Genomic DNA, 56,303 nt, shown 5'->3' with positions numbered 1-56,303 from the left:
GGGCGGCGAAAAGCAGCGGGTGGCGATTGCGCGCACCCTGCTCAAGGACCCGCCCATCCTGATCTTTGACGAGGCGACCTCGGCGCTGGACTCGGCCAACGAGCGCGCCATCCAGGCGGAGCTGCAAAGCGCCGCGCGCAACAAGACGGCGCTGGTGATTGCCCACCGCCTGTCCACCGTGGTCGATGCGCACGAGATCCTGGTCATGGATGCGGGCCGCATCGTCGAGCGCGGCACCCACGCCCAGCTGGTCGCGGCGGGCGGGCGCTATGCGGACATGTGGGCGCTGCAGCAAAGCGGGGAGCCCGCCGTGCTGTAGCGCGGGGCGGCCGAGGGACCGGGCGGCCGGGTGGCCGGGCGCCTGGACGGCTTCAGGGCTTGAGGTGCGTGACCAGGAACTGCTCCATGGCCTCGTAGAACTCGAACTTGTTCTCGTCGTTGTGAAAGCCGTGGCCCTCGTTGTCCTTGACCATGTACTGCACCTCGACGCCGCGCTCGCGCAGCGCCTTCACCACCTGGTCGCTCTCGTCCTTGTTCACGCGCGGATCGCGCGCGCCCTGGGCGATGAACAGCGGCGCCTTGATGCGGTCCACATGCAGGGCCGGCGAGGTGGCGGCCAGGCGCTCCCTGTCGCGCTCGGGATCGCCCACCATGGCGTGCATCTGGTCCAGCAGCGGCTTCCAGTAGGGCGGAATGGTCTTCATGAAGGTGAACAGGTTGGACACGCCCACATAGTCCACGGCCGCCGCATACAGGTCGGGCGTGAAGGCCACGCCGGCCAGCGTGGCATAGCCGCCATAGCTGCCGCCGTAGATGCCGATGCGCGCAGGGTCGGCAATGCCCTGGTCGATCAGCCAGTGCACGCCGTCCGTGATGTCGTCCTGCATCTTCAGGCCCCACTGGCCGAATCCCGCTTCCCAGAACGCGCGGCCATAGCCCGTGGAGCCCCGGAAATTCACCTGCAGCACGCAGAACCCCCGGTTGGCGAGGAACTGCACCTCGGGGTTGTAGCCCCAGCCGTCGCGGGCCCAGGGGCCGCCGTGCGGGTTGATGATGCAGGCCAGGTTCCTGGGCTCGCGGCCGGCCGGCAGGGTCAGGTAGCCGTGGATGGTCAGGCCGTCGCGGCTGGTGTAGCTGACGGGCTGCACGCGCGACATGGCGGACTCGGGAATGGCCGGGTTGATGTCGGCCAGCTTGGTCAGCGCGTCGGCGGCCGCGTCGTAGATGTAGCGCGCGCCCGGCGTGCGGTCGTTGAAGGCGGCGACGATGAACTTGTCCTCGGCGCGGTTGGCGCCCTGGATGGCGAAGTCGTAGCCCGGCAGCTGCGCGGCCAGCCGGCCGTACAGGGCTTCGGTCTCGGCATCGAAGAAGCGGTACTGCGGCTTGTCGGTCTGGTAGGCGGCCAGGGTCAGCACGCGGCGCTTGCGTGAATAGGCCGCCGCGCCCAGATCGACTTCTTCGGGCACGAAGATTTCCTCTTCCTCGTCGGGCCGGGCCGGGTCGATGACCACCAGGGCCAGCTTGTCGCGGCCCCGGTTGGACAGGGCGTAGAGCTTGCGGTCATCGAAGGTGAAGAAGGCCGGGCTGACGCTGGTGCGGTAGTCGGTGGTGATCAGGGACTGGAACTCGCCGGCCTCGTCGTCGCGGTAGAGCAGGGCGCTGTTCAGGCCGTCGCTGGCCACGGCGGCCCGCACGCGGCCCGCATGGTCGGTCTGCCAGCCGACGATGTTGCCGGGGTTCTGCGCCACCAGTTGCGCCGCGCCCGTGTGCACATTCACGCGGTACACGTCGAAGACCTCGGCATCGCGCTGGTTGTGGCTGATCAGCACATGGTCGGGGTCGTCTTCCAGATCGTCCTCGATGCTGGCGCGCACGCCGTCCCAGGGCGTCAGGTCGGTGGCTTCGCCGCTGCGCGCGTTGACCGCCAGCACATGGAAGTTCTCGTCGCCGCCGAAGTCCTTCTGGTAGAGCACCACATCCGAGCCCTTCCAGAAGAAGTTGCTGATGTCGCGCTCGGTCTCGGCCGTGATGCGGCGCGGCTCGCCCACAGGGGTGCTGCCCTCCAGCGCCTGCACATGGATGTTCATGCGCGCCGGATGGCCATCCACGCTGACGGGCTGCATGAAGCCCAGCATGCTTCCGTCATCGGCCAGGCGGAAGAAGCCGCGCTCCGGATTGCGGAAGAAGTCCTTGATCGGATAGGCCTGCGGAGCCTGCGCATCGGCGCTGGCATCCCGTGCCAGGTTGAGGATGTGGGCGGCCATGGCGGGGTGTCGGGAAAACGTCGGCAAGGGTGACCTCCTGGGTTGCAGCGGCAGGGGAAAAAGGGAGCCGGCCATGATGCCATGGCGATGTATACAAACAGGCGGGTCACTGTCTTTGCCGGGATTGGTTGTATACATTTGATTAGTGTTTTCCCGTGTTTTTGCGGAAAAATGCACCATGAATCGCCTTGGATGTATACATTCACGCCATTCCATCCAGACAAAGCCCCATGAGCCCCCAGCTTTCCCCCGCCGCCTCCGAAGCGGAAAGCCACTCCCAGGTCATCAAGGCCCAGCTGCAACTGCGCGAGATGATTCTTGCGGGCGAACTGCCCGCAGGCGAGCGCATCGCCGAGCTGACCGTGGTGCAGCGCCTGGGCATCTCGCGCACGCCGGTGCGCGCCGCGCTGATGCGGCTGGAGCAGGAAGGCCTGCTCGAAGCCATGGCCGGCGGGCGCGGCTACCGCGTGCGGCTGTTCTCCGAGGCCGATGTGGCCGATGCCATCGAACTGCGCGGCACGCTGGAAGGCCTGGCCGCGCGCTGGGCGGCCGAGCGCGGCGTGGCCGAACCGCTGCTGGCGCAGGCCGGCCGCTGCCTGGACGCGATCGACCGTGTGCTGGAGACGGCCGACTGGGGCGATGAGGCCTTCTCGCGCTATGTGGCGCTGAACTCCGAATTCCACGACCTGCTGCACTCCATGGCCGGCAGCAGCGTCATGCAGCGCGAGCTGGAGCGCGTGGTGCGCATGCCCTTCGCCTCGCCTTCGGGCTTTGTGCTGGCTCGGGCCGAATCGCCGCGTGCGCGCCACAGCCTGATGGTGGCCCAGGACCAGCACCGCCAGGTGCTGGACGCCATTGCCGCACGCGAAGGCGCCCGGGCCGAGGCGCTGATGAAGGAGCACTCGCGCATCGCGCGCCGCAACCTGCGCGAGGCCGTGAGCGAGCCCGGCAGCCATGCGGTTCCTGGCGTGCAGTTGATCCGAGCCTGATTCGAGTCTGATTCGCGCTTGATCTGCGCTTGATACGCGCCGGCGGCCTCGGCCGCCCGTGCCCCAGCCACCGCAGCGCCAAGGACTGCGGACCCCACCCATAAAGGAGACCCCCCGTGAGCACATTCCCCAAGAACACCTGGTACGTGGCCGCCACGTCCGACGAGATCCAGGACAAGCCGCTGGGCCGTCGCATCTGCGGCGAGCGCATCGCGTTCTACCGCGCGCAGCACGGCGTTGCCGCCGTGGAGGATTTCTGCCCGCACCGCGGCGCGCCCCTGTCGCTGGGCTTTGTCTGCGAGGGCAAGCTGGTCTGCGGCTACCACGGGCTGGAGATGGGCTGCGACGGCAAGACCATTGCCATGCCGGGCCAGCGCGTGCGCGGCTTTCCCGAGATCCGCAGCTATCCCGTCGAGGAGCGCCATGGCTTCATCTGGGTCTGGCCTGGCGACAAGGCGCTGGCCGATGCCGCCCTGATTCCGAAGCTGCCCTGGCACGACAACCCCGAATGGGCCTACGGCGGCGGCATGTTCCACATCCAGGCCGACTACCGGCTGATGATCGACAACCTCATGGACCTGACGCACGAGACCTATGTGCACGCCAGCTCCATCGGCCAGGCCGAGATCGACGAGACGCCCTGCAAGACCGAGACGCGCGGCGAGGGCGCCGATGTCGAGGTCGTCACCAGCCGCTTCATGAACGACATCCCCGCCCCCCCGTTCTGGAAGATGGCGCTGCGCAGCAACGGCCTGGCCGACGAGGTGCCCGTGGACCGCTGGCAGGTCTGCCGCTTCACCCCGCCCAGCCATGTGCTGATCGAGGTCGGCGTGGCCCATGCAGGCCACGGCGGCTACGACGCGCCCGACGAGCACAAGGTCTACAGCATGGTGGTGGACTTCATCACGCCCGAGACCGAGGAATCCATGTGGTACTTCTGGGGCATGGCGCGCCGCTTCAATCCGGGCGATGCCGAAGTCACCGACCGCATCCGCGAGGGCCAGCACAAGATCTTCAGCGAAGACCTGCAGATGCTGGAGCTGCAGCAGCGCAACCTCAGTGCCCACCCCGACCGCAAGCTGCTCAAGCTCAACATCGATGCGGGCGGCGTGCAGTCGCGCAAGGTCATCGACAAATGGATTGCGCAGGAGCAGCAGGCGGCGGCGGTGGCCGCAGCAGCGGCCCAGCCTGCCGCCGCCGTGGCCTGAGGCTGCCGGCATGGCCAGGCCAGCAGGCGCGGGCGGCGCCGGGGATGGGGTAACCTCGGCGGGCTTCAACCCCAGGGCCGCAAGGCCTGCCGCCACCGATGGTCCACTCCGCCTCCGATCCGCTTTCCATCGACCTCTACGACCAGCCGGGCCACCTGATCCGGCGCGCGCAGCAGATCGCGGCGCAGCTGTTCCGCGACGTGCTGGGGCCGGACGTGACGCCCGTGCAGTACGCCATCCTGCGCATGCTGCAGGAAAAGCCGGGCATCGACCAGGTGACGCTGGCGCGGCTGGTGGCGCTGGACAACTCCACCACGGCCGACATCGCGGCGCGCCTGGAGGCCAAGGGCTGGGTGCTGCGCGAGATCCTGCCCCGGCGCCAGCGGCGCCTGACGCTCACGGCCGAGGGCGAGACCATGCTGGCCGGCTTCGTGCCCAATGTCCACGAACTGCACGAGCGCATGCTGGCCGCGCTCGAACCCCAAGAGCAGGCCGAGTTCAAGCGCCTGCTGCGCAAGTTCGTGCAGCTGCACGACGCACGCGACACCCTCGACGCTTCCTCATCCGACTGACGGCGGCTCGGCCGCCTCCGCGTCCGCGTCTGCGCGGCCCCGCCTGATCGGGGAAATCCCGGTATCTGGTGCAGATTTTCATTCAGTAAACTGAATCACATTCAGCATACGTAATGATGTGCTGAGAACACAAGAAAGCTCCCACAGAGCTTCAACCCAAGGAGACCCACGATGACTGCCTCTACCCCTGTCCCATGGCTGCAGCGGCCTTGCGCCGCCGCATCGTCCAACTGCCCGTTGCGGGAGCTGCGGCCATGAGCGCCGACCTGCGTGCAAGCGTCGACCAGCGGCCGATGACGCGCTTCCAGTGGTCGGTCATAGCCCTGTGCATGGTGCTCAACATGATCGACGGCTTCGACGTCCTGGTCATGGCCTTCACGGCCTCGGCCGTGTCGGCGCACTGGCAGCTCAGCGGCGCCCAGCTGGGCTTTCTGCTCAGTGCGGGCCTGTTCGGCATGGCGGGCGGATCGCTGCTGATCGCGCCCTGGGCCGACCGGCTGGGCCGCCGGCCGCTGATCCTGGCCTGCCTGGCCCTCTCGGGCGTGGGCATGCTGGGCTCGGCCTTCAGCCACAGCGCCATCCAGCTTGCGGCGCTGCGCGTGCTCACGGGCCTGGGCGTGGGTGGCATCCTGGCCTGCAGCAACGTGATTGCCAGCGAATACGCCTCGCAGCGCTGGCGCAGCCTGGCCGTCACCCTGCAGTCCACGGGCTATGCGTTGGGCGCCAGCATTGGCGGCTCCATCGCGGTGTGGCTGCTGGGGCGCCATGACTGGCGCGCCGTCTTCCTGTTCGGCGGCTGCGTGACGCTGGGCGTGCTGGTCCTGGCCTGGTGGCGCCTGCCGGAATCCATGGACTTCCTGCTGGCGCGGCGCCCGGCCGGCGCGCTGCAGCGGCTCAACGCCCTGGTCGGCCGGCTGGGCTTGCCCACGCTGGTGGCGCTGCCGCCTGCCGCGCCCGCATCGGCGGGGCCGGTGCGGCGGGGGCCGCTGCAGCTGTTCGCGCCGGGCCTGCGCCGGCCCACGCTGCTGGTCTGGCTGTCGTTCTTCGCGGTGATGTTCGGCTTTTACTTCGTCATGAGCTGGACGCCCAAGCTGCTGGCCGCCTCGGGCCTCACGCCCGAGCAGGGCGTGACCGGCGGGGTGCTGCTGAGCCTGGGCGGCATCCTGGGCGCCACCTTGCTTGGCCTGCTGGCGGCGCGCTATCCCGTGCACCGCGCACTGGCCGGCTTCATGCTGGCCACGGCCGTGCTGCTGTGCTTCATCGTGAGCAATCCGGGCTCGCTGCTGCTGTCGTATGCGCTGGCCTTCCTGATTGGCGTCTTCGTCAACGGCTGCGTGGCCGGGCTCTATGCCATCGCGCCCATGGTCTATGGCGGCGAGGTGCGCGTGACCGGCGTGGGCTGGGGCATAGGCATAGGGCGCATCGGCGCCATCGTCTCGCCCATGGTCGCGGGCTCGCTGCTCGACGCCTCCTGGTCGGCCAGCCAGCTGTACGTGGGCTATGGCGCGGCCTTCGTGTTCGCGGCCTGCATCGTATCGCTGCACCGGCTGCAGGGGCCCGAAGCCGGCAGGCCCGCAGCTGCAGGCCGCGCGCTGTCGGCGCATTGACCACGAACCGCAGACAGGAAAGAGAAACCATGACCGAATGCACCACCGCACCCTCACCTGTGCCCGCCTTTCCGCTGGACCAGTGGTATGTCGCCGGCTTTGCCTGGGAGCTGCAGGACGCGCCACTGGCGCGCACCCTGCTGGGCCGGCCCGTCGTGCTGTTCCGCACGCCCGATGGCAGCGTCGCCGCGCTGGAAGACCGCTGCTGCCACCGCGAGCTGCCGCTGTCCTGCGGCACGGTGGAGGCGCGCGGCCTGCGCTGCGGCTACCACGGCCTGCTGTTCGACCGCGCCGGGCAGTGCCTGGAGATTCCGGGCCAGCAGCGCATACCGCCCAAGGCCTGCGTCAAGTCCTTCGACCTGCGCGAGCGTGACCAGATCCTCTGGATCTGGATGGGCGCCACGCCCGATTCCGTGCCCGCGCAGGAGCCGCCCGCCTATCCCGTGCACGGCGATGCGCGCTACCGCTTCGGCGGCGATGTCTACCACTACGACGCGCCCTACCAGCTCATCCACGACAACCTGCTGGACCTCAGCCACCTGGGCTATGTGCACCTCAAGACCATTGGCGGCAATGCCGGCGTCCACATGAATGCCGAGCTCAAGGTGCGCCAGGAGGGCGACAGCGTCACCGTGCTGCGCTGGATGCCCGACTCCGACCCGCCGCCCACCTATGCGGCGGCCTGGCCGTTCGCGGGCCGCATCGACCGCTGGCAGGAGGTGGAGTTCCACCCCTCGCATGTGCGCATCTGGACCGGTGCCATGGACGCAGGCAGCGGGCAGCTGGACGACCCGCAGCGCGAAGGCTTTCACATGCGGGGCTTTCACGGCGTGACGCCGGAGACCGAGCATTCGGCCCACTACTTCTGGACCATTGCCACCAACCCGCATCCGGACATGCAGGACACCACGCGCCTGGTGATCGACCAGACGGCCGCCACCTTCGAGGAGGACAAGGTCGTCATCGAGGCCCAGTTCCGCAACCAGCAGCGCTTTGGCGCGCGCCCCGTCATCGACATCCACGTGGATGCCGGCCCCAACCGCGCGCGCCGCGTGATCAGCCGGCTACGCGAGGCCAGCGCCCGTGCGCTGGCGGCGGCCTGATTTTCCGAACCCCTCCATTCCCACGTTTTTCCCATGCAAGCCAACCCCATCCTCCAGGTGCGCGTCGCGCGCAAATGCGCCGAGGCGCAGGACATCTGCAGCCTTGAACTCGTGCCGCTGGACGGCGAAAGCCTGCCCGCCTTCACGGCCGGCTCGCACATCGACCTGCACCTGCCCGGCGGCCTGGTGCGCCAGTACTCGCTGTGCAACGACCCGCAGGACACGGGTCGCTACGTGGTCGGCGTGCTGCGCGAGGCCGCCTCGCGCGGCGGCTCGGCCGCCGTGCACGAACAGGTGCAGGAAGGCCAGCAGATCGCCATCGGCGCGCCGCGCAACCACTTCGCGCTGCATGCGGGCGGGCCTGCACGGCATCTGCTGCTGGCCGGCGGCATAGGCATCACGCCCGTGCTGGCCATGGCGCGCCAGCTGGCGCGCGAGGGTGCCGACTTTGAACTGCACTACTGCGCGCGTTCGCGCGAGCGCATGGCCTTCACGGCCCTGCTGCAGTCCATGCCCTGGGCCGACCGCGTGCACCTGCATGTGGATGGCGAGGGCGCGCTCGACATGGCGCAGCTGCTCGGCGCCCCGCAGGCGGGCCTGCACCTGTATGTCTGCGGCCCGCGCGGCTTCATGGACGCGGCCCTGGGCCATGCCCGCGCGTCGGGCTGGGGCGAGGACAGCCTGCACTACGAGTTCTTCGCGGGCGAGGCCGTGCAGCGCGAGGGCGATGCCGGGTTCGAGATCGAGATCGCCAGCACCGGCCAGGTGGTGCGCGTGGCGCCCGAGCAGACCGTCGTCCAGGCGCTGGCCGGCATCGGCGTGGAGGTGCAGACCTCGTGCGAGCAGGGCGTGTGCGGCACCTGCCTCACGCGTGTGCTCTCGGGCGAGCCCGAGCACCGCGACATGTACCTGACCGAAGACGAGCAGGCCGCCTGCGACCAGTTCCTGCCCTGCTGCTCGCGCGCCAAATCCGCCCGGCTGGTGCTGGACCTGTAGGGCGGCACCGCGCAGGGCCCCTGGCGGGTGGACAATGGGTTTCCCCTTGCCCACAGCCCGTTGAAGCCGCTGATTTCCCTGCGGCAGCGGGCGCCGCTCTTTCGCCATGCAACCTGCCCTGCTTGTCCTGAACTTCAACGCCGAAGGCCATCTGCGCCAGATGGCCCAGGCCTTTCCCTCCTTCGACCTGCTCTACGCGCCCGACGCCAGCCAATGCGAGGCGGCTCTCGCCGAGCACGGCGCACGCATCCAGGCCGTGCTGACCATCGGCTCCATCGGCCTGTCGGCCGCGCAGATGCAGCGCATGCCGGCCCTCAGGCTGGTCTGCGCGCTGGGCGCGGGCTACGAGAACATCGATGTCGCCCATGCGCAGGCCCATGGCATTGCCGTGGGCAATGGCGCGGGCACCAATGACGACTGCGTGGCCGACCACGCCATGGGCCTGCTGATCGCCTCCGTGCGCGGCCTGGTGCGCCTGGACCGCGCCACGCGCGACGGCGTCTGGCGCACTGCCATGCCGCTGCCGCCCAATGTCTCGCACAAGCGCCTGGGCGTCCTGGGCATGGGCGCCATCGGCACCAAGATCGCCCAGCGCGCGCTGGGCTTCGAGATGGAGATCGGCTACCACAACCGCAGCCAGCGCAGCGAGCTGCCACACCGCTACTTCGGCGATCTGCTGTCCCTGGCGCAATGGGCCGATGTGCTGCTGGTCGCCACGCCGGGCGGCCCGGGCACGCGCCACCTCATCAACACGCAGGTGCTGGATGCGCTGGGCCCGCAGGGCCATCTGGTCAATATCGCGCGCGGCAGCGTGGTCGATACCGCCGCCCTGGCCGCCGCCGTGCGCGAAGGCCGCCTTGCCGGAGCGGGCCTGGATGTCTACGAAAGCGAACCCGCGCCCCCGGCCGAACTGCTGGACCTGGACGCCGTGGTGCTCACGCCCCATGTGGGCGGCTGGTCGCCCGAAGCCGTGCAGGCCTCGGTGGACCGCTTCATCGCCAACATGCGCTGCCACCTGGAAGGCCGCCCGCTGGTCTCGCCGGTCACGGCCTGAGGCCGGATTCAGCCCTGTGCCATCCCGGCAGCTGCTGCCAGGTGCAGCAGTCCCATGACCAAGCAGATGGCCGAGGACACATGCCAGAAGCGGTCGCTGTTGTCCGGGAACCGCGGCTTCAGCCACGGATAGGCCACGGCCCGCGCCACCAGCACCAGGCCGGCCCCGGCCAGCACCGGGCGCATGAAGGGCAGGGGACCCAGCAGGCCCGCGCCTGCCAGCGCATACCCCGCCAGCAGCGACAGAACCACGCCGATGCCCGCCGACACCAGCGGCGGATACCAGTGCCCCGCCTCGGCCATGCGCGCCATGCGCTCGCCGGCCCCCATGAGCCGCAGCCCGCGTCCCCCCCAGACGATGCAGGCGAAGTGGGCCAGCGCGGCCGCCGTGTCGAACAGGGCGGCGGCCAGGGCCAGCAGTTGCACCCCCTTCACGGCAGGGCTTCCCACGCGCCGGTGTGCTGATGCTTCTTCATGGTGTATTCCTTGGGATTTGCTGCAATGGCCGGCCACTGTAGTGCTTAAACTCCGGGCAGAAAACTCGCCTTGTGCTCAGGTTTTGCCGCATGCCCTCCCATACCTCCGCTACCACTGAATCCCAGAGAAGAAGACAGCCCGTGCAGGCCCGTGCGCAGCGCACGCTGCAGGCCATTGTTCAGGCAGCAGCTCAGATTCTGGTCAAGGAGGGCGAAGCCGCGCTCACCACCAACCGCATTGCCGAGCGCGCAGGCGTCTCCATCGGCACGCTCTACCAGTACTTCCCCGACAAGCAGGCAGTCTTCCGCGCCATGGTCGATGGCCAGCGCCGTGCGGCCGTCGCGGCCATCGAGACCTGGCTGGAGCAGGCGTCGGAACAGGGCTTGCCGCGCGAGGCCGTGGCGCGCGGCGTGGTCGCCTGCATCGTCGAGGGCTTTGCGGGCCGCACGCCCGCGCGGCGCAAGCTGGCGCGCTTTGCCTGGCGCCAGGATGGTGACGAGCGCATTGCCCTGTCCATGCGCGAGACCGCCGAGCGCATGGCCGCCCACCTGCAGCGCTGGGGTGGCCCCTCGCTGTCCTATGCGCGCCTTTACGTGGCCACGCGGGCCGTGCTGGGCACGGTGCGCTTCGCCTCGCTGGAGGCCTCGCCGCTGATTGCCTCGGGCGCACTGGAGGAGCTGTTGTGCGAGATGGGGACAGACATGTTGCTGGGTGGCGTGCAGGGCGCCGGCGCTGCTGCCTCATAGAGGCTGTTCCATTCGCCGAGGCCATCATGGGGCTTGGCGTTCGTTGATGGCGTGCCGGAGGCCCGGACCGTTCCTGCGCAGGAGGATGGCGAAAAAAAGGCCCCGCAGAGCGGGGCCTTTTGCTTCTACCGGAGTGTGCGATCAACCGATAGCATTCTAACGAGTTCGCGCGGCAATGGCTTTCTCCGCCACATCCACCAGGTCGGCGCCGACCTGCTGCTTCCACTTGTCGTAGACAGGGCGCGTGGCCTTGACGAAGGCTTCGCGCTCGGCCGGCGTGAGCTGGGTCACGGTCACGCCGTTGGCGGTCAGGTCCTTGAGCAGCGGCTTGTCGGCCTCGATCATGCCCTTGCGCGCGATCACGATCTGCTCCTTGGCGGCGTCCACGGCGGCCTGGCGCACGATGTCCTGGTCTTCCTTGGTCCAGGTGGCCCAGATGTCCTTGTTGACCACGAAGATCAGCGGATCGTTGATGTAGCCCCACAGCGTCAGATGCTTCTGGCCCACGGACTGCAGCTTGGCGGCCATGTAGACCGACACGGGGTTTTCCTGGCCGTCCACGGCACCGCTGGCCATGGCGGGCTGGGCATCGGCCCAGCTCATCTGCGTGGGGTTGGCGCCCAGCGCGGTGAAGGTGTCCAGGAACAGCGGCGAGCCCACGACGCGGATCTTCAGGCCCTTGAGGTCGGCAGGGGTCTTGATGGCGTGCTTGGAGTTGCTGATCTCGCGGTAGCCGTTCTCGCCCCAGGCCAGCGGCACCACGCCGGCCTTTTCCAGGCGCTGGAACAGGCGCTTGCCGGGCTCGCCATGCGTGAGCGCGTCGGCAGCGGCGTAGTCGGGCATGAGGAAGGGCAGGGCGAACAGGTTCAGCTCCTTGATCTGGGGCGACCAGTTCAGCGTGGAGCCCACGGCCATGTCGATCACGCCCTGGCGCAGCGCGCTGAATTCGCGCGTCTGGTCGCCCTGGATCAGGGACACGCCCGGGTAGAGCTTGATGTTGATGCGGCCGTTGGTGCGCTCGCGCACCTTGTTGGCCCAGATCTCGCCGCCCTTGCCCCAGGGAAAGGCCGTGCCCAGCACCAGCGACATGCGGTACTCGCTCTTGTACTTGGCCGGAGTCTGCGCCACTGCGGGAGCGGACGAAAGGGCCAGGGCCGCAGCCGCGGCCAGGCCGCTGGCGAGGAAAGTGCGAAGTTTCATTGCGAAGGTCTCCTTGTTGAATTTTTGGGAAATCAGTAGCCCAGGCGTGCTGGGAGCCAGAGAGCCAGCTGCGGGAAGGCGATCACGGCGATCATCACCAGGAACATGGCCAGCAGCATGGGGCCGACCCAGCGCACGGTGGACTCCATGCGCACGCCCGCGATGCGGCAGGACACCATCAGGTTCACGGCCAGCGGCGGCGTGAACTGGCCCAGCGCCACCTTGAGCGTGAGGATGACGCCGAACCACACCGGGTCCCAGTTGTAGTGCTGCATGATCGGCAGCAGCAGCGGCACGAAGATCAGGAAGATGGAGATGCCGTCCAGGAACATGCCCACGGTGATCAGCAGCAGGATCAGCAGAGCCATCACGCCGTACTCGCCCAGGCCCGAGTCCACGATGGCCTTGGCCACCGGATCGATCACGCCCAGCGTGGACAGCGAGAACGCGAAGATGCCGGCCAGCGATACCACCAGCAGGATCACGGCCGACAGCTCGCCGGCCTCGCGCAGGATGGGGTAGAGGTCGCGCAGCGTGATGGTGCGGTGGATCACCATGCCCACGAACAGGCCGTAGAACACGGCCACCACGGCGGCCTCGGTGGGGGTGAACCAGCCGGCGCGCATGCCGCCCAGGATCAGCACCGGAGCGGCCAGGCCCCAGGAGGCCTCGCGCAGGCTGCGCCAGAACGGCGGGCGCGGCATGGACGATTCCAGCGCACCCATCTTGTGCTTGCGCGACATCCACACGGCGGGAATGATCAGCGCCACGCCGGCCAGGATGCCGGGGATCATGCCGGCCGCAAACAGCGCCGGCACCGAGGCGCCGGGCACCAGCACCGAGTAGATGATGAAGGCCACGGACGGCGGGATCAGGATGTCGGTGGCCGCAGCCGCGCCCACCACGCTGGCCGAGAAGCTGCCCGGATAGCCGGCGCGGCTCATGGCCGCGATCATCACGCCGCCCACGGCGGCGGCATTGGCCGGGCCCGAGCCCGAGATGCCGCCCAGGAACATGGCCACGGCAATCGCCACCAGGGGCAGCATGCCGGGGCCGCGGCCGACGATGGCCACGGCGAAGTTCACCAGGCGCAGCGCCACGCCAGAGCGGTCGAAGATCGAGCCCACGAGCACGAACATCGGAATCGCCAGCAGCGGGTACTTGCCCAGGCCCGCATAGAAGTTCTGAGGCACGGCCAGCAGGCCGAACCACTGCGTGTCGGGGCTTGCCAGCGCGATGGCGGCGGCGCCCGCCAAGCCCAGGGCCGCGCCGATCGGCACGCCCAGGAACATCAGGCCCAGGAAGGCGATGAAGAGCAGGGTTGCGATCATTGCGCCTTCTCCCCGGTGCTGTCATCGAAGGCGCCAGGGCGGCCCTGGCGCTGGAACAGCTGCAGCGCGCGCACCGTGATCAGGGCCGAGCAAATCGGCAGCCACATCGAATACCACCACTGCGGCACGCCGATGCCGGGCGAGGTTTCCTCGAACCGGTAGTCGTCCCAGACCACGCGCACGCTCAGTGCGGCGATCACGGCGAACAGTAGGGCCACCATCAGCGTGCCGAAGCGCGCCAGGCGCTTCCTGCGCAGGGCGCTGCCGCCTTCGGCGAAGTACTCGATGCGGATATGGGCGTTGCGCGCCACGGCCGCCGAGCCCGCGACCATGGCCAGCAGGATCATCAGGAAGACCGAGATTTCCTCGGTCCAGGCGAAGGAGGAGGAAGTGAAGTAGCGCACCAGCACATTGGCGAAGGTGATCAGGGCCAGCAGGGCCATGATCACCACGGTGAGCCAGTCCTCGATGCGCAGCGAGCGCGGCTCGTCCGGCTGCGAAGGCGTCTCAGCGGCGCCGTTTTCGGTGGGAGGGGATGACATGGACGCGGGGAGTCAGAAAATTACACATGGCGGGGCAGATGCAGTCACTGAGCTTCCTCGGCGTCGTGTGCCGGGGGCCGTGAGGAAAAAATGTCACATTGGGTAAATGCGGCGCAGCGCCATTATGTGCGCATCCATGCGGTGTGCCAGAGGGACCATCCCTGCCCTGTCAGGCACCCGTCACGGCCCGGCGGATAATGGCGGGCATGGAAACCAAATGGCTAGAAGATTTCGTCAGCCTGGCTGAAACACGCAGTTTCAGCCGCTCCGCCCAACTGCGGCACGTGACGCAACCTGCGTTCTCGCGCCGCATCCAGGCACTGGAGGCCTGGGCCGGCACCGACCTTGTGGACCGCAGCTCCTACCCGACCCGGCTCACGCCGGCCGGCAAGACCATGTATGACCAGGCGCTGGAGATGCTGCAGTCGCTGCAGAGCACGCGCACCATGCTGCGTGCCCACGTCAGCGCGGGCAAGGGCATGGTGGGGTTTGCGGTGCCGCACACGCTGGCCTTCACTTTCTTCCCGAACTGGGTCTCCAGCGTGCAGGCCAAGTTCGGGCCGTTCCGAAGCCGGCTGTTCGCGCTCAATGTGCATGACGCCGTGATGCGCCTGGTCGAAGGCGGCTGCGACCTGCTGATCGCCTACTTCCATCCGTCCCAGCCCTTCCAGCTTGACCCGGCGCGCTACGAGATGGTCAGTCTGGGCCATGAGGTGCTCGCCCCCTACGCCAAGCCCGACGCCGACGGCCTGCCGCTGCACCAGCTGCCGGGCCGCCAGGGCCAGCCGCTGCCTTATCTGGGCTATGCGCCCGGCGCCTACCTGGGCCGGGTGACGGAGCTCATCCTCAAGGAAGCGGCCGAGGCCGTGCACCTGGAACGCGTCTACGAGACCGACATGGCCGAAGGCCTCAAGGCCATGGCGCTGGAAGGCCATGGCGTCGCGTTCTTGCCGTTCAGCGCCGTGCGCAACGAGCTGGAGGCCGGGCGCCTGGTCAGCGCCGCGCCTGCGGGCGACAACGGTTTTCGCATGGACATGGAAGTGCGCGCCTACCGTGAAAAACCCGCCAGCAAGGACGCGCCCCAGGGCGTGGCCGGCGCGCTGTGGAACTTCCTGCTGGAGCAGGGCGAGACCATCGGCTGACACGCCAAACGGCACGCATCAGGAAAAAAGGGGCTCTCGCAGCCCCTTTTTGCTGCACGTTGGTGCATGCGGGTGCCCGGCAAGAGCCCGACTTGGTGCACGGGTTATGCCTAGGGTAAACACCTATTATGCATAGCATGCATAAGGGCTTTTGCAAACGGCATTGGCTGTGCCACCGGCCCTGGCATTAGAGTGCGCGCACAGCAACCACGCCGTGTGCAGGACCGCCGGTGCGCTGGATCGGGCAAAAAACGCGTGCCATGGCACGGCAGTTGCTTACCTGAATCCGGCTGACGTGCTGGAAAGCCCTAGCACGTGTCGGTGCTCCAGCACCGTGCGTGATTGCACAATATGTGTCACATCGTTGATAGTTCGAGCAAGCCCACAAGGCGACTCGACCGTTCTCATCAAGACCGTTTTCGTTCTCATCTCAGGAGACCCGTATGAAGAAGCATTTGTTGGCCATCGCCGTGACCGCCCTGGCTGCAGGCAGCGCTTTCGCGCAGGCTGGTGACACCCTGGCCAAGATCAAGTCCTCCGGCGCCGTGACGCTGGGCGTGCGTGAATCCTCCGGCCTGGGCTACACGCTGGGCAATGGCAAGTACGTGGGCTTCCACACCGAGATGGGCGAGCGCGTGCTGGCCGACATCCAGAAGGAACTGGGCCTGGCCAAGCTGGACATCAAGTACCAGCCCGTCACCTCGCAAAACCGCATCCCCCTGGTGACCAATGGCACCGTGGACATCGAGTGCGGCTCCACCACCAACAGCCAGGCCCGCCAAAAGGATGTGGCCTTCGCCGTGACCACCTACGTGGAAGAAGTGCGCATCGCCGTCAAGGGCAACTCCGGCATCACCGGCATCAAGGACCTGAACGGCAAGACCATCGTCACGACGACGGGCACCACCTCGGTGCAGACCCTGCGCAAGAACAAGCGCGCCGACGGCCTGACCTTCAAGGAAGTCATGGGCAAGGACCACGCCGACAGCTTCCTGATGCTGGAAACCGGCCGCGCCGACGCCTTCATCATGGACGGCTCCATCCTGGCCGCCAACATCTCCAAGTCCAAGGCACCTGCCGAGTACAAGATCGTCGGCGAAACCCTGTCGGTCGAGCCCATCGCCTGCATGCTGCGCAAGGACGACCCCGCCTTCAAGAAGGCCGTGGACGATTCCATCAAGCGCCAGATCGCCGACGGCTCGCTGGCCAAGCTCTATGACAAGTGGTTCATGCAGCCGATTCCCCCGGCCAACGTGAAGGTCGGCCTGCCACTGTCCGACGCCACCAAGGACGCATGGGCCCACCCCAACGACAAGCCCATGGAGTCGTACGAAGTCAAGTAAGCACCAGCTGAATGCCGCCCCTTCTGCCATGCGGTTGGAAGGGGCGTTTTTTGTTGCGTCGCCGGTTTTTCTGCCGGCACGCATTTCGTGTTTTGAATGAAGGGGTGCTCCTATGAGTTGGGATTGGCAGGTGTTCTGCCAGGACACCATTACCCAAGAGGTCGGTCAAAGCTGCTTCGGCAAGAACGGCGATATCACCTACCTGGACTGGATGCTGTCGGCCTGGGGCTGGACCATTTCCGTGTCGCTGCTGTCGCTGGTGATCGCACTGGTCGTCGGATCGCTGATCGGCACGCTGCGCACTTTGGAGGGCCGGCCGTGGATCGTGCGGCTGGGCAATGCCTGGGTGGAGCTGTTTCGCAATATTCCGCTGCTGGTCCACATCTTCATGTGGTACCACGTGGTTCCGTCCTTTGTTCCTGCGCTGAAGTCGCTGCCGGGCTTCGTGCTCGTGGTGCTGGCGCTGGGTTTCTTCACCTCGGCGCGTATCGCCGAGCAGGTGCGTTCGGGCATCCAGGCGCTGCCGCGCGGCCAGCGCTATGCGGGCATGGCGATGGGTTTCACCACGTTCCAGTACTACCGCTACGTGCTGCTGCCCATGGCGTTCCGCATCATCATCCCGCCGCTGACCAGCGAGACCATGAACGTGTTCAAGAACTCGTCCGTGGCCTTCGCCGTGTCCGTGGCCGAGCTGACCATGTTCGCCATGCAGGCGCAGGAAGAGACTTCGCGCGGCATCGAGATCTATCTGGCCGTCACCGGCCTGTATGTGATTTCCGCCTTTGCCATCAACCGCATCATGGCCTTCATCGAGAAGCGTTCGCGCGTCCCGGGCCTGATCGCTGCCAGCGGCGGAGGACACTGACATGAACCTGCAAATCGACTGGTCGTTCTTCACCTGGGACCTGTTCAGCAACTTCGTGCTGAAGGGCCTGTACTTCAGCCTGACGCTGACCGTCATCGCCACCATCGGCGGCGTGCTCTTCGGCACCGTGCTGGCGCTGATGCGCCTGTCTGGCAAGAAGTGGCTTGATGTGCCCGCCACGCTCTACGTCAACGGCATGCGCTCCGTGCCGCTGGTGATGGTGATCCTGTGGTTCTTCCTGCTGATGCCGCTGATCATCGGTCGGCCCATCGGCGCCGAGGTCTCGGCCATCATCACCTTCATCGCCTTCGAGGCGGCCTACTTCAGCGAGATCATGCGCGCGGGCATCCAGTCCATCCCGCGCGGCCAGGTCTCTGCGGGCCAGGCCATGGGCATGACCTACGGCCAGAACATGCGCCTCGTGGTCCTGCCCCAGGCCTTCCGCAACATGCTGCCGGTGCTGCTCACGCAGACCATCATCCTGTTCCAGGACACCTCGCTGGTCTATGCCATCGGTGCCTACGACATGCTCAAGGGCTTCGAAGTGGCGGGCAAGAACTATGGCCGTCCCATCGAATCCTATCTGGCCGCTGGCGTGACCTACTTCGTGCTGTGCTACTCGCTCTCGTGGGCAGTCAAGCGCCTGCACAAAAAGATTGCCATCATTCGATGAGCCAGCACCCCATTGAGGAATTGCAATGATTGAACTCAAGAACGTTTCCAAGTGGTACGGCAGCTTCCAGGTGCTGACCGACTGCTCCACCAACATCCAGAAGGGTGAGGTCGTGGTGGTCTGCGGCCCTTCGGGCTCGGGCAAGTCCACACTGATCAAGACCATCAACGCGCTGGAACCCTTCCAGAAGGGCGAGATCTTCGTGGACGGCGTGGCCGTGCACGATCCCAAGACCAACCTGCCCCAGCTGCGCAGCCGCGTGGGCATGGTGTTCCAGCACTTCGAGCTGTTCCCGCACCTGTCGGTGACCGAGAACCTGACCATCGCCCAGATCAAGGTGCTCGGTCGCAGCCCGGACGATGCCAAGAAGCGCGGCCTCAAGATGCTGGACCGCGTGGGCCTGACGGCGCACAAGGACAAGTTCCCGGGCCAGCTGTCGGGTGGCCAGCAGCAGCGCGTGGCCATTGCGCGCGCGCTGTCCATGGACCCCATCGTGATGCTGTTCGACGAACCCACCTCCGCGCTGGACCCCGAAATGGTCGGCGAAGTGCTGGACGTGATGATCGGCCTGGCCAACGAAGGCATGACCATGATGTGCGTGACCCACGAAATGGGCTTCGCACGCAAGGTGGCCAGCCGCGTGATCTTCATGGACGTGGGTGGCAAGATCCTGGAGGACTGCTCCAAGGACGAATTCTTCGGCAACCCCGAAGCACGCCAGCCCCGGACCAAGGAATTCCTCAACAAGATCCTGCAGCACTGATCGGCTGCTGCCGGCAGGCAGCAGGCCATCTCAAGACAAGGGCGCTTCGGCGCCCTTAGTCTTTTGCCGCTCTGGAACGGCCGGGGCTGCGCCGTGCGGCGGTGCGCGGCTCGGCCGTCCTGATCAACTGGTGGTTGAACTCCTTCCACAGCGCGTCGCGCCGGGCCAGTGCCTCGGACACATCCTTGTGGCGCAGCTGGGCCACGGCCGAGACCAGGGCGTTGCACAGGTAGAAGGCTGCCGTGTAGGAGTGAAAGGGCGAGGCATTGGCCGTGCGCACCTGCAGCCAGTGGTGGGCCACGGTGGCCAGCGGCGCGGCGGGGCTGTCGGTGATGGCCAGCACCTGGGCACCGGCGTCGGCAAAGCGCTGCGCTATCTCAAAGGTGCCGCGCGAATACTGGCTGACGCTGAAGGCCAGCAGCGTGTCCGAGGGGCCGATCCACAGCAGCTGGTCGGCCGGCGCGATGGCTCCGGCATCCAGCTCCTGCACGCCGGGGCGGCACATGTTCAGGTGCAGGGCCAGCCAGGCGGATACCGGCGAGCTGTTGAGCTGGGCCAGCACGAACACCCGGCCCTCGCCCTGGGCCAGCTTGCGGGCCATGGCCTCGAAGGCCGCCATGTCCAGCCCCTCGCGCGTGGCCTGGATGTTGTGCTGGTCGTGCAGCAGCGCATCGTCCACGCATTCGCTCAGGCTGCGCTGCGCGCCCAGCAGCACGGGCGCGCGCTGGGCGGCCGTCTGCAGCAGCGCCGTCACCTCGCCGCGCGCCTCGCGCTGGGCCTCGGCATAGCTGGCATAGCCGAGCTTGGCGAACAGGCGCACCACGGTCGAGGCGCTGGTGCCCGTGTGCGCGGCCAGCGCCGTGGCCGACTCCAGCAGCGCATGCGGGTAGTTGCTGCCCAGGGTCTGGGCCAGCGTCAGCTCGCTGGCCGTCAGCTCCGCGCCCTGCTGCGCCAGGCGCTGCGGCAGCAGCAGTGCGGCTTTTTGCAATGGTGATTTCATATTTTTCTTGTATATGCAACGTGTGTTGCAAAATAGGGGGTCGCGTGCAACACTGCATGCAATCTGGAGATTCCACCATGCACGATACCCTCGAACAAAGCCGCGTGCAGCAGCGCGCGAGACTGCTGGACTGGCTGGGCGGCCAGCAGCAGGCCATGCAAGATCTGTTGCACAGGATTGTCGATATCGACAGCGGCAGCCGCGATGAAGCCGGCATCCTGGCCGTGGCCCAGGCGCTGCGCGAGCGGCTGGAGGCGGCCGGCGTGGCCGTGCGCTTCGAGGACGTGCCCGGCTACGGCGTGCTGCTGCATGCCGATGTCGCCGGTCCCGACGGGGACGGCCCGGCCGAAGGCGCACCCATCTATCTGATGGGCCACATGGACACCGTCTTCCCGGCGGGCACCGTGGCGCGCCGCCCCTTCCGCGTGGAAGAGGGCAGGGCCTACGGTCCCGGCGTGGCCGACATGAAGTCGGGCCTGGTGCTCAACGTCTTCGTGGCCGAGGCCTTTGCGCGCTGTGGCGGCCTGGGCGCGCCGCTCAAGCTGTTCTTCTCGTGCGATGAGGAGATCGGCTCGCCCGCCACGCGCCAGACCATCATGGACACGGTGCGCGGCGCGCGCGCCGTCTTCAATGCCGAGCCCGGCCGCGTCAGCGGCAACCTGGTGACCAGCCGCAAGGGATCGATGGCCGTGGAGTTCGAGGTGCAGGGCGTGGCCGCCCATGCGGGCATCAACCACGCGGCCGGCGCCAGCGCGCTGGAGGCCATGGCGCGCAAGCTGCTGGCCCTGCATGCGCTGACCGATCCCGCCACGGGCACGACCACCAATGTGGGCGTGCTGCAGGGCGGCATCGTGCCGAACATGGTGGCGCCCCACGCCAAGGCCGAGCTCGATGTGCGCTACACGGCCCAGACCGATCCCGATGCGCTGATGGAGCGCATCCGCGCCATCGTGGAGGAAGAATCCGTGCCCCGCACACAGGGCCGCGTCACCGCCGTGCGCCGCACCCTGCCCATGGCGCCCACGCCCGATGCGTTGCTGCAGCTGTACCGGCGCGGCGCGCAGTCGCTGGGCTTTGATGTGCAGGGAGAGTTCACGGGCGGTGCGGCCGACAGCGGCCTCACGGCCTCGGTGGGCGTGCCCACGCTGTGCGCGACCGGCCCCGTGGGCGGCCATCCCCATACCGAGCGCGAGTACTGCGAGCTGGCCACCTTCGTGCCGCGTGCGCAGGCCGTGGCCCTCGCCATCTTTGATCACCCCTGATTGCGCTGATACCCATGAAAAACCTGTCCGTGAACCCCTCCCTGAACACCCGCCGCAAGCTGCTGGGCGCAGGCCTTGGCCTGGCGGGCCTGTCCGCGCTGGCGCCGCTGGCCGCACGCGCCGATGACAAGTACCCCTCGCGCCCGATCACGCTGGTCGTGCCGTTTCCGCCCGGCGGTTCGGTGGACATCATGGGCCGCCAGTACGCCGAGCCCCTGTCGCGCATCCTGGGCGTGCCCATCGTGGTGGAGAACCGGCCCGGCGCGGGCGGCTCGGTGGCCACGCAGTACGTGTCGCGCGCCAAGCCGGACGGCTACACCCTGGTCGTGTCCTCGCAGAGCAGCCACCTGGCCAATCCTCTGACCCAGCCCAAGGTGGGCTACGACCCCATCAAGGACTTCGAGAACATTGCCATCCTGGGCCGCCAGCCCAATGCGCTGATGGTGCATTCCAGCCTGCCCGTGAAGAACTTCCAGGAGTTCATCGAGTACGTGAAAAAGCGCCCCGGCCAGGTCAACTACGGCAGCGCCGGCATCGGCAGCATGGGCCAGCTCAATGTGGAAATGCTCAAGGCCGCCACGGGCATCTTTGCCACGCACATCCCCTACCGTGGCGGCTCGCCGCTGGTCACGGCGGCCATCGGCAACGAGGTGCAGTTCATCCTCGACAACCTGGTCTTCATGCTGCCCCACGTGCAGTCGGGCAAGGTGCGCGCCCTGGTCGTGGCCTCGGAGCAGCGCCTGCCCATGCTGCCCGACGTGCCCACCATGGCCGAGGTCGGCTATCCCCAGCTCAACATGAGTTCCTGGACCGGCATTGCGGCGCCTGCGGGCACGCCCGACGCCATCGTCCAGACGCTGTACAAGGCCATCCGCCAGGCGGCCACGGCGCCGGCCATGGTGGCCAGCCTCAAGGAGCGCGGCGTGGTCGCCCCCGAGGAGATGAGCCCCGCCGCCTTCGAGAACATGATGGCCGAGCGCCTGAAGCTGTTCGGCGAGGTGGTGCGCAAGGCCCATATCGTGGCCGAGTAAGCAGGGCACGCCCAGGGTGCCCCCAGGGCGCCCCGGATGGCCGGGCGCAGCCGACGTATTTCCATAAGGAGGAGACATGAGCATGACCCCTATCGCCCGCCAGGCTGGCAGCCACCCTTCCCGCCGCCGCGTGCTCGGCGCGGGGCTGGGCCTGGGTGTGCTGGCGCCGCTTGCGGCGCTGGCCGCCGAAGGCAAGGCCGCCGGCTACCCCACGCGCCAGATCAGCTTCATCGTGCCGTTTCCGGCCGGTGGCTCGGTGGACGCCATGGCGCGCCAGTATGCCGAGCCCATGGCACGCATCCTGGGCGTGCCCATCGTCGTGGAGAACCGGCCCGGCGCGGGCGGCTCGGTGGCTGCGCTGGCCGTGGCGCGCGCCAAGCCGGACGGCTACACCCTGGTGGTGTCCTCGCAGAGCAGCCATCTGGCCAATCCTCTGACCCAGCCCAAGGTGGGCTACGACCCCATCAAGGATTTCGAGAACATCGCCATCCTGGGCCGCCTGCCCAATGTGCTGGTCGTGCCCGCGAGCCTGCCCATCCGCAGCTTTGCGGAGTTCATCGCCTATGCCAAAAAGCACCCTGGCCAGCTCAACTACGGCAGCGGCGGCACGGGCAGCATGGGCCAGCTCAACATGGAGATGTTCAAGGCCGATGCGGGCCTGGACATCACCCATGTTCCCTACCGGGGCGGCACGCTGCTGGTCACCTCGGTGCTGGCGGGCGAGGTGCAGGTGTTCTTCGACAACCTCATCTCCATGCTGCCCCACATCCAGGCGGGCAAGGTGCGCGCCCTGGCCGTGGCATCCGAGCAGCGCGTGGCACAAATTCCCGATGTGCCCACGCTGGCCGAGGTCGGCTACCCGCAGCTGAACATGAGCTCATGGACCGGCCTGGCTGCGCCGGCCGGCACGCCCGCGCCCGTGGTGCAGGCCCTCTTCAAGGCCGTGCGCCAGGCCGCCACGGCGCCGGCCATGGTGTCCAGCCTGCAGGACCGGGGCGTGACCCCGCCCGAGGAAATGAGCCCCGCGGCTTTCGAGGCCATGATGTCCGAGCGCCTGAAGCGCTTTGGCGAGGTGGTGCGCAGGACGGGCATCGTGGCCGAGTGAGCCTGGCCCGCCAAGGGCCTGCCCTCAGTCCAGCTGCACACCTACCTCGCGCACCAGGCGGCCCCAGTCCGCCAGGTCCTGGCGCAGCGTGTCGGCGAATTGCGCGGGCGTGGTCCGGGGCAGATCGGTCAGGTTGAGCTCGCCCAGCTTTTTGGCCGTGGCCGGGTCCTGCAGCAACTGGTTGATGGCGGCGTTGAGCTTGTCCACGATGGGCTGCGGCGTTTTGGCGGGCGCGAAGACGCCGTACCAGGAATAGTTGTGGAACGGGTAGCCCGCCTCGGTCAGGCTGGGCAGGTCCGGCTGGCTGGGAATGCGCTTGTCGCCGCTGTGGGCGATGGCGCGCACGCGGCCCGCACGCACCAGCTCCACGGTGGAAGAGGTGTCCGCAAACGCGGCCTGCACCTGCCCGCCCAGCAGGCCCTGCACGCAGGGGCTGCTGCCCTTGTAGGGCACATGCTGCATCTGCAGGCCGGCCTGCTTGAGCAGGAATTCCATGGTCAGGTGCCCGCCTGAGCCCTGGCCCCAGGAGCAGTAGCTGAGCTGGCCGGGCCGTGCGCTTGCATAGGCCACGAACTCCTTGAGCGAATGCACGGGCAAATCGCGCGAGACCAGCAGCAGATTGCCCGCGCGCCCTATCTGCGCAATGGGTGCGAAGTCCTTGATCGGGTCATACGGAACCTTGCGGTAGAGGCTGGGGTTCACGGCCATGGACGCCGTGTAGGTGAACAGCAGCCGGTAGCCGTCCGGCGCACTGCGCGCGGCCTGCTCCACGCCGACCAGGCCGTTGGCGCCGGGCCGGTTGTCCACCACGAAGGGCTGCCTGAGCAGCCGGGTCAGGCCTTCGGCAAACACCCGTGCGATGGTGTCCGTTCCGCCGGCGGCGGCCGTGGGCACGATCAGCGTGACGGGGCGGGCGGGGTAGTTGCCGGCATCCTGTGCCGGCTGGGCGTGGCCTGTGCAGGCCATGGCCAGCAGCAGTGCCAGGGCCATGCCGTGCTTCTTCATCGTCTTCATGCACTTGTCTCCTTGTGTCGCCTTGTGTCGCCTTGCCTGTGTGCGGCCCCGTCAGCGCAGCCCCAGGCGCGCCTGCGTGCCCTGCTCGATCATGTCGGCTCCCACGCGGTAGAGGTTGCGCGAGACATAGCTGTCCACCTCGCGCGCACGCTCGCGCAGCCAGGCGGCCTTGAGGCTGCGGGCCTGGCCGATCTCGGGCGCGTCGCCGGTCGCCGTGGCCAGCACGTCGATCACATGCAGGGCCAGCTGCCACTGGCCCGCGTCGGCCAGCGCCTGGGCGCTGGCCACCAGGCCGGGCTTGTCGGTGATGGCATCGGCGATGGCGGCGCCTGCGGCCTCGGGCGGGGCCGGGTGCAGCGTGGTCGGGTTGCGGTCCCACCAGCCGTTTTCCGAGCGGTAGATGTCGCGCACGATGTAGCTGGGGTCGCCATAGGTGGGCTTCATCCACTCCACGCCGAACAGCTCCTGCGGATAGTCCATGGCCGCGAGCACCTGCTGCTCGTTCAGGCCCTCGTTCATCAGGCGCACGACTTCGGCGCGCAGCCAGCGCAGCGCCTGTGCGGTGTGCAGCAGCACCTGCTGCACGGCCTGCTCGCCCTCGATCACGGGACCGAACTCGCGCACGGCCTTGAGCGGGCGCAGCGCGGCCATGGCCTGCAGCGTGTCGGCCCAGCGCACGGTGTCGCGCAGCGTGCGAAAGGGCGTGCCGATGTTGGGTATGGAGTCCAGCAGCGCCGCGCCGCCGTACAGCACGCGCTGGCCGGGGCTCCACAGCGCGATGGCATCGTCGGTCTCGGACGGCGCCCAGAACAGCTCGATGCGGCTGTCCCCGCTGCCTATCTCCAGCCGCGTGTCGAAGGTTTCGGTGGGCTCGTGCATGTCCAGCCGGTGCTCGAAAAAGCCCGCGCTGCGGTTGAACTGGATCTCGGCCATGCGGTGCTGCAGCGCCCGGGTCTCGCGGTAGCGTGCCTGGCGGCGCGGCAGGTTGCGGTGCGCGATCAGGCGCGGCACAGGCTCTCCGCGCGCGGCCGCATGCTCCAGCCAGGCGGGCACGCCCGCGTTGTAGCCGATGTGGCCGTGGCTGTAGCACAGCGCATGCACGGGCGCGTCGCTGAGCTGGCGCAGGCTGGCGATCATGTCCTGGCTGACCTTGCCGCCGGGGCCGGCGTCGATCACCACCAGGCCCGCGTCGGTCTCGGCCACGAAGGACTGGCCCTGGCCGCGCAGTATGTGCAGGCCCGGCGCCACGGTTTCGCTGCCGGTGCCCACCAGCAAGAAGGGCTTGTCGTCGTCTCTGGCGTTCATGGGGTCTCCGGGTCTGGTTCGATGGGGGGCAGGGCGTAGCGGCCGTCCAGCAGTTCGGGCTGGGGCATGTAGGCGCGCAGGCACAGGTAGAAGCCTTCGCGCGGCGCGGGCAGCCAGTTGGCGCGGTGGTCTTCGCTGGCCGGCGGCGCGTGGCTGATGTGGATAGTCAACCCGCCATCGCCATCGCCATCAGCGTCGGGGCGCAGGCCCGGCGTGCGGTCGCCGATGGCATAGCGGTCGATGGGGTTGTCCACCAGCATGCAGTCGTGGGCGCCGTAGAGGGTCAGGGACCAGAAGGCCTGCACGGGCGGCAGCGCGCCTGGGGCAAAGCGCAGCCGGTAGCGGCGGCTGCCGTCCAGGGGCCGGCCCCGGGCGTCGTGCCAGGCCAGCGGGTAGATGGCCTCGCGGCTTTCCAGCATGCCGATGTACTTGAGCGCAATTTCGGCGCGGGCCTGGAAGTCGTCTCCAAAACTGCCTTCGACCAGGGCGGGGAGTTCCCAGCCCGAGTCCAGGCGCCGGCCCGTGCTGGCCGCGCGCAGCCGGGGCAGTACGCTGTCCAGTGCGCGCTGCAGTGCGGCTTGCTGTTGCGCATCGGGTGCACCCAGCCCTGCGCCCAGGCCCACGGCAGCAAAGCGCGCGACCCGTGCGGCATGCTCTGCCGGCGGCGGGTTGTCGCGCAAGGCGGCATTCACCTGGGCTGCATAGTGCTCGGCATTTGGCGGGGCCTGGGGATCGCAGTCCGGATCGAAGGCGCGGGCCTGCGAGGGAGTGCCCGCCTGCCAGTCGGCCAGCGGGCGCACCGCAAAGCCGTCCTGCAGCGCGTGCACGGCGGGCAGGTCGTGCTCGCCATCGACCAGGATGCGGCCTATCACCCACAGCCAGGGCGTGGGCGCGGCAATGTGTGCGCCGGGTGCATCGAACGGTGGCGGCAGCGCCCCCTGCCAGCCGGGCGGCGTGAAAAGGAAGGAGCGCGCCGCCGTGCCCGTCAGGCGCTGGCCCAGGTGGGCGAAGGGGTTGGTGAAGAAGTCCAGCAGGCCCAGGACGTAGTAGCGGCCCGCCGTGTCGGGCACGTCGATCACCAGCGGCCCGGCGCCCAGGTCCAGCCAGGCGTTGGTGTAGAGCGTGTCGTTGTTGGGCGTGACCACGCGGCTGGTGCCGGCGCGCAGCAGCTGGCGCGCATGCACGAACTGGTTGCACCAGCGCAGCGGGGCTGGGGCGGCCTCGCCGGCCGCATTGCGCCGGGGCGAGGTGGCCGCGCGCATGCGGCGCATCTCGTACAGCGGGCAGGTGTGGATGACGGCCTCTTCGGCCAGTGCGCTCAGGTCCATGGCGTGTCTCATGCGGCCACGGGCTGCAGGGGCGGAACAGGCCATTGGTGCGCGCCTGCCTGCGGGTGGTACATGCGCAGGATGAGGTAGAAGCGCCCGTGCGGCGTGGGCAGCCAGTTGGCGGAGCCCTGTGCCGGCCGGGCATGGCCCAGGTCGATCTGCAGGCTGCCGTCGGCCTCGCGCCGCAAGCCCGGCGTGCGGTCGCCGATGGAGTGGCGGCCGATCTCGTTGCCGTAGAGAAAGCGGTCGGCGTCGTACAGGGTGACGGACCAGAAGGCATCGGCCGGCGGCATGTCGGCGGCATTGAAGCGCAGCACATAGCGCTGGTTGCCGTCCAGCGGCTGCAGGCCTGCGTCGTGGTGGGCGGCCGCGTAGATGGCCTCGCTTGTGGCCAGCGCGCCCAGGCCCAGGTAGGCGGTGCGTGCGCGGCCCAGGTACTCGCTGCCGTAGCGGCCGGTGGACGGCGTCATGGTCCAGGGCCGGGGGCGGCGGTTGCGCCCCATGGCGGCCACGGTGCGCACGCCGTCGGCAAAGCCCTCGGTCAGGCCTTCGCGCACGGGCTCCTCCAGCTGCTCCCACGCCATGTGGGCGCTGGTCACCAGGCCGGCCTGGCCGAACCAGGACAGCAGCCCCTGGTCCTCCTTGCGGCCAGGCGCCTCGGCCAGCGCATGGCAGAGGTTGGCAAAAAATCGCGGCGCAACCTCGGCCGCAGGCTCCTGGTTCTCGAAGGCGGCCGCCATGGCGTCCACGGGCGGGCCGACCCAGTTCGTGACGGCGGCCGGGCGGCCTCCTTTCGGCGTGCCCGGCGCGGGCTCCAGCCGGATGTCGGCCTGCAGTGCGCGGGCTGCAGGCCAGTCGGGCGCATCGCCCACCACGGTGCGGCCGATCAGCCAGACCAGGTTGCTGGGGCAGTGCACCAGACGGTGGCCGGCCAGGTGTTCCGGCACCTGGCCGCCCGGCCCGACCAGGACCACGGTCTCGCCTTCGGGCGCGCAGTTGCGCGGGCCCAGGTTCTCGAAATTCTCGGTATAGGCGTCGTACAGGGCCAGCACGAAGTAGCGGCCCGGATGTGCGGCGCTGGAGGGCACGGTCAGCAGGCGCGGGCCGTCGGCCAGGTGGATCCAGGCCAGCGAGTACAGCAGGTCGTTGGCGGGCGTGACCACGTCGCGGTCCTCATGGGTGGAGGGGCGCTGGCTGTGGTGCAGCGTGTCGAAGTCGCCGCGCATGTCCAGGCCAAGACCGGTAGCGCGCGCGGCGCCGGCATCGGTCTGCAGGCGGCAGGTGCGGTAGGTCTCTATCAGCGGATAGCCGTAGACAAAGGCAGCCAGGCCGATGGAGCGCGCCAGGGCGCGGCGGACTTCGGGCAGGGAGGGAGGGGTCAGGTTCGTGTCCATTGTTTTCTTCAGGGGATGAGGGGGTCAGTCGAGGGTCACGCCCGTGGAGCGCGCCAGGTCCAGCGCCACGGGCAAAAAGGCGGCGTAGGCGGCGCTGGCCTCGGCCGGGCTGTTGCCCTGGGCCTCCAGGCCCAGCGCCTCGACACGCTGGCGCACCTGGGGCTCGCGCATCACGGCGGCGACCTCGCGGCCCAGGCGTTCGACGATGGCGTCGGGCGTGCGCGCGGGCGCCATCAGCGAGATCGATCCCGTGATGGCATACACGGGCTCGCGGTAGCCCTGCTCGGCAAAGGTGGGCACATCGGGCAGGGCCTTGCTGCGGCGCGGTCCGGCCACGGCCAGGGCGCGCAGCTTGCCGGCGTCGATGAAGGGCTTGAGCGTGGCGGCCGAGCCCAGCGTCATCTGGATCACGCCGCTGATCAGGTCGATGGACATGGGCCCTTCGCCCTTGTAGGCCACGTGCAGCGACTGCAGGCCGTAGGCCTTGTCCATGAAGACCTGGACCTGGTGCGGCTGCGTGCCCGCCCCCCAGGAACCCATGGCGTACTTGCCCGGCGACTGGCGCACGGCCTCGACCAGGCCCTTGAAGTCCCTGGCCGGCACGGCCGGGTTGACGGCCATCACCATGGAGGGCGAGACCACGTCCGAGACCATGCGCAGCTCGGTGCGCGGGTCGTAGGGCAGCTTCTTGTAGAGCACCAGGTTGGCCGTGATGGGCCCGGGCACGGTCAGCAGCAGGGTGTGGCCGTCGGGCGCGCTCTTGGCCACATGCTCGGTGCCGATGATGCCGCCCGCGCCGCTGCGGTTGTCCACCACCACGGGCTGGCCCAGGCGCTTGGCCAGGCCCTCGGCCAGGATGCGCGCCACGGTGTCGGTGGAGCCGCCTGCCTGGTATTGCACGACGATGCGAACGGGACGGGAGGGATAGCCGTCCTGGGCCAGCGCGGCGCTGCAGGCCAGGGCAAGGCAGGTCAGTGCGGCGGTGCGCAGCAGGGGTGTGTTCATGGTGGCCTCCGGGCGGGAGATGGAATGGGCATTGGCTTTCATGCAGCCTCCCTGCCGATGACCAGCGCATCGACGGCCACGCAGCCGCCGTCCTCGCGCGGGCGGGCGATCAGGGGATTGATCTCGGCGCTTTCCAGCGTGGCGCCTGCGCGCTGCGCAAAGCCGGCCAGGGCGCACAGCGTGTCGGCAATGCTGTCCAGGTCCACGCGGGGGCGGCCGCGCGCGCCGTCCAGCACGGCAAAGGCCCGCAGCTCGCGCACCATGGCCAGCGCGTCGTCGCGCGTGATGGGCAGCAGGCGCAGCGAGACATCGCGCAGGATCTCGGCATGGATGCCGCCCAGCCCGAACATCAGCACCGGGCCGAATACCGGGTCGCGGTGCACGCCGGCGATGCACTCCACGCCGCCCTGCACCATGGGCGCGGCCAGCGCGCCGTCGATGCGCGCATCGGGCCGGGCCTGGCGCGCATTGGCCAGGATGCGGTCGAAGGCGGCCTGGGCGCCGGCCGCATCCGCCAGGTTCAGTGCCACGCCGCCCACGTCGGACTTGTGGGCGATGGCATCGCTGCAGACCTTGAGCGCAATGCGTCCGCCCATCTCCTGCACGGCCTGCACGGCCTGCGCTGCCTCGGCCGCCGTGCGCACCAGCCGGTGCGGCACCACGGGCACGCCGGCCTCGGCCAGCAGGGCCATGCTGCGCTGCTCCGACAGCGTGCCCGCCGGCAGGTGCAGCGCGCTGCCTGCATCTGCCATCGCGGGCAGAGCCTGCGGTGTTTCATGCAGGCGGGCCAGCGCGCCAATGCAGCGTATGGCCGCACCCGGGTCGGCGAACACCAGGCAGCCCAGCGCCTCCAGCGCATCGCGGCGCTCGGGCGGGCACAGCGTGCTGACGGCCAGCAGGGTGTCCGGATGGTGGGTGCGCAGCGTCTGCACCAGGCTTTGCAGCACGGGCCAGAAGGCGTCGGACAGACCGCCTGCCGCGAAGAAGCCCAGCCAGCTGTCGAACTGCCGGTCGGCCAGCATCAGGCGGGCGCTGCGCTCCAGCAGCGTCATGTCGTTGGTGACCTGGCCCGTGATGTCCACGGGGTTGCGCGGCGCAGCAAACGGCACCCATTCGCGCAGCTGGCACTGGGCCGCATCGGACAGCGGTGCCACGTCCAGGCCGGCTGCGCTGGCGTCGTCGGCCATCATGGCGCCCACGCCGCCCGAGACCGTGAACAGTCCGATGGACCGCCCCTTGGGGGCCCGCGCGATGGAGGCGCTGGCCGCCAGCGCGAAGAAGTCGGTGATGGAATGCGCGCGCAGCACGCCGTAGCGGCGGAACACCGCGTCATAGACGGCATCGTTGCCCGCCAGCGAGGCCGTGTGCGATGCGGCGGCGGCCGCGCCCAGGGCGCTGGTGCCCACCTTGCACATGACCACGGGCTTGCCGCGCTCCTGCGCCAGGGCCAGGGCCGCGCGCAGCCGGGGGCCGTCGCGGCAGCCTTCCATGTAGGCCATGATCACGTCGGTCTCGGGGTCCTGGGCCAGCCAGGCCAGGCCATCGGCCAGTTGCACATCGGCCTCGTTGCCCGTGGTGGCCCACAGCGACAGGCCCAGCCCACGCTCGCGCGCCAGGCTGTAGGCATAGGCACCGAAGGCGCCCGACTGGCTGACCATGCCGATGCGCCCGGGCCGCACCAGCCCGCCGCCCGGCGCGGGCGAGAACGTGGCGTAGACCTGGTGGCCGGGGCGCATGAAGCCCAGGCAGTTCGGGCCGATGAGGCGTATGCCCGCCTCCTGCGCGCGCCGCGCCAGCGCCTGCTGGGCGGCCGTGCCGTCGGATCCGGTCTCGGCATAGCCCGAGGAAAACAGCACCATGGACTGCACGCGCGCGGCGGCCGCATCCTCCAGCACGCCGGCCACCTGAGACTGCGGCACGGCGACGATGGCCAGGTCCACCGGCGCGCCGATGGCGGCCAGCCGCTCGTGCGCGGGCAGGCCCTGCACGCGGCTGGCGCGCGGGTTCACCGCATACAGCGCGCCGCCGTAGCCGAAGCGCAGCAGGTAGTCCAGCGGAATGCCGCCGATCTTGCTGGCCTGGTCCGAGGCGCCGACCACGGCGATGGAGCGCGGCGCGAACAGCGCGTCGAGCCGGGAGGTGTCAAAGCAATGGCTGTCGGTCATGTGTGTCCCTCAGAAGTTGTGGCGCACACCCAGCGCCAGGGACCGCACGCCGTCGCCGCTGTTGGGGGTCACCGGCACGTTGGCAATGGCGGCCGAGGCATTGGCCGCGTTGCCCAGCTGCAGCCAGCGCGCGTAGAGCACGGTGCGCTTGCTCAGCGCATAGTCGTAGCCCAGCGTCCAGGTGTTCTGGGCGCGGTCCGTGCCGCCCACCTCGCGCCGCGCCACCGAGACCAGCAGCTTGGAGCGCGCATCCACGCTCCAATCGGCGCCCAGCTGGGCCAGCTTCGCCTTGGGTGTGCCTGCACGGTCCACACGGTTGATGACGTAGTTGCCCGTCAGGCGCAGCCCGTCCAGGGCTTCCCAGCTGGCCGACAGTGCCTGGTACTGGCTGGTGGCGGGCGCGGACACGGGTGCGGCGGCGCTGCCTTCCACGGACTTCTGGAAGCTGTAGGCCAGGAACCAGGGCTTCTGGTTCCAGCCCAGCGTGGCGCCATAGAGGCGGCCGTTGCTGCTGTTCGGCGAAGCCACTTCGCCGAAGGAATAGGCCAGGTCCGCCAGCCAGGGCTGGCCTGCCGGCGTGCGGTAGCGCACCAGGTTGTTGGCCCGCGCCGCAAACGGCCGCAGGCCGGCCTGGGCATCGGTGGCCGACACCAGGTTCAGCGAGGAAAACAGCGCGTTCATGCCCAGCGGATCGGCGCGGAACAGCGCGCCGAACATGGGCGTGTACATGCGGCCCATCTCCACGGCGCCCCAGCCGCTGTTCAGTCCCACCCAGGCCTGCCGCGTGAAGGCCAGGCCCGGGCCGGGAATGGTGCCCAGGCCCGTGTCCGGCGCCACGCCGGCCTCCAGCATGAACTGGGCGCGCAGGCCGCCACCCAGGTCCTCGCTGCCGCGAAAGCCGATGCGCGATGCCGCGCTGCCCCCATCCTCCAGCCGGCTCAGGCGCGTGGCGCCCGACCTTGCGCTGTTGATGTGGACGTCGACGATGCCGAACATCTCCACGCTGCTCTGGGCCCACGCGGACGTGCCCAGGGCCGCCATGCCGCCGGCGGCCAGCCAATGCTTGTGCTTCACGAACTTGTCTCCTTGGTAGCGCCCCGGATGCTTTGCCCGGTGGCTTGCTTGCTACTATCCCGAGCGACAGGGGATGCACTCTGTCAAGCCATTGACAAATGGCGGTACATGGGCACCGGACTAACCCGGGGCCTTCGACATCGTGAGAGAACCATGCGCTCCAAGCCTGCTCCCGTGGCCGACCCTTCGGCGCTGATCCGCCGCGCCCTGGGCCTGTGCCGCATGCTGCGCAACTGGCCGCCCGAGGTGCTGGATGAGCTGACGGCGCTGTCCCGCCTGGGCCGCTACGAGCGCCACCAGCAGGTGCGCGCCGCCGACCCCAAGCGGCGCGAGGTGCTGGTAGTGGCTTCGGGCTGCGTGGAAGTGGGCGGCGTGGACGCCACGGGCTCGCGCTTCGTGCTGTCCATGCACAGCGCGGGCGACATCGTCGGCCTGGCGCGGCTGCTGGAGCACACGCAATTCGTCTACGACTACCACGCGCACCAGCCCACGGTGCTGGTGGAGATTCCCGGCGAGTCCTTCCTGGCCCTGCTCGATGCCCATCCGCCGCTGTGGAAGGACATCTGCCTGCTGGTGCTGGCGCGCATGCACGAGCTGATCGTCGTCCAGCAGCGCCACGCCTTCAGCAACATCGACAACCGCGTGGCCGAGCTGCTGGCGCGGCTGGCCCCCACGCATGGCCAGCCCGCGCCCGACGGGCAGGGCGTGGTGCTGCGCATCTCTCAGAGCGACCTGGCCGCCATGCTGTCCGTCTCGCGCCAGACCATCAACAAGGAGCTGCGCCTGCTGGAGCAGCGCGGCCTGCTGCAGGCCGCCTATGGCCGGCTGACCATCGTCGACCTGGCGGGCCTGCTGCGCCTGGCCGATGCGGGCGCGCGGCCGGGGCCCTAGCCCCGGTCCGCTGGAATCAGTCCTCGTCCAGAGGCGAGGCATCCTCGCCGAACAGGGCTTGGCCGTCGGCGCGCAGCAGCTCCAGCATGTGCCGGGCGGCGGGCGACAGATAGCCGTCGCGCCGGCAGGTCACGCCCAGGTGGCGGCGCAGCGTGGTGGCCGGCAGGCGCACTTCCCTGAGCGTGCGGCTGCGCTCCAGCCGCAGCGTGTGGCGCGAGACGAAGGTCAGCAGATCGGTCTTGGCCACCATGCGCGGCAGCAGCGGGATGGAGCCCGCCTCCACCTGCACCGTGGGCGCCGGCATGCCGCGCGAGGTGAAGGCCTGGTCCAGCCATTGCCGGCTGGGAATGTTGGCGCTGGGCAGGGCCCAGGGATGGCGCAGCAGCGCGGCCATGGTGATGCGCTGGCGCTCGAAGACGGGATGGTCCTGGCGCGCCGCGACCACCACCACGTCCTCGGCGATCGGGTGGGAGACCAGCTCCGGATCACCCTCGGCCGTGAGGCCGATCAGCAGGTCCAGCTGGCCCTCGCGCAGGCGGTCGCGCAGTTCCCAGCTGGGGCCGATCACGATGCTGATGGTGATGCGCCGCCCGTCGGCCAGTGCCTTGCTGCACAGCTCGGGCAGCAGGTGGTCGGCGGCCACCGGCCCGCTGCCGATGCGCACATGGCCGGCATGGCCTTCGTTGAAGTCGCGCACCTCGCGCAGCGCCTCCTGGCTGGCATTGCGCAGCATGCGCGCGCGGGCCAGCAGCACATCGCCCAGCGGCGTGAGGCGTATGCCGCGCCCGGCACGCTCGAACAGCGCGCCGCCCACGGTCAGTTCCAGGCGCTGTATGCATTTGCTCAGCGCGGGCTGGGTGCGCCCCAGCTGTTCTGCGGCCCGGCCCAGGTGCCCGAGGTCGGCCACGATCTCGAAGAAGCGCAGGTCGCGCAGGTGCAGGTCCATCGATGAATAAAAGTGATGTTTGAATGAACATTATCGAATGGACGGAATGGGTGGCGCTCACAAGAATGCGGTGCATCGACAAAGCGAATTGCCCGTTCCCATGACCGCCACTACCCACCCGCCCACCGTTTTCGTGACCGCGCCACGCCTGGCGCCCGCCGGGCTGCAGCGCCTGCAGGCGGCGCACTGCCGCGTGCTGTACCTGCAAGAGGGCGGCGGCGAGGCCGAGGTTGCCGCCGTGCTGGCACGCGAGAGCGTCGATGCCGTGATCTCGCGCACGGCCACGCTGTCGGCCGCTGCCATCGCGGCCTGTCCCACGCTCAAGGTCATCTCCAAGCACGGCGTGGGCGTGAGCAATATCGATGTGGCCGCGGCCAGCCAGCGGGGCATTCCGGTCTATGTGACGCCGGGCGCCAATGCCCAGTCCGTGGCCGAGATGACGCTGGGCCTGATGTTCGCGGCCGCCCGCCGCATCGCCTGGATGGATGCCGAGCTGCGCGCCGGCCGCTGGTCCCGCGCCCAGGACGGCCTGGAGCTGAGCGGCCGCACTCTGGGCCTGCTGGGCTTTGGCCAGGTGGGCCAGCGCGTGGCGCGCGTGGCGCTGGCGCTGGGCATGCAGGTGGTGGCCTTCGATCCAGCGTTCGATCCGGCCTGCGCCCCAGGGCCCGGCACCGGGGCGGGCGTGCGCATGCTGGGCTCGGTGGATGAGCTGCTGCCCCTGTCCGATGTGCTCAGCCTGCACGTGCCCCTGAATGCCCGCACGCGCCATCTGCTCGATGCCGGCCGCATCGCCCAGCTGCCGCGCGGCGCCCTGCTGGTCAACACCGCGCGGGGCGAGGTGGTGGACGAGGCTGCGCTGATCGACGCCCTGCGCAAAGGCCACCTGGCCGCCGCCGGCCTGGACACCATGGCCGAGGAACCCCTGCCTGCGGGTCACGCCCTGGCCGCGCTGGACAACGTGGTGCTGACGCCCCATGTGGGCGGCTCCACGCCAGCCGCGCTGGCGGCCATGGCCGGCATGGCCGCCGCCAATGTGCTGGGCTGGCTGCAGGGCAGCCCGGCCGACCCTTCCCACTGCGTGAACCCCGAGGTTCTGCGCTGAGCTGTTTTTCCCGGAGATTTGCCATGACCACCCCATCCAGCCAATGGCCTGCGGGCTACCGCATCCATCCGCGCGCCGCAGGCCCCGAGGCCGGCGTCGTCCAGGCCTTCAAGGCCATTCCCGTGGCCGCCATCGGCGACGCCATGAGCCGCAATGTCGGCGCCATCGGCCTGCGCCAGTACCACGCGCGGCTGGAGGCCGTTCTCTGCGGCCCGGCCGTCACCGTGCGCGTGCGGCCCGGCGACAACCTCATGATCCACAAGGCGCTGATGATGGTGCAGCCCGGCGATGTGCTGGTCATCGACGGCGGCGGCGATGTCTCGCAGGCCCTGGTCGGCGGCCTGATGCGCACCACCTGCCTGGCGCGTGGCCTGGGCGGCCTGGTCATCGACGGCGCCATCCGCGACCTGTGCGAATGGGCGCAGGACGGCATGCCCATCTTTGCGCGCGGCCACACGCACCGCGGGCCCAGCAAGGACGGCCCGGGCGAGATCAATGTGCCCGTGGCCTGCGCCGGCCTGGCCGTGCTGCCCGGCGACCTGATCGTGGGCGATGCCGATGGCGTGATCGCCGTGCCCGCGGCCGAGGCCGCCGAGGTGCTGCGCCGCAGCCAGGCCCACCTGGCCCGCGAGGCCGTCATCCGCGAGACCAACCGCAGCGGCACGGCCGATCCCGAGCGCTTCGACGCCGTGCTGCGCGCCAAGGGCCTGCCGGTCTAGCGTCCCCTGCGCAGGCTGCGCCCGACTTTTCCCGCCATAACGATTCCAAGGAGACAAACAATGACAATGCGCAGACGGCATCTTCTGGGCGGCGCTGCCGCCGCCCTGGCCACGGCCTTCCCTGCACTGGCGCTGGCCCAGGGCGAATGGCCGCAGCGGCCCGTGCGCCTGGTCGTGCCGTTTCCGCCCGGCGGCGGCACGGATGCCACCTCGCGCCTGGTGGCCGACCGGCTCAACATCGCCATGGGCTGGACCATGGTCATAGACAACAAGCCCGGCGCGGGCGGCAACATCGGCCTGGATGCCGTGGCCAAGGCCGCGCCGGACGGCTACACCATCGGCATGGGGCAGGCCGCCAACCTGGCCATCAATCCCAGCCTCTACGCCAAGATGCCCTTCGATGCGCTCAAGGACTTCACGCCCATCGCCAGCGTGGCCCTGCAGCCCGTGGTGCTGACCGTGCGGCGCGACTCGCCCTTCAAGAACCTGCAGGACTTCATCAAGGCGGCCAAGGCCAGGCCCGGCACCTACGGCATCGCCCAGGCCGGCAATGGCACGGTAGGCCACCTGGCCGGGGAAATGCTGGCCCGCCGCGCGGGCATCGAGGTGCTGCAGGTGCCCTACAAGGGCGCCAATACCGCGCTCACCGACCTGATGGGCGGGCAGGTGGACCTGTACTTCGGCAACACGGTGTCGGTGATGTCGCAACTGGCCACGGGCAAGATCCGTGCGCTGGCCGTCACCTCGGCCCAGCGCGTGCCGTCCCTGCCCGATGTGCCCACGGTGGCCGAGCAGGGCTATCCGGGCTTCGAGGCCTCCACCTGGCTGGGCCTGGTGGGGCCGGCCAACCTGCCCGCCCCCATCGCCGAGCGCATTGCCGACGCGACCATGAAGCTGCTGGCCACCAAGGAGGTCAAAGAGAAGCTGGCCCAGGAAGGCAGCATGGCCACGCCTGCCAATGGCGCGCAGTTCGGCGAGTGGATTCGCAGCGAGCACGCCAAATGGGGCAAGCTGATCCGCGAGGGCAAGTTCCAGATCAACTGACCATGGCAGCCCCAATCGAGGTCGACCGGCTCGACACCCCCAGTTCCTCCGCACCTCCACCCGCACTCTTGGGCGCGGGCCAGGCCTCCTCCACGCCGCGCAGGCTCAGGCGCATCCTGTCGCTCGATGATTTCGAGCGGGCGGCGCGCCACCACCTGCCTGCGCCGATCTTCGCCTACGTCAGCGGCGGCTGCGAGACCGACAAATCCCTGCGCGCCAACCGCGAGGCCTTCGATGCCCACCGCTGGGTGACGCGCGTGCTCACCGACACTTCGCGGCGCACGCTGGCCACACCGCTGCTGGGCCAGACCTGGGCTGCGCCCTTCGGCATCGCGCCCATGGGCATCAGCGCGCTGTCGGCCTACCGGGGCGACCTGGTGCAGACGCGCGCGGCGGCGGCGGCCCGCATCCCGGCCATCCTGAGCGGCACCTCGCTGATCCGCATGGAGGAGGTGGTCCAGGCCAATCCCCAGGCCTGGTTCCAGGCCTATGTGCCCGGCGAGACCGAGCGCATCGTGCAGTTGCTGGGGCGCGTGGAGGCCGCAGGCTTCGCCACCCTGGTCGTCACCGTGGACACGCCCGTGTCGGGCAACCGCGAGAACAACATCCGCGCAGGCTTCTCGACGCCGCTGCGGCCCGGCCTGCGCCTGGCGTGGGAGGGCATCACCCATCCGCGCTGGCTGCTGGGCACGGCGCTGCGCACGCTGGTGCGGCACGGCATGCCGCACTTCGAGAACTCGCAGGCCACGCGCGGCGCGCCCATTCTCTCGTCCACCGTCACGCGCGACTTCGGCGCACGCGACCACCTGAGCTGGGAACACTTGGCCCTGATACGCCGGCGCTGGAAGGGCCGCCTCGTGGTCAAGGGCATCCTCAGCCCGCAGGACGCGCTGGCCGCGCGCGATGCCGGGGCCGACGCCATCATCCTGTCCAACCACGGCGGCCGCCAGCTCGATGGCGCGGTCGCGCCCCTGCACATGCTGCCCCTGGTGGTGGAGGCGCTGGGGCCGGACTACCCGGTGATGATCGACAGCGGCTTTCGCAGGGGCAACGACGTGCTGGTGGCGCTGGCCCTGGGCGCGCACTTCGTCTTCGTGGGCCGGCCCTTCAACTATGCGGGCGCCGTGGGCGGCGAGGCCGGCGTGCTGCACGCCATCGCCATCCTGGCGGCCGAGATGCGGCGCAACATGGCCCTGATCGGCGTGCAAGGCCTGCAGCAGCTGGGGCCGCAGCACCTGCGACCGCGTTAGCCACGCGCCAGTCCCGAGGGTGGCGTGCCCCGCAATTGGCCCGCGGTTTCGCAGCGATGGGAAAATGGCGGAATGACCGCCTCCACCAACACCCTCACGATCACCCGTCCCGATGACTGGCACCTGCACGTGCGCGATGGCGAAGCCATGCGCAGCGTGGTGCCGCATACGGCCGCGCAGTTTGCGCGCGCCATCATCATGCCCAACCTCAAGCCGCCGGTGACCACCGCCGAGCAGGCGCTGGAGTACAAGCAGCGCATTCTCTCGGCCGTGCCCGAGGGCATGGCCTTCGAGCCGCTGATGACGCTGTACCTCACCGACAACCTGCCGCCCGAGGAAATCGTGCGCGCCAAGGCGGCCGGCGTCGTGGCCTGCAAGCTCTACCCAGCTGGCGCCACCACCAACAGCGACCACGGCGTCACCGACCTGCGCAAGATCTACCCCACGCTGGAGGCCATGCAGCGCGAAGGCCTGCTGCTGCTGGTGCACGGCGAAGTCACCAGCAGCGACATCGACCTGTTCGACCGCGAGGCCGCCTTCATCGACCAGCACCTGATCCCGCTGCGCCGCGACTTCCCCGAACTCAAGATCGTCTTCGAACACATCACCACGCGCGAAGCCGCCCAGTACGTGACCGAGGCCGACCGCTTCGTGGGCGCCACCATCACGCCCCAGCATCTGCTGTTCAACCGCAACGCCATCTTCACGGGCGGCATCCGTCCGCACTACTACTGCCTGCCCGTGCTCAAGCGAGAAACGCACCGCCTGGCCCTGGTGGAGGCAGCCACCAGCGGCCTGCCCAAGTTCTTCCTGGGCACGGACAGCGCGCCGCACGCGGCCCATCTCAAGGAACACGCCACGGGCTGCGCCGGCTGCTACAGCGCCCATGCCGCCATCGAGATGTATGCCGAGGCCTTCGACAATGCCGGCGCGCTGGACAAGCTCGAAGCCTTCGCCAGCTTCAACGGCCCGGACTTCTACAGCCTGCCGCGCAACACCGGCAAGATCACCCTGGTGCGCGAAAGCTGGACGCCGCCGGACAGCTTCGCCTTCGGCGAGGCGCAACTGAAGCCGCTGCGCTCCGGCGAAGCCCTGCCCTGGAAGCTGGTTTAAGCTGGCGGGACTGCCACCCGCCAGAGGATTGCCATGCCTGAGCCGCAACCGCGCATCGCCCTGCTGATCGACGCCGACAACGCGCCGGCCGAGATGATCGACGAGATCCTGACCGAGCTGTCGACCTTCGGCGTCATCGACATCCGCCGCGCCTACGGCAACTGGACCAAGCATTCGCTCAGCGGCTGGCAGCGCAAGCTGCTCGATTTCGCACTGCGGCCCATGCAGCAGTTCGACTACTCCAAGCACAAGAACGCCACCGACATGGCGATGACCGTGGATGCCATGGAGCTGCTCTACACCGAGCGGCCCGACGCCTTCGGCATCGTCTCCTCCGACGCCGACTTCACCCCGCTGGTCATGCACCTGCGCTCCAAGGGCGCGGCCGTCTACGGCTTCGGCATGGCGCAGACGCCCCAGCCCTTCGTCAATGCCTGCTCGCGCTTCCTGTACCTGGAGGCGCTGGGCGAGGCGGCGCCCGCCAACGGCAATGGCCAGGACGCCGCGCATGAGGCGGGCCAGGCGGCGGTGCCGCCCGTGGCTGCAGCCGCGGTGGCGGCCTCTGTCCAGCCCTCCACTGGTACGGGCAAGGAGCGCGCCCAGGCCGAGCAGGCACCTTCCTCTTTGTCCGCTCCCGAGCCGCAGCGCCCCTGCCTGCGTGTTCCTTCGCAGGAACTGCGCCAGGACACGCGCCTGCTGAGCATGCTGCGCAGCGCCGTCAACGCCACGCAGGATGAAAGCGGCTGGGCCCATGTGGGCGCCGTGGGCGCGCAGATCGGCAACAAGGCCTCGTTCGATGCGCGCAACTACGGCTACGCCACGCTCACCAAGCTGCTGGCGGCCACGCAGGCGTTCGAGATGCGCGACGAGGGCACCTCGCGCGTGGCCGTGCGCGACAAGCGCCTGGCCAAGGCCCAGTCCAGGCCGTCCGGCAATTGACATTTCCCATCGACTGGAATGCGCCCTGGCTGCAGGGGCTGCAAGCGCAGGGCAGGGCAGCCTGCCTGCAGGTGGAGCAGGGCCGGCCGGTCTGGCAGGCCTTGCAGTCACTGGCCGACGCACAGGCGCTGCCCTGGCGCTTTGTGCCCCAGCACGATCTGCCCGAAGGCAAGGCCTACGAGCAATTCATCTTCGAGACGCGCTGCATTCCCACGCGCGACAACCTGCATGACTTCTTCAACGGCCTGATCTGGCTGCGCTGGCCCGCGCTCAAGCAGCGCTGCAATGCCCTGCAGGCCGGCGCCATTGCCCAGGCGGGCGTGGGTGCGCAGCGCGGGCCGCTGCGCGATGCCGTCACCGTGCTGGACGAGAACGGCGCCCTGCTGCTGGCGCCGGCCGCGCTGTGCGAGGCGCTGAGGCACCGGCGCTGGCACCAGCTCTTCGTGGAGCAGCGCGCGCTATGGCGCCAGGCCAGGCTGCTGCCCATAGGCCATGCGCTGCTGGAAAAGCTGGTGCAGCCACGCAAGCCCATCACGGCCCATGTGCTGTGCGTGCACACGGATGGTGCAGGCGCCACGGCAGGCCCCGCCACGGCGGACATCGACGCCTGGCTGGCCGGCAGCATCTGGCTGGAGGCCGACACCCTGGCGTGCAAGCCTTTTGCACCCTTGCCCGTGCTGGGCGTGCCCGGCTGGTGCCACGAGAACGAGAACTTTTCCTTCTATGATGACTCTCTCGTGTTCCGGGCGCCCCGTTCCGCACAAGCATCACAACAAGGAATGGCAACGGCGCAGGACCCGGCTTGAAAACAGCCGGTGGGGCCCTCACTTTTCAACGCTGCAGGGCCCAGATCCTTCCCCCTTTCCCCACTTTGTGGAGAACCCACTGATGAAACGCATCGCACTTTTTCTTTTGACCAACGTCGCCGTCGTGGTGGTGCTGGGCATCGTCGCCAGCCTGCTGGGCGTCAACCGCTTCCTGACCTCCAATGGCCTGAACCTCGGGGCCCTGCTGGGCTTCGCCTTCATCATGGGCTTTGGCGGCGCCATCATCTCGCTGCTGATCTCCAAGCCGCTGGCCAAGTGGAGCTCGGGCGTGCACGTGATCAACGAGCCGCGCAATGCCGATGAGGCCTGGATCGTCAACACCGTGCGCGGCTTCGCCGACCGTGCCGGCATCGGCATGCCCGAAGTCGGCATCTACGAGGGCGAGCCCAATGCCTTCGCCACCGGCGCCTTCAAGAACTCGGCCCTGGTGGCCGTGTCCACGGGCCTGCTGGAAGGCATGACGCGCGAAGAGGTGGAGGCCGTGATCGGCCACGAGGTCGCCCACATCGCCAATGGCGACATGGTGACCATGACCCTGATCCAGGGCGTGATGAACACCTTCGTGGTCTTCCTGTCGCGCGTCATCGGCTATGCCGTGGACAGCTTCCTGCGCAAGAACGACGAAAGCAGCTCGGGCCCCGGCATCGGCTACTACGTGACCACCATCGTGCTGGACATCGTGCTGGGCTTCCTGGCCGCCATCATCGTGGCCTGGTTCTCGCGCCAGCGCGAATTCCGCGCCGACGCGGGCGCCGCCCAGCTCATGGGCCGCAAGCAGCCCATGATGAACGCCCTGGCCCGCCTGGGCGGCATGCACCCCGGCGAGCTGCCCAAGAGCGTGGCCGCCATGGGCATTGCCGGCGGCATCGGCAAGCTGTTCTCGACCCACCCGCCGATCGAAGAGCGCATTGCCGCGCTGCAAAACGCGCAGAACCTCTGATTCAGGATCAGGTTCGACACGCTGGAGCCTGTCCAGTGGGAGCCCGGTCATCGACTGGGCTCCGCTTCACGAAGCTCCATCAGAAATGCTTGTCCGGTGCTGCATTTATGCGAATGTAGTAACGTACAAGCATTTTCTTTGACGGAGGTGCGTCATGCAGATTTCGACCTTCAGCAGCCGTGAATTCAACCAGCATGTTTCCGCTGCCAAGAAAGCGGCCAGCGGTGATGACGTGGTCTACATCCTGGACCGGGGGCAACCTGCCCACGTGCTGATGAGCATTGAGAAATTCCGTGAACTGTCGGGGCAGACCCGGAACATTCTTCAATTGCTGGCCATGCCCGAGGCCGCCGATATCGATTTCGACATTGAGCGCACGAAGGATTTGCCGCGCACCGTGGACCTGTCCTGATGTATCTGGTGGACTCCAACATCGTTTCCGAACTGCGCAAGGCATCGGCGGGCCGCGCGAACGATGGCGTTGTGGCCTGGGCGCAATCGGTCGCGGCCGAGTCCCTTTTCATCAGCGCGATCACGCTGATGGAGCTGGAGAAAGGCGTGCAGTTGAAAGCCCGGCAAGACCCGGTTGCCGGGCAGGTGCTGCGCCGCTGGCTGGTGGAACGCGTGTTCACGGCCTTTCAGGGGCGTGTGCTGCCAGTGGATGCGATGGTTGCCATGGAAAACGCGGCCTACCACGTGCCTGCGCCGCGGCCGCTGGCCGACAGCCTGATCGCGGCCACGGCGAAGGTGCATGGCTTGTGCGTGGTCACTCGCAACATCAAGGATTTCGAGCCGTTCCATGTTCATGGAGTGCGCGTCTTGAACCCTTGGATGTAGGGCCCGTCTCAACCTCACGTACAGCCAGACTTGATCTTTACCCAGACTTCACAAGCCCCTGTCAACAACCGGCAGGGGCTTTTTCGTTGTATCTGCATGGCCGCACTAAGCGCGGCCAGGAGTGCATCGTGAAGTCTGTATCGATTCAAACGCCGGGCCGTCGCCTGGTTCCGGCCCTGGTCCTGGCTGCCGCCACCGTGGCATTGACCGGCTGCGTGGTTGCGCCTGCCTATCCCGTAGGTCCTTCGGGCGAGGTGGTCTACGCGCCCATGGCGCCGCCGCCGCTGCAGACCGAGGTCATTCCGGTCGCTCCCTCGCCGGTCCATGTGTGGATCGGCGGCTCCTGGGGCTGGGGTGGGGGGCGCTATGCCTGGCGCCCCGGTTACTGGGCCGCGCCGCCGCACCCCGGCTATGGCTGGCGTCCGCACGGCTGGGACCATGGCCCGCGTGGCTGGTACCAGCGCCCGGGCGGCTGGTACCGCCGCTGATTCAGGTGGCGGCAGCGTCGCCGCTGCCACCCTGGCCGGCCTTGGCCAGCAGGAAGTCGATGCAGGTGCGCACGGCCCGCGTCTGATGACGGTCGGGCAGGTACAGCAGGTACATGTGGGTGCCGAAGATGCTCAGGCGGTACTCCTGCAGGGTCAGCACGACCTCGCCGCTGGCCACCTTGTCCTGCACCACGTAGTCGGGCACCAGGCCCACGCCCAGGCCCGCCAGAATGCCCTGGCGCAGGAAGGGGAAGTGCTCGGAGATCATGGTCGGCGCCAGCAGCACCTCCTGGCGGTCCGTTCCCTGGTAGGCCGACAGGCGCAGCTGGCGGCCCATCACGCCGGCCGTGATCAGCGGGCTGTTGCGCAGCTCGTACAGCGTGGTGGGCAGGCCGTGCTGCTGCGCATACTCGCGTGAGGCGCAGGCCACGTAGTGCACATTGCCCAGGCTGCGCGCAATCACCGACAGCGGCGGCTCCTGGATCACGCGGATGGCGATGTCCACCTCGTCGCGCAAATGGTCGGCGCGGTTCTCGAACAGCACATCCAGCACGATGCCCGGATACAGCCGCTTGAACTCGATCAGCCAGTCGCTCATCACGATCTGCCCATAGCCGCTGGGCACGCTCAGCCCCACGCGGCCTGCCATCCCCTGGCCCAGCGACGTGATCGTCTCGCGCGCCGACATCATCTCGTTCTGGATCGCGCGGCCATGCTCGTACATCCGCATCCCCACCTCGGTCGGCTCCACGCGCCGAGTGGTGCGCCGCACCAGCTGCACCCCCACCGATTTTTCCAGCTGCGTCAGGTGATAGCTCACATTGGCCCGCGTCATCTTCAGCTTGCGCGCCGCCTGGCTCAGATTGCCGCTATCGATGATTTCCACCAGCAGGGTCAGCGAGTTCAGATCCATTCAGTTCACCAAGCAAAACAGCGAGATCGAGCGCAAGAGCAGAGGGCATAAAACTGGCGCAACCCAAAGCGAGGGACACCGAGGAAGGGCCGTCCCGCACCGAGGGTGTCGTCCCCCTCCCCCGCGAAGCGGGTAGAGAGGGGGAAGCGGCGTAAGCCGCTCAGGGGGTTGTCAAATACGTTTTTACAGTCTGTCAATCATTCATGGGATTGTAAAGAACCATTGTCGTGGCAAGAATGGATGTTTTGAGTGGAAAACCCAAGTTCGGAGACATACAGATGAGCGAACAAGCCCAGGCTTCCGTGGTCCAGACCCGCCTTGATGGTGCCGTGCTGGTGGTCAGCATCAACAACCCCCCCGTGAATGCCCTGGGCCAGGCCGTGCGCGCCGGCCTGCTGGCTGCCGTGGAGCAGGCCGAATCGGATGCCGCCGTCAAGGCCGTGCTCATCGTGGGTGAGGGCAAGGCCTTCATCGCCGGAGCAGACATCCGCGAATTCGGCAAGCCCGCCATGCCACCCTCGCTGCCCGAAGTGCTCAATCGTCTTGAAGCCTCCGACAAGATCGTGGTCGCCGCCATCCATGGCCCGGCCCTGGGCGGCGGCCTGGAAGTGGCCATGTCGGCCCACTACCGCCTGGCTTTGCCGGCTGCCAAGCTCGGCCTGCCCGAAGTCAACCTGGGCCTGCTGCCCGGCGCTGGCGGCACGCAGCGCGCACCACGCCTGATGGGCGTGAAGGCGGCCGCCGACCTCATGCTCAGCGGCAAGCACCTGTCTGCCAAGGCCGCGCTGGCCGCCGGCCTGGTGGACAAGCTGGTGGACGGCACCGACGCCACGGCCGCAGGCCTGGCCTACGCCAACGAGCTGCTGGCAACCAATACCGCGCCGCGCCGCACGCGTGACATCGAGATTACCGACAAGGCCGCCGCCCTGGCCGAACTCGACGCGCTGGCCGCCGACACCGCCAAGAAGAGCCGCGGCCTGTTCTCGCCGCTGAAGATCGTGGAATGCGTGCGCGCCGCCGTGGAGCTGCCCTTCGACGAAGGCATCGCCAAGGAGCGTGCCCTGTTCGTGGAATGCCTGAACAGCCCGCAGCGCGCCGGCCTGATCCACGCCTTCTTCGCCGAGCGCGAAACCGCCAAGATTCCCGAAGCCAAGGCCGCTGCGCCGCGCCACTTTGCCAAGATCGCCGTCATCGGCGGCGGCACCATGGGCGCCGGCATCACGGTGTCCGCGCTGGACGCGGGCCTCACGGTGACCATGATCGAGCGCGACGCCGACTCCATCGCGCGCGGCCAGGCCAATGTGGAGAAGGTCTACAACGGCCTGATCGCCAAGGGCCGCATGACCGAGGAGGCCAAGGCCGCCGTCATGGCGCGCTACACACCCAGCACCTCCTATGACGACATCAAGGATGTGGACCTGGTGATCGAGGCCGTGTTCGAGGACCTCGAAGTCAAGAAGGCCGTGTTCAAGGAACTGGACCGCGTCTGCAAGCCCGGCGCCGTGCTGGCCACCAACACCTCCTACCTGGACATCGACGCCATTGCCGCCGCGACCTCGCGCCCGCAGGACGTGATCGGCCTGCACTTCTTCAGCCCCGCCAACATCATGAAGCTGCTGGAGATCGTGGTGCCCGCCAAGGTGGCGCCCGACGTGGTGACCACGGCCTTCGAGCTGGCCAAGCGCATGAAGAAGGTGCCTGTGCGCGCCGGCGTCTGCGACGGCTTCATCGGCAACCGCATCCTGGCCGTCTACAAGCAGGCTGCCGACTACATCATGGAAGACGGCGCCAGCCCCTACGAGATCGACGAGGCCGTGCGCGGCTTCGGCTACCCGATGGGCCCGTTCCAGGTCACCGACCTGGCCGGCGGCGACATCGGCTGGGCCACGCGCAAGCGGCGCGCTGCCACGCGCGATCCCAAGGCCCGCTACGTCGAAGTGGCCGACCGCGTCTGCGAGCGCGGCTGGTTCGGCCAGAAGACGGGCCGTGGCTTCTACCTCTACCCGCAGGGCGCGCGCGTCGGCCAGCCCGACCCCGAAGTGCTGGCCATCGTCGATGCCGAGCGCGCCAAGAAGGGCGTGACGCCGCGCAAGTTCACCCCTGAGGAAATCATGCGCCGCTACATGGCCGCCATGGTCAACGAAGGCGCCAAGGTGGTGGAGGAGGGCATTGCCCTGCGCCCGCTGGACGTGGACGTGACCTTCCTGTCCGGCTACGGCTTCCCGCGCTTTCGTGGCGGCCCCATGAAGTGGGCCGACATGCAAGGTTTGGACAAGGTGCTGGCCGACATCCGCGAATTCGCCAAGGAAGACGCGCTGTTCTGGAAGCCCGCTCCCCTGCTCGAAAAGCTGGTCGCCGAAGGCCGCGATTTCGAAAGCCTGAACAAGGCAGCGTAACTGACCACCCCCTGAGCCGCTGCGCGGCTTCCCCCTCTCTCGCTACGCGGGAGGGGGACGACACCCTCGGTGTGGGGTGGCGCGGCCGGCGTAGGCCCTTCCTCGGTGTCCCCGACTGGGCCGCGCCGGCAACAAGTAATAGAAATTCCCAAGAGACAAGCAAGGACCGACCATGCGCGAAGCCGTCATCGTTTCCACTGCCCGCACGCCCCTGACCAAGTCGCACCGCGGCGAGTTCAACGTCACGCCCGCCGCCCAGCTGGCGGCCTTCTCGGTCAAGGCCGCGGTCGAGCGCTCGGGCATCGACCCGGCCATGATCGAGGACCTGATCCTGGGCTGCGGCAACCCCGACGGCTTCCAGGGCCGCAACCTGGGCCGCCAGACCGTGCTGCGCGCCGAGCTGCCCCTGTCCATCGCGGGCACGACCATCACGCGCTTTTGCGCCTCGGGCCTGCAGTCCATCGCCATCGCGGCGGGCCGCATCGTGGCCGAGGGCGTGGACGCCATGCTGGCCGGCGGCATCGAGACCATCTCGGGCATCCGCCCCGGCAACAACCTGCCCACCGACATGGACCCCTGGCTGGTCGAGCACAAGCCCGCGCTGTACATGGCCATGATCGACACGGCCGACATCGTGGCGCGCCGCTACGGCATCAGCCGCGAGGACCAGGACGCCTTCTCGCTGCAAAGCCAGCAGCGCACGGCCGCCGCCCAGGCCGCCGACCTGTTCAAGGACGAAATCATTGCCTGCGCCACGCGCATGGCCGAGAAGAACAAGGACACGGGCGAGATCACCTACCGCGACGTGGTCGCCACCAAGGACAACTGCAACCGCGCCTCCACCACGTTGGAGGGCCTGGCCAAGCTGGAACCCGTCAAGGGCCCGGACCAGTTCATCACGGCCGGCAATGCCTCGCAGCTGTCCGATGGATCGTCGGCCTGCGTGCTGATGGAAGCCAGGCAGGCCGAGCGCCTGGGCCTGTCCCCGCTGGGCGCCTTCCGCGGCTTTGCCGTGGCCGGCTGCGAGCCTGACGAAATGGGCATCGGCCCCGTCTTCGCGGTCCCCAAGCTGCTGGCGCGCCACGGCCTCAAGGTCGAGGACATCGACCTGTGGGAACTCAACGAGGCCTTCGCCTCCCAGGCCCTGTACTGCCAGCGCAAGCTGGGCATTCCCAACGAGCGCCTGAACGTCAACGGCGGCGCCATCTCCATCGGCCACCCCTTCGGCATGACGGGTGCGCGCCTGGCGGGCCACATCCTGCTGGAAGGCCGGCGCCGCAAGGCCAAGTGGGGCGTGGTCACCATGTGCATCGCAGGTGGCATGGGCGCCGCAGGCCTGTTCGAAATTTATTGAATAAGCACCCCCTGAGCGGCTGGCGCCGCTTCCCCCTCTCTCGCTTCGCAGGAGGGGAACGACGCCCTTGCTGCGGGGCGGCCCTTGCTCGGCGTCCCTCGCTTAGGGCATGCCAATTTCAGGGCTGCAAACGGCTTACAACGCCACGGATTACTGGGGAATAGCAATGGATTTGCAATTTACGACTGAAGAACTGGCCTTCCGCGACGAGGTTCGCGGCTTCCTTAAGGACAAGCTGCCCGAGGACCTGTCGCACAAGGTCAAGAACGGCCTGCAGCTGACCAAGCAGGACATGGAGCGCTGGCACGCCATCCTCAACGAGCGCGGCTGGCTGGCCAACCACTGGCCCGAGCAGCACGGCGGCCCGGGCTGGAGCGCGGTGCAGAAATTCATCTTCGAGCATGAATGCGCGCTGGCGGGCACGCCGCGCATCGTGCCCTTCGGGCTGAGCATGCTGGGCCCCGTCCTGATCAAGTACGGCAACGAGGCGCAGAAGGCCCACTGGCTGCCGCGCATCCTCAATGGCGCCGACTGGTGGTGCCAGGGCTATTCGGAGCCGGGTTCGGGCTCGGACCTGGCCTCGGTCAAGACGTCGGCCGTGCGCGATGGAGATCACTACATCGTCAACGGCCAGAAGACCTGGACCACGCTGGGCCAGCACGCCAACATGATCTTCTGCCTGGTGCGCACCAATCGCGAAGCCAAGGCGCAGCAGGGCATCAGCTTCCTGCTGGTGGACATGAACTCGCCCGGCGTGGAAGTGCGCCCCATCATCACGCTGGACGGCGAGCACGAGGTCAACGAAGTCTTCTTCACCGACGTCAAGGTGCCCGTGGAGAACCTGGTCGGCGAAGAGAACAAGGGCTGGACCTACGCCAAGTACCTGCTGACCTACGAGCGCACCAACATCGCGGGCGTGGGCTTCTCGGTGGCCGGCCTGGAAAAGCTCAAGGCCGTCGCCGGCCGCATGCTGCGCAACGGCAAGCCGCTGACGCAGGACCCGCTGTTCGCGGCCCGCCTGGCCAAGGTCGAGATCGACCTGGAGAACATGAAGACCACCAACCTGCGCGTGATCGCCGCCGTGGCCGGCGGCGGCGTGCCGGGCGCCGAAAGCTCCATGCTCAAGATCCGCGGCACCGAGATCCGCCAGGAAATCCTGTCCCTGGTGCGCCGCGCCATGGGCCCCTACGCCGCGCCCTTCATCGAAGAGGCCCTGCAGGCCGGCTACGACCAGCCCGCCATCGGCGACGCGGCTGCCGCCACGGCCGCCGCCGCGTACTTCAACTACCGCAAGCTGTCGATCTTCGGCGGCTCCAACGAAATCCAGAAGAACATCATCTCCAAGATGATCCTCGGCCTCTGATCCGGCAAGGAAAACGGAACATGAACTTCGAACACACCGAAGACCGCCGCATGCTGGCGGACAGCCTCAACCGCTTCGTCTCCGAGCAGTACGCCATCGAGGCGCGAAACCACGTCGCCTATGGCGAGGAAGGCCACAGCCCGCTGCTGTACGGGCAGTTCGCGGACATCGGCGCCATCGGCGCGCTGTTCCCCGAGGACGCTGGCGGCTTCGGCGGCCAGGGCTTCGACATCAGCGTGGTCTTCGAATGCCTGGGCCGCGGCCTGGTGGCCGAGCCGCTGCTGGGCGCCCTGGTCGTGGGCCAGGCCCTGATCGCGGCCGGCAGCGATGCGCAAAAGGAACAGCTGGCAGCCATCATCGGCGGCACGTCCATCGCGGCCCTGGCCCATGACGAGCCCGGCAGCCACTACGAGCTCAACAACGTCGCCACCACGGCCGTGCGCAGCGGCGACGGCTGGGTGCTGAACGGCGCCAAGGGCGTGGTCGCCTTCGGCGAGAAGGCCGACCTGCTGCTGGTCTCGGCCCGCACCTCGGGCAGCCAGTACGACGAGGCCGGCATCAGCCTGTTCCTGGTCCCCGGCAATGCCGCAGGCATCCAAAAGCGCGGCTACAACCGCATCGAAGGCGGCCGCGCGGTCGAGCTGGTGCTGGACAAGGTGCAGGTCGGCGCAGACGCCCTGCTGGGCGAAGAAGGCCAGGGCCTGTCCCTGCTGGAACGTGTCAGCGGCTACGCCGTGCTGGCGCTGACCGCCGAGGCCGTGGGCGCCATGGACGTGGCCAAGGACCAGACGCTGGAGTACCTGCGCACGCGCAAGCAGTTCGGCGTGCCCATCGGCAGCTTCCAGGCCCTGCAGCACCGCATGGCCGACCTGCTGCTGGAAGTGGAGCAGGCGCGCTCGGCCGTGATCAACGCGGCCGCCGCCATTGCGGACGAAGACCGCGTGGCGCGCGAGAAGGCCCTGTCGGCCGCCAAGTACAGCATCGGCCGCATCGGCACCCTGGTGGCCGAGGAAAGCATCCAGATGCATGGCGGCATCGGCATGACCTGGGAGCTGCCCCTGGCCCACTACGCCAAGCGCCTGGTCATGATCGACCACCAGTTCGGCGACGAGGACCACCATCTGTCGCGTTACATCGCACTCGGCTCGCAACACTGAGCCAAGGAAAGCCGCCATGACCGAAGCGAACCAAGTCCTGCTGACCCGCCGCGAAGGCGCCGTGCTGGTGCTGTCCAACAACAACGTGGCCGCGCGCAATGCGCTGTCGCCCGAGTTCTACGCGGCCGTCTCGGCGGCGCTCAAGAGCGCGGCGACCGACCCCACCGTGGGCGCCGTGGTGCTCACGGGCGAGGGCGGCCACTTCTGCGCGGGCGGCGACCTGCGCCAGCTGGCCAAGCGCCGCGAGCTGCCGGTGCAGGAGCGACGCGCCAAGCTCGAAGGCCTGCATGACCTGATCCGCAGCGTGCGCGACTTTCCCAAGCCCGTGATCGCCGCGGTCGAAGGCGCGGCGGCCGGCGCGGGCCTGTCGCTGGCCCTGGCCTGCGACATGCTGGTGGCCGCGAAGAACGCCGTGTTCTCGGTCGCCTACGTCAAGGTCGGCCTCACGCCCGATGGCGGCGCCACCGCCTTCCTGGCCGAGTTCGTCTCGCGCCAGGTGCTGACCGAGCTGTGCCTGACCGGCGAGCGCATCAGCGGCGAGCGCCTGCATGCCCTGGGGCCCGTCAACCGGCTGTCCGAACCGGGCCAGGCCCAGGCCGACGCCGTGGCGCTGGCCGCCCAGGTGGCCACCGGTCCCGACCAGGCCATGGCCCTGATCAAGGACCTGTGCCGCCAGGCGCCGCGCAACACGCTGGAAGAGCAGCTGGAGCTGGAGGCGCAGTACATGGTGCGCTCGCAGGAGAGCGAGGAATCGCGCGAAGGCATTGGCGCCTTCCTCGAAAAGCGCGCTGCCGACTTCACCAAGCTGCGCGGCTGAAACCGCTCAAGACCTAAAAGACTTTCCAAGGAGACAACGCACATGGCCGACAGCCACAACGATCAGAACCAGGACATCGACTTCCCGCTGGAGGGTGTGCGCGTGCTCGACCTCTCGCGCGTGTTCGCGGGGCCGCTGTGCGGCATGGTGCTGGCCGACTTCGGCGCCGAAGTGGTCAAGGTCGAGCACCCGGGCCGCGGCGACGACACGCGCGACTGGGGCCTGCGCATCGGCAAGACCGAGACCACCTACTACAACAGCATGAACCGCAACAAGCGGTCCATCACGCTGGACCTGCAGACCCCCGAGGGCGTGAAGATCGTCCACGACCTGCTGCCCCAGTTCGACGTGGTCATCCACAACTTCAAGACCGGCGGCGCCGAGAAGCTGGGCCTGGGCTACGAACAGCTCAAGGCCATCAAGCCCGGCATCATCTACTGCGCCGTGGCCGGCTATGACAGCAGCGGGCCCGAGGCCAAGCGCCCCGGCTACGACCTGGTCATCCAGGGCGAGGCCGGCCTCATGGCGCTCAACGGCGAGGCCGGCACGCCGCCGCTCAAGTTCGGCGTGGCCGTGGTCGATCTCATGACCGGCATGTACGCGGCCCAGGCCATCCTGGCCGCGCTGTTCCGCCGCGAGCGCACGGGCAAGGGCCGCCTCATCGAGATGGCGCTGTACGACAGCGGCATCATGATCACCGGCTACTACGGCCTGGACGCCATGCAGCTCGGCCATGACCCCGAGCGCTACGGCAATGCCCACCCCTCCATCGTTCCCTACGGCATGTACGAGGCCGCTGACGGCCCGCTGATCATCGCCGTGGGCAACAACGCCCAGTTCGACAAGTTCTGCCGCCAGGTGGTGATGCGCCCCGACATCGTCGAGGACGCGCGTTTCTCCACCAACGTCAACCGCGCCAAGAACCGCCTGGAGCTGGGCCCCATGCTCAAGGAACTGATCCGCTCCTTCCCGCGCGATCTGCTGCTGGAGCGCCTGACGGCCGCCGGCATCCCCTGCGGCCGCGTGGCCGGCCTGCACGAGGCCCTGACCAGCGAGCGCACGCGCCGTGGCGGCCTGCTGCAGGACATGCCCCACCCCGTGGTCGGCACCACGCCCGTGTTCGCGCCGCCCTACCGCCTGGACGGCCAGCGCCTGCCCATCCGCCATGCACCGCCCACGCTGGGCGAGGGCACGCGCGAGGTGCTGCACCGGCTGCTGAGCATGAGCGACGAGCAGCTGCAGCAGCTGCAGTCCAAGGGCGTGCTGACCCTGCCCGAGACCCCCGCGCAACAGGGATAAGAGGACCGATCACGCGACTGATTCCACGGGGGCCATTGATGCCCGGCTCCCGACCCGCCAGGTTTGCATGCCGCACCAAGACGGCACCCATAGACAGCAATACCCAGGAGACAAAACCATGAGCAACCAAGTCACACGCCGCGACATTCTTCAAGGGCTGGCCGCCATCGGCGGCACCAGCCTGCTGGCCACGGGCGCCACCAGCGCCCTCGCACAGGCCGGCAAGCCGGCCGCGTGGCCCACCAAGCCCATCCGCGTGGTCGTGCCCTTCAACGCGGGCGGCGCCACCGACATCATTGCGCGCACCATCGGCGAGGCCCTGGCCAAGCGCGTGGGCCAGCCCGTGGTCATCGACAACCGCGCGGGCGCGGCCGGCATCCTGGGCACGGACGCCGTGGTCAAGGCGCCCGCCGACGGCCACACCCTGCTGGTCTCGCTCAGCACCTCCATGCTGATCAACCAGTTCCTCTACACCAAGCTGCCCTACAACCCGCAAAAGGACATCGCCCTGGTCACCCAGATCGCGGCGGCGCCCGTCACCCTGGTGGTCCATCCCTCGGTGCCGGCCAACAACATGAAGGAGCTGCTGGCCTATGTGAAGGCCAACAAGGGCAAGCTCTCGTACGGCTCCTGGGGCGTGGGCTCGTATGCCCACCTGGCCGGTGCCTACATGAGCAAGACCATGGACGCCGACATGACCCACGCCGCCTACAAGGGCGAGGCACCCATGATCCAAGAGCTGATCGGCGGCCAGCTGCAGATGTGCTTTTCCAGCGCGCTCAACACCAAGCCCTTCATCGACTCGGGCAAGCTCAAGGCCATCGGCGTCACCGGCAAGGAGCGCATGGAAATCCTGCCCAAGCTGCCCACCATCCATGAGCAGGGCGTCACCGACGACGCCTACGCCATCTACGGCTGGGTGGCCATGGGCGCACCGGCCGGCGTGCCCAAGGAGATCGTGGACCAGCTCTACGGCCACCTTCGCGAAATCGCCAAGGACCCCAAGGTGCTGGAGCGCACCGTGGGCGCAGGCTTCATGCCGCTGATGAACAGCCCGCAGGCCTTCCGCGAGAACTACCAGCGCGACATGCCCATCTGGAAGGCGCTGGTGGAGGAAGCTGGCGCGAAGCTTGATTGATTTTTCCGGCCCGCGGCAGCGGGCCGCCACCGACGACTGCTGAGACAGCTTTGAGAGGAGACTTCATGTACACGCGCAATCCCGCATCCCCGGCACGCCCCACGCGGCGCAGCGTTCTGGCCCTGGCCGCAGCCCCGCTGCTGGCCGGCCTGGCCGGCGGCGCCCTGGCCGAGACCGGCTGGCCCAGCAAGATGCTGCGGCTGGTCGTGCCCTTCCCGGCGGGCGGCCCCACCGACACGGCATCGCGCATCGTGGGCCAGAAGCTGGGCGAGCGTCTCAAGCAGACCGTGGTGGTGGAAAACCGCCCTGGCGCCTCCGGCTCCATCGCGGCAGTGCAGGTCGCCAAGAGCCCCGCCGATGGCTACACGCTGATGATGCTGGCCACGCCCACGCTGCTGGCACCGCACCTGTACAAGAAGGCCGGCTACGACACCGTCAAGGACTTCACGCCCGTGGCCACGGTCTATGACCTGCCCATAGTCATCGTGGTCAACCCCACGCTGCTGCCCGACGTCACCGACCTCAAGAGCCTGATCGCCCACGCCAAGGCGCAGAAAGTCGCGCTCAACTACACCAGCTCGGGCGCAGGCAGCTTCGGCCACCTGAGCATGGAGCTGCTCAAGCAGATGGCCGGCTTCGACATGCAGCACGTGCCCTACAAGGGCGGCGTGCCCGCCATCACCGACACCATCGGCGGCCAGGTGCCGATCATGTATGCCGACCTCGTGGCCGCGCTGCCCCACATCCAGGCCGGCAAGCTGCGCGCCATCGCCGTGGGATCGCCCCAGCGCGTGGCCATGCTGCCCGACACCAAGACCATTGCCGAGCAGGGCATCAAGGGCTACGACGCTGTCTCCTGGGGCGGCCTGCTGGCGCCCAAGGGCACGCCCAAGGCCGTGGTCGACCGCATCGCCAGCGAAGTTCAGCAGATCCTGGCCGACAAGGACATCCAGGAAAAGCTGCTCAACGCAGGCGCCATCGCCGCCTTCCAGAACCCCGCCCAGCTGGGCCAGCGCATCCAGCAGGACTACACGCGCTGGGGCCAGCTGATCCGCGACAAGGGCATTGCAGTGGAGTGACAACGACATGAAGACACGCATCACCGAACTCTTTGGCATCGAGCACCCCATCATCCAGGGCGGCATGCACCATGTGGGCCTGGCCGAGCTGGCCGCCGCCGTCTCCAACGCGGGCGGCCTGGGGCTGATCACGGGCCTGACCCAGCGCACACCCGAGCTGCTGGCGCGCGAGATCGCGCGCTGCCGCGAGATGACGGACAAGCCCTTCGGCGTCAACCTGACCTTCCTGCCCTCGGTCAACCCGCCCGACTACCCGGGCTACGTCAAGGCCATCATCGAAGGCGGCGTCAAGGTCGTGGAGACGGCGGGCAACAACCCGCAGAAATGGCTGCCCGCGCTCAAGGAAGCCGGCATCAAGGTCATCCACAAGTGCACCTCGGTGCGCCATGCGCTCAAGGCCGAGGCCATCGGCTGCGACGCCATCAGCGTGGACGGCTTCGAATGCGGCGGCCATCCGGGCGAGGACGACATCCCCAATTTCATCCTGCTGCCGCGCGCGGCCGAAGAACTGAAGATTCCCTTCGTCGCCTCGGGCGGCATGGCCGACGGCCGCTCGCTGGTGGCTGCGCTGGCGCTGGGCGCCGAGGGCATCAACATGGGCACGCGCTTCATTGCCACCCAGGAAGCGCCCGTGCACGACAACGTCAAGCAGGCCATCGTTGCGGCCAGCGAGCTGGATACGCGTCTGGTCATGCGCCCGCTGCGCAACACCGAGCGCGTGCTGACCAACCCGGCCACCGAGCGCCTGCTGCAAAAGGAGCGCGAGCTGGGCGCGGCCATCACCTTTGCCGACATCGCGCCCGAGGTGGCCGGCGTCTATCCGCGCATCATGCATGACGGCGACATGGACGCAGGCGTCTGGTCCTGCGGCATGGTGGCCGGCCTGATCCACGACGTGCCCACGGTCCAGCAGCTGATCTCCGGCATCATGGACCAGGCCCATGCACTGATCAACGAGCGGTTGGCAGGCCTGGCCCGCTGACCGCCCATCTTCACAGGACTTACGCAAACAGGATGCGACAACGTGCTGCGCCCCATGGCAAGCCGCTTGCCTTGTTCCTTCTTGCGTAAGTCGTACTTCAAAAACCAGGAAAGAGCTTTCTCATGAAAATCCTTGTACCCGTCAAACGTGTC

At 68.5% G+C, this 56,303-nt stretch carries 53 protein-coding genes (1 of these 53 running past the window's edge); 38 read left to right on the top strand and 15 right to left on the bottom strand.

What is annotated here, in order from left to right; all coding sequences use genetic code 11:
- Positions 1–319, top strand: the end of a protein-coding gene (locus tag INR38_RS05165) for an ABC transporter ATP-binding protein/permease (protein WP_207475781.1). The gene continues 1,508 nt to the left of window position 1, outside the view; 319 of the gene's 1,827 nt are visible here — the last part of the coding sequence; its start codon lies off the left edge, out of view; its stop codon occupies positions 317–319.
- Positions 320–371: 52 nt separating this feature from the next.
- Here INR38_RS05165 and INR38_RS05160 read toward each other — a convergent pair whose 3' ends face one another.
- The gene (locus INR38_RS05160; protein WP_207443978.1) at positions 372–2,264 is read right to left on the bottom strand and encodes a S9 family peptidase; all 1,893 of its coding nucleotides are present in this window, start codon (positions 2,262–2,264) and stop codon (positions 372–374) included.
- 230 nt (positions 2,265–2,494) lie between these two features.
- Between INR38_RS05160 and INR38_RS05155 the strand changes: the two genes are divergently transcribed.
- The 7 genes from INR38_RS05155 (at position 2,495) to INR38_RS05125 (ending at position 9,793) form a co-directional block, all read left to right on the top strand.
- On the top strand, positions 2,495–3,253 hold the full coding sequence (locus INR38_RS05155) for a GntR family transcriptional regulator (RefSeq protein ID WP_207443975.1): 759 nt from the start codon (positions 2,495–2,497) through the stop codon (positions 3,251–3,253).
- A 116-nt stretch (positions 3,254–3,369) separates the two neighbouring features.
- Positions 3,370–4,461 carry an aromatic ring-hydroxylating dioxygenase subunit alpha gene (locus INR38_RS05150; RefSeq protein WP_013804187.1) on the top strand — a complete coding sequence of 364 codons (1,092 nt, stop codon included), beginning with the start codon at positions 3,370–3,372 and terminating at the stop codon, positions 4,459–4,461.
- 98 nt (positions 4,462–4,559) lie between these two features.
- Positions 4,560–5,033 (top strand): MarR family transcriptional regulator, encoded by a 474-nt coding sequence (locus INR38_RS05145; RefSeq protein WP_012203283.1) that lies wholly within the window; start codon positions 4,560–4,562, stop codon positions 5,031–5,033.
- Positions 5,034–5,287: 254 nt separating this feature from the next.
- Positions 5,288–6,640, top strand: coding sequence for an MFS transporter (locus INR38_RS05140; protein WP_207443977.1), 1,353 nt, complete (start codon positions 5,288–5,290; stop codon positions 6,638–6,640).
- A 29-nt stretch (positions 6,641–6,669) separates the two neighbouring features.
- On the top strand, positions 6,670–7,743 hold the full coding sequence (locus INR38_RS05135) for an aromatic ring-hydroxylating dioxygenase subunit alpha (RefSeq protein WP_207443974.1): 1,074 nt from the start codon (positions 6,670–6,672) through the stop codon (positions 7,741–7,743).
- A gap of 33 nt (positions 7,744–7,776) precedes the next feature.
- Entirely contained in the window at positions 7,777–8,739 is a 963-nt protein-coding gene (locus INR38_RS05130) for a PDR/VanB family oxidoreductase (RefSeq protein WP_207443973.1), read from the top strand.
- A gap of 106 nt (positions 8,740–8,845) precedes the next feature.
- Positions 8,846–9,793 (top strand): 2-hydroxyacid dehydrogenase, encoded by a 948-nt coding sequence (locus INR38_RS05125; RefSeq protein WP_207443972.1) that lies wholly within the window; start codon positions 8,846–8,848, stop codon positions 9,791–9,793.
- An 8-nt stretch (positions 9,794–9,801) separates the two neighbouring features.
- Here INR38_RS05125 and INR38_RS05120 read toward each other — a convergent pair whose 3' ends face one another.
- A complete protein-coding gene (locus INR38_RS05120; protein WP_207443971.1) occupies positions 9,802–10,227 on the bottom strand; it encodes a hypothetical protein in 426 nt (141 codons plus the stop codon).
- 131 nt (positions 10,228–10,358) lie between these two features.
- Between INR38_RS05120 and INR38_RS05115 the strand changes: the two genes are divergently transcribed.
- Complete coding sequence (locus tag INR38_RS05115; protein WP_197944971.1) at positions 10,359–11,015, top strand: TetR/AcrR family transcriptional regulator; 657 nt, start codon at positions 10,359–10,361, stop codon at positions 11,013–11,015.
- Between the two features lie 156 nt (positions 11,016–11,171).
- Here the strand turns inward: INR38_RS05115 and INR38_RS05110 are convergent, their stop codons facing one another.
- From INR38_RS05110 to INR38_RS05100, 3 genes are read right to left on the bottom strand one after another with little or no spacing between them, the layout of a single operon-like run.
- Positions 11,172–12,215, bottom strand: coding sequence for a DctP family TRAP transporter solute-binding subunit (locus INR38_RS05110; protein WP_065348001.1), 1,044 nt, complete (start codon positions 12,213–12,215; stop codon positions 11,172–11,174).
- 32 nt (positions 12,216–12,247) lie between these two features.
- Positions 12,248–13,546, bottom strand: coding sequence for a TRAP transporter large permease (locus tag INR38_RS05105; RefSeq protein ID WP_043819923.1), 1,299 nt, complete (start codon positions 13,544–13,546; stop codon positions 12,248–12,250).
- Complete coding sequence (locus INR38_RS05100) at positions 13,543–14,088, bottom strand: TRAP transporter small permease (RefSeq protein WP_013804178.1); 546 nt, start codon at positions 14,086–14,088, stop codon at positions 13,543–13,545. Before INR38_RS05100 ends, INR38_RS05105 begins: the two co-directional genes overlap by 4 nt.
- Positions 14,089–14,294: 206 nt before the next feature.
- On the opposite strand from INR38_RS05100, the gene INR38_RS05095 reads away from it, so the two are divergent.
- The 5 genes from INR38_RS05095 to INR38_RS05075 all read left to right on the top strand — a co-directional run bounded on the left by INR38_RS05095 (position 14,295) and on the right by INR38_RS05075 (position 18,874).
- Entirely contained in the window at positions 14,295–15,230 is a 936-nt protein-coding gene (locus tag INR38_RS05095; RefSeq protein ID WP_170962088.1) for a LysR substrate-binding domain-containing protein, read from the top strand.
- A gap of 443 nt (positions 15,231–15,673) precedes the next feature.
- Positions 15,674–16,573: a transporter substrate-binding domain-containing protein gene (locus tag INR38_RS05090; protein WP_063327262.1), complete on the top strand. Its 900-nt coding sequence runs from the start codon at positions 15,674–15,676 to the stop codon at positions 16,571–16,573.
- Between the two features lie 112 nt (positions 16,574–16,685).
- Entirely contained in the window at positions 16,686–17,438 is a 753-nt protein-coding gene (locus INR38_RS05085; RefSeq protein WP_043819928.1) for an amino acid ABC transporter permease, read from the top strand.
- A 1-nt stretch (position 17,439) separates the two neighbouring features.
- Positions 17,440–18,111, top strand: a complete 672-nt coding sequence (locus INR38_RS05080; RefSeq protein WP_012203296.1) for an amino acid ABC transporter permease — start codon at positions 17,440–17,442, stop codon at positions 18,109–18,111.
- Positions 18,112–18,136: 25 nt separating this feature from the next.
- The gene (locus tag INR38_RS05075; RefSeq protein ID WP_012203297.1) at positions 18,137–18,874 is read left to right on the top strand and encodes an amino acid ABC transporter ATP-binding protein; all 738 of its coding nucleotides are present in this window, start codon (positions 18,137–18,139) and stop codon (positions 18,872–18,874) included.
- Between the two features lie 55 nt (positions 18,875–18,929).
- On the opposite strand, the gene INR38_RS05070 is transcribed toward INR38_RS05075, so the two are convergent.
- On the bottom strand, positions 18,930–19,874 hold the full coding sequence (locus INR38_RS05070; RefSeq protein WP_207443969.1) for a MurR/RpiR family transcriptional regulator: 945 nt from the start codon (positions 19,872–19,874) through the stop codon (positions 18,930–18,932).
- Positions 19,875–19,951: 77 nt separating this feature from the next.
- Between INR38_RS05070 and INR38_RS05065 the strand changes: the two genes are divergently transcribed.
- The 3 genes from INR38_RS05065 to INR38_RS05055 all read left to right on the top strand — a co-directional run bounded on the left by INR38_RS05065 (position 19,952) and on the right by INR38_RS05055 (position 23,272).
- A complete protein-coding gene (locus INR38_RS05065; protein ID WP_043819932.1) occupies positions 19,952–21,136 on the top strand; it encodes a M20 family metallopeptidase in 1,185 nt (394 codons plus the stop codon).
- A 14-nt stretch (positions 21,137–21,150) separates the two neighbouring features.
- Entirely contained in the window at positions 21,151–22,167 is a 1,017-nt protein-coding gene (locus INR38_RS05060; RefSeq protein WP_207443967.1) for a tripartite tricarboxylate transporter substrate binding protein BugE, read from the top strand.
- Between the two features lie 76 nt (positions 22,168–22,243).
- On the top strand, positions 22,244–23,272 hold the full coding sequence (locus tag INR38_RS05055) for a tripartite tricarboxylate transporter substrate binding protein (RefSeq protein ID WP_207443965.1): 1,029 nt from the start codon (positions 22,244–22,246) through the stop codon (positions 23,270–23,272).
- A 24-nt stretch (positions 23,273–23,296) separates the two neighbouring features.
- Here INR38_RS05055 and INR38_RS05050 read toward each other — a convergent pair whose 3' ends face one another.
- From INR38_RS05050 to INR38_RS05020, 7 genes are read right to left on the bottom strand one after another with little or no spacing between them, the layout of a single operon-like run.
- Positions 23,297–24,286: a tripartite tricarboxylate transporter substrate binding protein gene (locus INR38_RS05050; RefSeq protein ID WP_207443963.1), complete on the bottom strand. Its 990-nt coding sequence runs from the start codon at positions 24,284–24,286 to the stop codon at positions 23,297–23,299.
- A gap of 51 nt (positions 24,287–24,337) precedes the next feature.
- Positions 24,338–25,591, bottom strand: a complete 1,254-nt coding sequence (locus INR38_RS05045) for an alkyl sulfatase dimerization domain-containing protein (RefSeq protein ID WP_071954372.1) — start codon at positions 25,589–25,591, stop codon at positions 24,338–24,340.
- Positions 25,588–26,919 carry a DUF1254 domain-containing protein gene (locus INR38_RS05040; RefSeq protein WP_207443961.1) on the bottom strand — a complete coding sequence of 444 codons (1,332 nt, stop codon included), beginning with the start codon at positions 26,917–26,919 and terminating at the stop codon, positions 25,588–25,590. The genes INR38_RS05045 and INR38_RS05040 overlap by 4 nt, the downstream gene beginning before the upstream one ends.
- An 8-nt stretch (positions 26,920–26,927) precedes the next feature.
- The gene (locus INR38_RS05035) at positions 26,928–28,313 is read right to left on the bottom strand and encodes a DUF1254 domain-containing protein (protein WP_207443959.1); all 1,386 of its coding nucleotides are present in this window, start codon (positions 28,311–28,313) and stop codon (positions 26,928–26,930) included.
- Positions 28,314–28,337: 24 nt separating this feature from the next.
- Complete coding sequence (locus INR38_RS05030) at positions 28,338–29,360, bottom strand: tripartite tricarboxylate transporter substrate binding protein (RefSeq protein WP_207443957.1); 1,023 nt, start codon at positions 29,358–29,360, stop codon at positions 28,338–28,340.
- Positions 29,357–31,483 carry an acetate--CoA ligase family protein gene (locus INR38_RS05025; RefSeq protein ID WP_207443955.1) on the bottom strand — a complete coding sequence of 709 codons (2,127 nt, stop codon included), beginning with the start codon at positions 31,481–31,483 and terminating at the stop codon, positions 29,357–29,359. Before INR38_RS05025 ends, INR38_RS05030 begins: the two co-directional genes overlap by 4 nt.
- A gap of 9 nt (positions 31,484–31,492) precedes the next feature.
- A complete protein-coding gene (locus INR38_RS05020) occupies positions 31,493–32,557 on the bottom strand; it encodes a porin (RefSeq protein WP_207443953.1) in 1,065 nt (354 codons plus the stop codon).
- A 153-nt stretch (positions 32,558–32,710) separates the two neighbouring features.
- Here INR38_RS05020 and INR38_RS05015 point away from each other — a divergent pair, with 153 nt between their 5' ends.
- The gene (locus INR38_RS05015; protein ID WP_013804161.1) at positions 32,711–33,448 is read left to right on the top strand and encodes a Crp/Fnr family transcriptional regulator; all 738 of its coding nucleotides are present in this window, start codon (positions 32,711–32,713) and stop codon (positions 33,446–33,448) included.
- 16 nt (positions 33,449–33,464) lie between these two features.
- Here INR38_RS05015 and INR38_RS05010 read toward each other — a convergent pair whose 3' ends face one another.
- On the bottom strand, positions 33,465–34,394 hold the full coding sequence (locus INR38_RS05010; protein WP_013804160.1) for a LysR family transcriptional regulator: 930 nt from the start codon (positions 34,392–34,394) through the stop codon (positions 33,465–33,467).
- Between the two features lie 100 nt (positions 34,395–34,494).
- On the opposite strand from INR38_RS05010, the gene INR38_RS05005 reads away from it, so the two are divergent.
- The 11 genes from INR38_RS05005 (at position 34,495) to INR38_RS04955 (ending at position 43,653) form a co-directional block, all read left to right on the top strand.
- A complete protein-coding gene (locus INR38_RS05005; RefSeq protein WP_207443951.1) occupies positions 34,495–35,496 on the top strand; it encodes a hydroxyacid dehydrogenase in 1,002 nt (333 codons plus the stop codon).
- A 23-nt stretch (positions 35,497–35,519) separates the two neighbouring features.
- The gene (locus tag INR38_RS05000) at positions 35,520–36,215 is read left to right on the top strand and encodes an RraA family protein (RefSeq protein ID WP_012203312.1); all 696 of its coding nucleotides are present in this window, start codon (positions 35,520–35,522) and stop codon (positions 36,213–36,215) included.
- A 60-nt stretch (positions 36,216–36,275) separates the two neighbouring features.
- Positions 36,276–37,259 (top strand): tripartite tricarboxylate transporter substrate binding protein, encoded by a 984-nt coding sequence (locus INR38_RS04995; RefSeq protein ID WP_065347864.1) that lies wholly within the window; start codon positions 36,276–36,278, stop codon positions 37,257–37,259.
- Positions 37,260–37,261: 2 nt separating this feature from the next.
- Positions 37,262–38,509 (top strand): alpha-hydroxy acid oxidase, encoded by a 1,248-nt coding sequence (locus INR38_RS04990; RefSeq protein ID WP_207443949.1) that lies wholly within the window; start codon positions 37,262–37,264, stop codon positions 38,507–38,509.
- A gap of 72 nt (positions 38,510–38,581) precedes the next feature.
- The gene (gene pyrC / locus INR38_RS04985; RefSeq protein WP_012203315.1) at positions 38,582–39,622 is read left to right on the top strand and encodes a dihydroorotase; all 1,041 of its coding nucleotides are present in this window, start codon (positions 38,582–38,584) and stop codon (positions 39,620–39,622) included.
- A gap of 33 nt (positions 39,623–39,655) precedes the next feature.
- Complete coding sequence (locus tag INR38_RS04980) at positions 39,656–40,561, top strand: NYN domain-containing protein (RefSeq protein ID WP_099752311.1); 906 nt, start codon at positions 39,656–39,658, stop codon at positions 40,559–40,561.
- Positions 40,558–41,367 (top strand): DUF3025 domain-containing protein, encoded by an 810-nt coding sequence (locus INR38_RS04975; RefSeq protein WP_207443947.1) that lies wholly within the window; start codon positions 40,558–40,560, stop codon positions 41,365–41,367. The genes INR38_RS04980 and INR38_RS04975 overlap by 4 nt, the downstream gene beginning before the upstream one ends.
- Before the next feature lie 82 nt (positions 41,368–41,449).
- Positions 41,450–42,328, top strand: a complete 879-nt coding sequence (htpX, locus tag INR38_RS04970; protein ID WP_013804154.1) for a protease HtpX — start codon at positions 41,450–41,452, stop codon at positions 42,326–42,328.
- 154 nt (positions 42,329–42,482) lie between these two features.
- The gene (locus INR38_RS04965) at positions 42,483–42,740 is read left to right on the top strand and encodes a type II toxin-antitoxin system Phd/YefM family antitoxin (protein ID WP_207443946.1); all 258 of its coding nucleotides are present in this window, start codon (positions 42,483–42,485) and stop codon (positions 42,738–42,740) included.
- The gene (locus INR38_RS04960; protein WP_207443944.1) at positions 42,740–43,165 is read left to right on the top strand and encodes a type II toxin-antitoxin system VapC family toxin; all 426 of its coding nucleotides are present in this window, start codon (positions 42,740–42,742) and stop codon (positions 43,163–43,165) included. The genes INR38_RS04965 and INR38_RS04960 overlap by 1 nt, the downstream gene beginning before the upstream one ends.
- 128 nt (positions 43,166–43,293) lie before the next feature.
- Positions 43,294–43,653, top strand: a complete 360-nt coding sequence (locus INR38_RS04955) for a YXWGXW repeat-containing protein (RefSeq protein ID WP_034398157.1) — start codon at positions 43,294–43,296, stop codon at positions 43,651–43,653.
- A gap of 1 nt (position 43,654) precedes the next feature.
- Here the strand turns inward: INR38_RS04955 and INR38_RS04950 are convergent, their stop codons facing one another.
- Positions 43,655–44,566: a LysR family transcriptional regulator gene (locus INR38_RS04950; RefSeq protein ID WP_071954384.1), complete on the bottom strand. Its 912-nt coding sequence runs from the start codon at positions 44,564–44,566 to the stop codon at positions 43,655–43,657.
- A 278-nt stretch (positions 44,567–44,844) separates the two neighbouring features.
- Here INR38_RS04950 and INR38_RS04945 point away from each other — a divergent pair, with 278 nt between their 5' ends.
- The 9 genes from INR38_RS04945 to INR38_RS04905 all read left to right on the top strand — a co-directional run bounded on the left by INR38_RS04945 (position 44,845) and on the right by INR38_RS04905 (position 56,151).
- On the top strand, positions 44,845–46,962 hold the full coding sequence (locus INR38_RS04945; RefSeq protein WP_207443942.1) for a 3-hydroxyacyl-CoA dehydrogenase NAD-binding domain-containing protein: 2,118 nt from the start codon (positions 44,845–44,847) through the stop codon (positions 46,960–46,962).
- Positions 46,963–47,134: 172 nt separating this feature from the next.
- Positions 47,135–48,316: an acetyl-CoA C-acyltransferase gene (locus INR38_RS04940; RefSeq protein ID WP_063327246.1), complete on the top strand. Its 1,182-nt coding sequence runs from the start codon at positions 47,135–47,137 to the stop codon at positions 48,314–48,316.
- Positions 48,317–48,482: 166 nt separating this feature from the next.
- Positions 48,483–49,679 carry an acyl-CoA dehydrogenase family protein gene (locus INR38_RS04935; RefSeq protein WP_016451776.1) on the top strand — a complete coding sequence of 399 codons (1,197 nt, stop codon included), beginning with the start codon at positions 48,483–48,485 and terminating at the stop codon, positions 49,677–49,679.
- 20 nt (positions 49,680–49,699) lie between these two features.
- Entirely contained in the window at positions 49,700–50,836 is a 1,137-nt protein-coding gene (locus INR38_RS04930) for an acyl-CoA dehydrogenase family protein (protein WP_207443940.1), read from the top strand.
- A 16-nt stretch (positions 50,837–50,852) separates the two neighbouring features.
- The gene (locus INR38_RS04925) at positions 50,853–51,653 is read left to right on the top strand and encodes an enoyl-CoA hydratase (RefSeq protein WP_013804147.1); all 801 of its coding nucleotides are present in this window, start codon (positions 50,853–50,855) and stop codon (positions 51,651–51,653) included.
- 42 nt (positions 51,654–51,695) lie between these two features.
- Positions 51,696–52,952, top strand: a complete 1,257-nt coding sequence (locus INR38_RS04920) for a CoA transferase (protein ID WP_013804146.1) — start codon at positions 51,696–51,698, stop codon at positions 52,950–52,952.
- A 118-nt stretch (positions 52,953–53,070) separates the two neighbouring features.
- Entirely contained in the window at positions 53,071–54,090 is a 1,020-nt protein-coding gene (locus INR38_RS04915) for a tripartite tricarboxylate transporter substrate binding protein (protein WP_013804145.1), read from the top strand.
- 65 nt (positions 54,091–54,155) lie between these two features.
- On the top strand, positions 54,156–55,169 hold the full coding sequence (locus INR38_RS04910; protein ID WP_207443938.1) for a tripartite tricarboxylate transporter substrate binding protein: 1,014 nt from the start codon (positions 54,156–54,158) through the stop codon (positions 55,167–55,169).
- Between the two features lie 7 nt (positions 55,170–55,176).
- The gene (locus INR38_RS04905; protein ID WP_013804143.1) at positions 55,177–56,151 is read left to right on the top strand and encodes a nitronate monooxygenase family protein; all 975 of its coding nucleotides are present in this window, start codon (positions 55,177–55,179) and stop codon (positions 56,149–56,151) included.
- The last annotated feature ends 152 nt before the right edge of the window (positions 56,152–56,303 follow it).

This window comes from Delftia sp. SD018 (assembly GCF_017355445.1).
Classification (GTDB): Bacteria; Pseudomonadota; Gammaproteobacteria; order Burkholderiales; family Burkholderiaceae_C; genus Comamonas; species Comamonas acidovorans.
The sequence above is the reverse complement of the archived record's forward strand: the minus strand, read 5'-3'. Positions and strand labels throughout refer to the sequence as shown.

Bases quoted from the DNA above. Each gene is read 5' to 3' on its own strand.
- INR38_RS04930 (WP_207443940.1), top strand. From the start codon at position 49,700: ATGAACTTCGAACACACCGAAGACCGCCGCATGCTGGCGGACAGCCTC.
- INR38_RS05095 (WP_170962088.1), top strand. From the start codon at position 14,295: ATGGAAACCAAATGGCTAGAAGATTTCGTCAGCCTGGCTGAAACACGC.
- INR38_RS04995 (WP_065347864.1), top strand. From the start codon at position 36,276: ATGACAATGCGCAGACGGCATCTTCTGGGCGGCGCTGCCGCCGCCCTG.
- INR38_RS05040 (WP_207443961.1), bottom strand. From the start codon at position 26,919: ATGGACCTGAGCGCACTGGCCGAAGAGGCCGTCATCCACACCTGCCCG.
- INR38_RS05015 (WP_013804161.1), top strand. From the start codon at position 32,711: ATGCGCTCCAAGCCTGCTCCCGTGGCCGACCCTTCGGCGCTGATCCGC.
- INR38_RS04910 (WP_207443938.1), top strand. From the start codon at position 54,156: ATGTACACGCGCAATCCCGCATCCCCGGCACGCCCCACGCGGCGCAGC.
- INR38_RS05050 (WP_207443963.1), bottom strand. From the start codon at position 24,286: ATGAAGACGATGAAGAAGCACGGCATGGCCCTGGCACTGCTGCTGGCC.
- INR38_RS05025 (WP_207443955.1), bottom strand. From the start codon at position 31,483: ATGACCGACAGCCATTGCTTTGACACCTCCCGGCTCGACGCGCTGTTC.
- INR38_RS04965 (WP_207443946.1), top strand. From the start codon at position 42,483: ATGCAGATTTCGACCTTCAGCAGCCGTGAATTCAACCAGCATGTTTCC.
- INR38_RS05130 (WP_207443973.1), top strand. From the start codon at position 7,777: ATGCAAGCCAACCCCATCCTCCAGGTGCGCGTCGCGCGCAAATGCGCC.
- pyrC (WP_012203315.1), top strand. From the start codon at position 38,582: ATGACCGCCTCCACCAACACCCTCACGATCACCCGTCCCGATGACTGG.
- INR38_RS05075 (WP_012203297.1), top strand. From the start codon at position 18,137: ATGATTGAACTCAAGAACGTTTCCAAGTGGTACGGCAGCTTCCAGGTG.
- INR38_RS05085 (WP_043819928.1), top strand. From the start codon at position 16,686: ATGAGTTGGGATTGGCAGGTGTTCTGCCAGGACACCATTACCCAAGAG.
- INR38_RS05100 (WP_013804178.1), bottom strand. From the start codon at position 14,088: ATGTCATCCCCTCCCACCGAAAACGGCGCCGCTGAGACGCCTTCGCAG.
- INR38_RS05055 (WP_207443965.1), top strand. From the start codon at position 22,244: ATGAGCATGACCCCTATCGCCCGCCAGGCTGGCAGCCACCCTTCCCGC.
- INR38_RS05105 (WP_043819923.1), bottom strand. From the start codon at position 13,546: ATGATCGCAACCCTGCTCTTCATCGCCTTCCTGGGCCTGATGTTCCTG.
- INR38_RS05140 (WP_207443977.1), top strand. From the start codon at position 5,288: ATGAGCGCCGACCTGCGTGCAAGCGTCGACCAGCGGCCGATGACGCGC.
- INR38_RS04935 (WP_016451776.1), top strand. From the start codon at position 48,483: ATGGATTTGCAATTTACGACTGAAGAACTGGCCTTCCGCGACGAGGTT.
- INR38_RS05080 (WP_012203296.1), top strand. From the start codon at position 17,440: ATGAACCTGCAAATCGACTGGTCGTTCTTCACCTGGGACCTGTTCAGC.
- htpX (WP_013804154.1), top strand. From the start codon at position 41,450: ATGAAACGCATCGCACTTTTTCTTTTGACCAACGTCGCCGTCGTGGTG.
- INR38_RS05035 (WP_207443959.1), bottom strand. From the start codon at position 28,313: ATGGACACGAACCTGACCCCTCCCTCCCTGCCCGAAGTCCGCCGCGCC.
- INR38_RS04960 (WP_207443944.1), top strand. From the start codon at position 42,740: ATGTATCTGGTGGACTCCAACATCGTTTCCGAACTGCGCAAGGCATCG.
- INR38_RS05155 (WP_207443975.1), top strand. From the start codon at position 2,495: ATGAGCCCCCAGCTTTCCCCCGCCGCCTCCGAAGCGGAAAGCCACTCC.
- INR38_RS05010 (WP_013804160.1), bottom strand. From the start codon at position 34,394: ATGGACCTGCACCTGCGCGACCTGCGCTTCTTCGAGATCGTGGCCGAC.
- INR38_RS05145 (WP_012203283.1), top strand. From the start codon at position 4,560: ATGGTCCACTCCGCCTCCGATCCGCTTTCCATCGACCTCTACGACCAG.
- INR38_RS04940 (WP_063327246.1), top strand. From the start codon at position 47,135: ATGCGCGAAGCCGTCATCGTTTCCACTGCCCGCACGCCCCTGACCAAG.
- INR38_RS05005 (WP_207443951.1), top strand. From the start codon at position 34,495: ATGACCGCCACTACCCACCCGCCCACCGTTTTCGTGACCGCGCCACGC.
- INR38_RS04950 (WP_071954384.1), bottom strand. From the start codon at position 44,566: ATGGATCTGAACTCGCTGACCCTGCTGGTGGAAATCATCGATAGCGGC.
- INR38_RS05135 (WP_207443974.1), top strand. From the start codon at position 6,670: ATGACCGAATGCACCACCGCACCCTCACCTGTGCCCGCCTTTCCGCTG.
- INR38_RS05030 (WP_207443957.1), bottom strand. From the start codon at position 29,360: ATGAAAGCCAATGCCCATTCCATCTCCCGCCCGGAGGCCACCATGAAC.
- INR38_RS05065 (WP_043819932.1), top strand. From the start codon at position 19,952: ATGCACGATACCCTCGAACAAAGCCGCGTGCAGCAGCGCGCGAGACTG.
- INR38_RS05115 (WP_197944971.1), top strand. From the start codon at position 10,359: ATGCCCTCCCATACCTCCGCTACCACTGAATCCCAGAGAAGAAGACAG.
- INR38_RS05070 (WP_207443969.1), bottom strand. From the start codon at position 19,874: ATGAAATCACCATTGCAAAAAGCCGCACTGCTGCTGCCGCAGCGCCTG.
- INR38_RS04990 (WP_207443949.1), top strand. From the start codon at position 37,262: ATGGCAGCCCCAATCGAGGTCGACCGGCTCGACACCCCCAGTTCCTCC.
- INR38_RS05125 (WP_207443972.1), top strand. From the start codon at position 8,846: ATGCAACCTGCCCTGCTTGTCCTGAACTTCAACGCCGAAGGCCATCTG.
- INR38_RS04925 (WP_013804147.1), top strand. From the start codon at position 50,853: ATGACCGAAGCGAACCAAGTCCTGCTGACCCGCCGCGAAGGCGCCGTG.
- INR38_RS04915 (WP_013804145.1), top strand. From the start codon at position 53,071: ATGAGCAACCAAGTCACACGCCGCGACATTCTTCAAGGGCTGGCCGCC.
- INR38_RS04920 (WP_013804146.1), top strand. From the start codon at position 51,696: ATGGCCGACAGCCACAACGATCAGAACCAGGACATCGACTTCCCGCTG.
- INR38_RS04945 (WP_207443942.1), top strand. From the start codon at position 44,845: ATGAGCGAACAAGCCCAGGCTTCCGTGGTCCAGACCCGCCTTGATGGT.
- INR38_RS05090 (WP_063327262.1), top strand. From the start codon at position 15,674: ATGAAGAAGCATTTGTTGGCCATCGCCGTGACCGCCCTGGCTGCAGGC.
- INR38_RS04905 (WP_013804143.1), top strand. From the start codon at position 55,177: ATGAAGACACGCATCACCGAACTCTTTGGCATCGAGCACCCCATCATC.
- INR38_RS05000 (WP_012203312.1), top strand. From the start codon at position 35,520: ATGACCACCCCATCCAGCCAATGGCCTGCGGGCTACCGCATCCATCCG.
- INR38_RS05110 (WP_065348001.1), bottom strand. From the start codon at position 12,215: ATGAAACTTCGCACTTTCCTCGCCAGCGGCCTGGCCGCGGCTGCGGCC.
- INR38_RS05060 (WP_207443967.1), top strand. From the start codon at position 21,151: ATGAAAAACCTGTCCGTGAACCCCTCCCTGAACACCCGCCGCAAGCTG.
- INR38_RS05045 (WP_071954372.1), bottom strand. From the start codon at position 25,591: ATGAACGCCAGAGACGACGACAAGCCCTTCTTGCTGGTGGGCACCGGC.
- INR38_RS05160 (WP_207443978.1), bottom strand. From the start codon at position 2,264: ATGGCCGCCCACATCCTCAACCTGGCACGGGATGCCAGCGCCGATGCG.
- INR38_RS04980 (WP_099752311.1), top strand. From the start codon at position 39,656: ATGCCTGAGCCGCAACCGCGCATCGCCCTGCTGATCGACGCCGACAAC.